This is a genomic window from Campylobacter sp. CFSAN093249 (assembly GCF_011067895.1).
GTDB classification, from domain to species: domain Bacteria; phylum Campylobacterota; class Campylobacteria; order Campylobacterales; family Campylobacteraceae; genus Campylobacter_D; species Campylobacter_D jejuni.
Map to the genome: position 1 here is coordinate 1 of NZ_JAAMWM010000005.1, position 57671 is coordinate 57671.

Here is a 57671-nt window from a genome sequence, read left to right on the forward strand (position 1 = left end):
GGTGAAGGTCATTGGAAATCTCCTTGTTTTAAAGCATCACCAAATTCTATATCTTTAGTAGCTTTTTTTCCTAAAAGTTCTTGATAAAATTTAGGATGTAGTCCAAAAGAAGGACGCACGGATTTTACATTTTCTTCGCTGAACATTTCACCTTTTTTGATATCCTTACTTGCATATAAGCTTCTTGCAAAAACACGGTTTTTAAGCGCCTTTTCATCTAGATCTAACTTACCATCGCCTAAAGCACTTTCAGCTTGTCTTACTGCATCTACCATAGCTTTAAATTCATCAAAATCAAGACTAAATTTACTGTCTTCACTTTCTATGCTTTTATCTAACATAAAATGCTTTTCTATCACTCTAGCTCCAAGTGCTACTGCCATAACAGGGGCTAAAAAACCAAAGCTATGATCACTTAGCCCCACTTCAACATTAAATTTTTCTTTTAAACTTGCTATGCCTTTTAAATTCATATCTTCTATGGCAGTAGGATAAGCCGAAGTGCATTTTAAAAAGATTAAATCAGGATTTTTTTCTTCTTTAAAAATTTCACAGATTTTAAAAAGTTCTTCTTCTGTAGCAATGCCCGTTGAAACGATAGTAGGTTTTTTTTCTTTGGCGATTAAACGCACGAAATTTTCATCATTAGCTTCAAAAGAAGCGATTTTATAGGCTATAGGATCAAAGCGTTTTAGAAATTCTAAATCTTCTTTGGCAAAAGGACTTGAAAAACAAAGTATGCCTTCATTTTGTGCGGTTTCAAAGATTTGAGAATGCCATTCATAAGGGGTTTTTGCACTTTGATAAAGCTCATAAAGTTTTCTTTTATCCCAAAGCCCACCCTTAATAATAAAATCTTCTTTGTTGCTATTTAGAGTCATGCTATCTGGAGTGTAAGTTTGAATTTTTATCGCATCAGCACCTGCTTCTTTGGCAGCTTTTATACTTTGAAGTGCCATCTCAAGACTTCCTGCGTGATTTGCACTAAGTTCTGCTATGATAAAAACCTTTTTATCGGTGTTAAAATTTCCTATTTGCATACTTTTCTTTCTTTGGTAAATTTCCTGACTAAAATGATATATAATTATATTATATATTTCTTCAATTTATATATTTATATTATATAAATATTACAACTTTGTTATGATTTTGCTTGGTTTCATTCAAAAAATGCCATATGGATTTAAATTATAGAATTCATTCATTTTTTAATTTTTATATAATATAAATATATAAAATCATAAAATAAAATTTAATTATAACGATATATATTTAAGACTAATTAAAGGAAATTTATGAAATTTTGTAAAAAATGTGTGATGCCAGATACTAAGCCTGATTTACATTTTGATGAAGAAGGTGTTTGTGATGCTTGTCGTTCTCAAGAAGCTAAAAATCAAAATATTAATTGGCAAGAAAGAGAAAAAGAATTTTTTGAGCTTATAAAAAAATACAAAAAACATCCTGTTTATGATTGTGTTATCGGAGTAAGTGGCGGAAAAGATTCTACTTTTCAAGTGGTTAAAATGCTTGAACTTGGACTTAATCCTTTGTGTGTGTGTTTTGAGCCTAGCGTACCTACGAAAATAGGGCGCAAAAATTTAGACAATTTAAATCATCTTGGCGTGGATTTGATCCATATCAAGCGTGATCCAAAAGTTTATCAAAAACTTGCCCGTGAAGCTTTTATAAGAACAGGGGATAATGAGTGGCAAAACCATTTGGGAATTTTTACTTCTGTTCCACGCATAGCGGTAAATTTTGGAGTGCCTTTGATCATCTGGGGAGAAAGTCCGCAGATAGAGTATGGCGGTCCTGCGAGTAGTAAAAATAAAAATATTTTAGGCAGAGAGTGGCTTGAAGAATTTGGCGGGCTTTTAGGAAATCGTGCTTCTGATATGCTTGGGGTAAATGGTATCACTGAAAAAGATTTGTTTTTATATACTTATCCAAGTGATGAAGAACTTCAAAGAGTAGGGGTTACTGGGCTATTTTTAGGGTATTATTTTAAATGGGATTATAAAAAAATTCTTGAAATTTCTAAAAAATATGGTTTTTTAACTCTAGATCATCCTGTTGAGACTACTTATGAAAATTTTGAAAATTTAGATTGTTATTCTAATCATGTGCATGATTATTTAAAATACTGCAAATACGGCTTTGGTAGAGCAACGGATAATGCTTGTTTGGATATTCGTTTAGGTTATATCAGCCGTGAAGAAGGGGTGCGTTTGGTACAAAAATACGATGGCAAGCCCCCTAAAAAGGCTATTAAAAAATACCTTGAATTCAGTGGTTTTAGCGAGGAAGAATTTCAAAAAATAGTAGATTCTTTTACCAATAAAAAAATTTTTAAACGTGATGAAAATGGTAAATTTATAAGAGATTATGATGGTTCTTTGGTAAGAAAAGACGAGTGTGTTTTAAAATGATAGCGCTCATTGATTACAAGGCGGGAAATTTAAACTCTGTTGCTAAGGCTTTTGAAAAAATAGGAGCTATAAATTTCATAGCTAAAAATCCAAAAGATTTGCAAAAAGCAGATAAATTGCTTTTACCTGGAGTGGGATCTTTTAAAGAAGCCATGAAAAATTTAAAAGAATTTGGTTTTATAGAAGCTTTAAAAGAGCAAGTTTTAGTACAAAAAAAACCTATTTTAGGCATTTGTTTGGGAATGCAGCTTTTTTTAGAAAGGGGCTATGAAGGTGGAGTTTGCGAAGGACTTGGTTTTATAGAAGGTGAAGTAGTCAAATTTGAAGAGGATTTAAATTTAAAAATCCCACACATGGGTTGGAATGAGCTTGAAATTTTAAAACAAGTTCCTTTGTATCAAGGCATAGATAATAAGAGTGATTTTTATTTTGTGCATTCTTTTTATGTGAAATGCAAAGATGAGTTTGTAAGTGCTAAAGCACAATACGGACATAAATTTGTTGCATCTTTACAAAAAGATCATATTTTTGCTACACAATTTCACCCCGAAAAAAGTCAAAATTTAGGCTTAAAACTTTTAGAAAATTTTATAAGGCTTTAAATGTTAAAAACTAGAATTATCCCTTGTGTTTTGTTAAAAAACGGACAACTTGTTAAAAGTATAGAATTTAAAGATTTTCGCACTATAGGGCATTTAACTTCAACAATGAGAATTTATAATGCACGCAATGTTGATGAGCTTATTATCTTAGATATAGATGCTTCAAAAAGTGGAGAAATAGATTTTGAAAGTATAGAAGATCTTGCTAAAGAATGTTTTATGCCTTTAACTATAGGTGGCGGGATAAAAACCCTTGAAGATATACAAAAGATTTTAAATTTAGGTGCGGATAAAATTTCTATCAATTCTAAGGCCTTAGAAGATATGGATTTTATAAGTAAAGCGGCTAATCGTTTTGGTTCTCAATGTATAGTTTGTTCTATAGATGTTAAAAGAAAAGGAGGGCAATTTTGTGTTTATGACAGGGGAAATTTACTTGAAAAAAGTCCTTTAGAACTTGCTTTAGAATATGAAAAAAAAGGAGCTGGAGAGCTTCTTTTAACCTCTGTGGATTTTGAAGGAAAAGCAAAGGGTTATGATTTAGAACTTTTAAAGATCTTTCAAAATAAACTTAAAATTCCTCTTATTATCAATGGAGGACTTAGCAATCCAAGTGATGGAGTTAAGGCTTTAAATTTGGGTGCTGATGCTTTAGCGGGTGCTTATATTTTTCATTTTTCTAAGTATACCCCTAAAGATGTAAAAGAAGAATTAGCTAGGCAAGGCTTTGCAGTCAGATTGCTTTAGGCAAATATGGTAAAAATCTTTATCTTCATCATAAATAGTAAAATGATTTTGTTGATATAATTTTAAAGCTTTGCGATTGTCTTTGAAAACATAAGCTTTAAGAGTATTTACTTTTAAGTTTTCAAAAGCGTATTTTATAATTTCATTCATTAAAATTTGTCCTACGCCTTTTAAATTAGGTTTTGCGTAAAGTCCAAATTCGCAAGATTTAGTTGTGATATTGACAAAATCAATTACGCCGATAATCTGTTCATCTTGAAAAACTAAAAAATATTTTTTGCTAGAATCTTGATGTAATTTTTTTAAAAATCTTAAATGTTCTTCAAAATCAATATATTTTGTTTTCATAAATTGATTGATATCGGGGTGATTGCGCCATTTAAAAATCAGCTCTATTTCTTGAGAATTAAGTTCTGTGAAATTTTTAAGTTTTATCAATACTTATACTCCACTTCATACCCTTTTTTAGCAAGCCAAGTTGCTGTAGATTCTTGATTTTTAACATAACAAATAGCTTTGAAATTTGCCTTTAAAAGCAAGGCTTCATTGACTAAAGAACTTGCACTAATGATGAGTTTATTGCTTTCATTCATCAATTTTGCAATATTTTCATGATCGATAAATAATCTAATATTGTTATGTAATTTTGCAAATTTTTGCAATTTTTTAAGATTAGGATTAGAAGAGCTGGTTACAATGCTGATGATTTTTGTTTTAGGTAATTCGCTAGCAATTTGTAAAGAAAGGTTTTTTATATCAGTTCCACCCATGCAAATGAAAAAATCATATTTTTTTTCTCTATTTTCTTTGGCCTCTTGATAAAATTCTTCCCTGATTAAAGCATAAGAAAAACCACATCTTACTTCGCATTTAAAAGGCACTAAACCTTCATAATCACTTGCTTTTGCATAGGCATTGACATTGAGTAAAATATCACAATGATGAGGCTTTATTTCATCATCAAAGCTTAGAATTTTCACCCCTGTTTCAAGCTTGATCAGTTTTTCATCATCTACGCTGATGCCATAGTGATCAATGATAAGAAGTTCAAATTTTTCTTCTTTGATGAGATTGATAAGTTCGTAAATGCTTTCACTATCAAGCTCATAAACAGGATAAGGAATTTCATCGATCAAAGAGCCTTCTAAAGGCAAACAAGCAAAACTTACATCGCTATATTGTTTAGCTAAGACTAGATCGCGTTTAATGTGTCCAAAGCCTATTTGACTGGAGCTATCGCTTCTAAAAAGCACTTTCATGATTTGCCTTATAAAGTATTTTTGCAAATTCTAAATCTTGCATGGTATCTATATCGTAAACTAAATTTCTTGGCAATACAAATACACTAGAATGAGGTTTAAACATAAAATCTTCTTCAAGCCAAGCTTTACTTGTGCCAAAATAAAAAGCTCCTGCATCGTGATAAGCTTTTGTTAAGTCTTGTGAACGACTTTTATAATGTTTTTCATCAAACATATAAACTTGATTATTCTCATTTAGATAAAAAGCCCTTTGTATAGGATACTCAAACTCAGTGGCGGCAAATAAAAACTTGCTTTCATTTTGTATAAATTTTTCATAAGCTTGTTTTAAAATGTTTTTATTTAAAAGCGGAGCAGTAGCATAAAGACAACAGACATGATCATAAATTTGATTTTGGCTTTGTAAAATTTCTATGGCATTTTGCACTGCAGCAGTGCTTGAAGCATAATCATCGCTTAAATTTTTATCACGCACAAATGGAGCTTTTGCACCGTATTTTAAGGCTACTTCTATGATTTCTTCATCATCGCTTGAAAGCACTACTTCATCAAAAATGCCTGAATTTAAAGCATTTTCTATGCTATAAGCGATTAAAGGTTTACCTAGAAAATCAATGATATTTTTTCTAGGAATTCTTTTTGATCCACCACGAGCAGGGATGATACAAAGATTTTTCATAGTTAAGCCTTGTTTTTTGTGTTTTATTTTACTAAAATTTAAGTATAATTGTCTTTAAAATACAATAAAATAATGCAAACGGGGTGGAATAATGCTCATAAATCAAACCTTTGAAATTGATTCTTGTGATGATGTAGAATTAAATATAAAAAGAACTAGCAAGCTTGAATACCGCATTAGTTATGATGATGAAAAAGAGATTAAAGCTATAGTTTTTATAGTGGGTGGTTTTGGAGCTAATGCAAATATTTCTTTTTTAGATTTTGATAGGGAATATATTGCTAAAAATTTTGATGTTGTAGTGGTACATGTTTTTTATCATTGTTTTTGTGCAAGACAAAGTATTGATCAAAAGTATAATCCAAAGCTTATTCCCAATCAAGATGATTTAGAGCGTGTAAATGGCATTTTAAAAAATATTAATTTAGGACATTTATCGGTTAATAAAGATAATTTTGAACAAATTATTCCTCTTATAGAGCAAAAAGTTAATGAAATGAAACAAGCAGGTTTGGTTGATGAAAGCCAAAAAATAGAACTTTCTTGTGATTTTATCCCACCCAATGGAGATTATCAAAACTATGGCGTTATGGCAGCTATTGATCATATCAATGCTTTAAAAGATTTAGTTAAATGTTTTCCAGAATTTGCAGATTTACCAAAAATTTATGGGGGGGGGTCTTATGGAGGATACCTATCTTTACTCATAGCAAAAATAGCTCCTTGGTATGTGGATGGTGTGATTGATAATTCAGGTGTTTGCTTGCCATTTTTGGCGTGCATTTTAGGAAGAGAAATGAATCAAGGGGAATTTTATTTCGAAGGAAGTGGTTATAGACTTTATTGTTTTGTATATAAATACTGGAATAGAAATATGAATTCTTCTTATTATTTTGGTGATGAAAATTATTTAATCAGAGCAGTTTTAAATTCAAACCATCTTCAAATTCAATCAAATTTAAATAAAAATACCATTTTTGTAAGCTATCATAGTATACAAGATATGGGTGCGCCAGTGCAAAATAAAATAGAACTTTATAAGTGTTATCAGGAATTAGGATATGATGCAACTTTACATTTAATAAAGGATGAAAATGATATAGATGGTAGATTTGTAAAAAGTTTAGAGCATGGACTTAGAATGACTGATAGGGCTTTATTTAGAAAAGAACTTCCTTTAATGCTTGAAAAACTACAAGGAAGAAAATCTTTTATGCAAGAAAATTCTATCTCTTATCCTTGTGGGAATAAAGTATTTGTGTTTAAGGATTTAGAAGATAAATTTGAGTTAGAGATGATAAATTAAAATAAAGATAAAGGATATAAAATGACAGCATATTTACATATAGGAACTACTAATACAGGAAATCAAGAAAAACAAGGCTTCTTGATGCAAAACGAAGAAAAGCTTTTGCAAAAAGCTTATATTTACCCAAAAAGTCTTAGAGTGGCAAATAGGCATTGGGCTTTGGTGGATATGGTTTTAGAATTGGTTCAAAAAGAAGATATTTTAAAAAAAGAGAGTGTTTTAAGTCATATCACAAATGAAAGACTTCTTAGAGCTATAGAAAATTTTAAAAGTGAAAGTGCTTTACATAAAGATAAAAAATTTATTTTTTCAGCTGAGGGTATAGTTTGGGATTTTTCTACCAAAAAACATGTAGAAATTTTAGAAAAGATTATGAGAGAGTTAGGTTTTACTCAAATTTATATTATTGTGTATTTTAGAGATACTTTGGGTTATTTAAACTCACATTGTTCTCAAGATCATAAAAACAATATGGGGTATTATTCTGCTGATTTTGCTCCGCAAGATCATCCTAGAAAATATATTTTTGACTATGAATGGATTTGCAAAACTCATGCTGAGGCATTTGGAGAAGAAAATTTGATAGTAAGACTTCTAAGGGAGGATTATGTAGGAGGGACTTTACTTAAGGATTTTGTTTATCATTTAGGACTTGAATGGGATGAGAGTTTTGTTTTAAAACAAACCAAAAATGAAAGTTTTAATCTTTTAGGAATGGAGCTTATGTCAAGATTAAATCAAAAAGATTTAAAGCAGGATAATCTTAATTCTTTGCTTTTTATGGCAAGAAGAAAATTTGAAGGCAGCAAAGAAAAAAGATTAAAATTTGCAGTGCAAAAAGATATTGCTAAAGCTTATGTGGATTATTTTGCTTCTTCACTTGAATGGGTAAAAAACAAATATTTCCCGCATAAAAATTCTCTTTTTACTCCTGTAAATTGGGAAGAATACGAACAAAACTATACTTTAACTCATACACTAAGCAAAGACTGGGATGATGTGGCGGATTTTATAGCACAAATTATTGTTTCTAAAAATGAAATCATCAGTTCTTTAAAAGAACAGCTTGAACTTGCAAGGAAAGATTAGTCTTTCATTGCAGTTTCAAGCATTTTTTTGATATTTTCAAAGCTTTCAAAATTTTCAGGTGTGATAAATTCTGCTTTTAAGGGTTTTTTATAAAATTTTTCTATTTCGGCAACCAAAGCCATGATATCGATACTATCGATAAAATCTTCACTTACTAGATTTTCCATACTCTCATTGATATCTGTTCTTTCTATATTGATAAAAAATTGTTTGATTTCTTGCATTTTTTCTCCTTCAGTTTTTTGAAATTATAAAATATTTATTTAAACAAGTTCTTTTAAAACCTTTCTATCAATTTTACCATTTTGATTAAGCTTAAATTTGTCGAGTTTAATAAAATTTTTTGGGATCATATAAGAAGGTAATTTATCTTTCAAAAAAGCTTTAAAATTAATTTCTTCTTCACTTTCATAAAAACAAATAATATCTTCTTTAAAAATACAAGCACTATTTTTTATACTCGCATGAGAGTTAATCACGCTTTCTATTTCTCCAAGTTCTATCCTATGCCCCATATATTTTATCTGATTATCCACTCTTCCATAGCATAAAAGTTCGCCAAATTCATTATAAGAAACTATATCTCCTGTTTTGTACAAAAGATCTAAATAATTATCATGTAAAGGATTTTGAGTAAAAGCTTGTTTGGTTTTTTCTTTGTCATTATAATACCCTAAAGACAAAGAAGTTCCACGCACAAAAAGCTCCCCTTTAACACTTATTTGTTTAGGACTTATGAAATTCATATTTTCATCAAAAACTAAAAGTTCTGTGTTTTTACATGCTTTGCCTATAGGTAAAAGTTCTTCATCTTTAAAAGTACGATTGATGATATAAAAAGAACATACATCAGTGATTTCTGTTGGACCATAAAGGTTGGCAAATAAAGCATTGGGTAAGTGTTTACGCCAAATATTTAGCTGTTTATTGGGCATGATTTCACCACAAAAAAGTATCTTTTTTAAGGCGTTTAAACTAAAATTATTCAAAGCTTCAGTATTTGCAAAATAAATCAGCACCGAAGGTACCCAAAATATAGTGCTTACTTTTTCTTTTTCAAGGCATTCTAAAATTTTATTTGGAAAGGCGAAAAGATGATTAGGTAAAAGGTGTAAAGTTGCTCCTGATTTTACACTTGAAAAAATATCTAAAATGCTATTGTCAAAATAAAATGGCGCTTGATTGGCTAAAATTTCATTCTCATCAAATTTAAAAGTCTCACACACCCAAAAAGTATAATCAATCACACTCTTATGAGCTATGCTTACTCCTTTAGGAATGCCTGTGCTCCCACTTGTAAAGAAAACATAGAGTAAATTAGTATCTATATGTTTTTCTTTGGCATGCTTTATTAAACTCTCATCTATATTAAAACTTTCAAAATCTTCTGTATAAAGCGTAGGTAAATCTAAGTTAAAATTTAAGTCCTTTGAAGTGATAAAAAGTTTAGGCTTTAAAACTTCTATGACTTTTTCTACTCTTTCTTTAGGACTTTTTTCATCTAAAAGTGTATAAAAATTTCCACTGAGTGCCACTCCAAAAAATGAAATCAAACAATCAATCCCTTTAGGCAAGATGATTAAAACAGGAGCTTGAGTAGGTTTATTATTTTTTAAAGTTTTTAAAATTTCACTGGCTAGTTTTTTAGAAAAGAGATCAAAGTCTTTGTAAGTGATTTCCTTTCTTTCTTTGGCAAAGGGTTCTACAAAAGCAGTTTTTTCGCTAAATTTGATTAAACTTTTTTCTAAAAAATCATAGATATGAGTTGTCATGATTTACCTTTTTAATTTTTTGTAATATAATATCGATAAATTAATAAAAAAGGCCTTTATATGCTCATAAACCAAAGCTTTGAAATCGATTCTTGTGATGATGTAGAATTAAATATAAAAAGAACTAGCAAACTTGAATACCGTATAAGTTATGATGATGAAAAAGAGATTAAAGCTATAGTTTTTATAATAGGAGGTTATGGAGCCAATGCAAATATATATTTTTAGACTCTTATAGAAATTATATTGCTAAAAATTTTGATGTTGTAGCAGTGCATGTTTTTTATCATTGTTTTTGTCAAAGGCGTTCGGATGTTGAAAAGTATTCAACATTAGCAGATTTTACAAAAGATGATTTAAAATTAATAGAAAAAGTGCTTCGTAAATACAATATTCCATGTGATCAATTAGCCAATAATACTGTAGTTAGTCATTGTGAATATTTGAGCGAGATTATGACAGAATTAAAAATGTTAAATCGATTGCCTTATGATTTTGAAGAAAGACTAAGTGCAACTTTTATCCCACTCAATGGAGATTATCAAAACTATGGCATTAAGGCAGCTATTGATCATATCAATGCTTTAAAAGATCTAGTTAAACGCTTTCCAAAACTTGCAGATTTACCAAAAATTTATGGGGGCGGGTCTTATGGAGGATACTTAGCCTTGCTCATAGCAAAAATAGCTCCTTGGTATGTGGATGGCGTGATTGATAATTCGGGTTCGGCTGTTCCACCGCTTAATTATATTATTGGTAGAGAGTTGGAATTTAAAAGCAAAGATACTAATGGGGATATGTATATACAGGGCGATCATTTTTTTGTGAGTTGTTTTCTAAAAACCCACTGGACGCGTAAAGAAAATTTACCTTATTTTTTTAATAATGAAAATTATTTTATTAGAACATTGTTAAATAAGGATCATTTGATTTTGCAAAGTCAAAAAAATAAAAATATTATTTATGTGAGTTATCATAGTAAAGAAGATCCTTTAACTCCAGCAAATTTTAAAGAACAAACCATGCAAATATTAAAAATTTTAGGTTACGATGTAAGCTTAAATTTGATAGATGAAAATAAAATTGATGGAAAATTTATTAAAAATTTAGATCATGGTTGTGGTATACCTGATAAAGCCTTATTTAGAAAAGAACTTCCTTTAATGCTTGAAAAATTGCAAAAAAGAAAATCTTTAATGCAAGAAAATTCCATCTCTTATCCTTGTGGAAATAAAGTGTTTATATTTAAAGATGTGGGTGACAAATTTGAATTAGTGATAAAAGATTAAAACCTTAAAGGTTTTAATCAAGCTTTGCTAAATTGATTAAATCACTTACTTTTTGACAATTTTTCAAGTCCTCGGCTGTGATTTTTAAAGCAAAAAGATTTTTATAAAGCACCATCACAGATACAAAAGCCAAACTATCCCACTCGTCTATATCATCAAGTAGCATATCCTCGTTTAAGTCTTCATCTCTATGCATAGCTTCTTTAAGCTCTTCTAAAAATTCAGTTTTTGTCATTATTTCTCCTTTGTGTAAATTAAAATGTCTTTTGTGTATAAATCCTTGAAATTTAGCACGGCACTTCCCCAGCTAAGCCCTGCACCAAAAGCACTCAAACTCGCTTTAAATTCTTTTGGAGTATCTAGTTCACAAAGTAGGGCAGGTAGTGAACAAGCGCTTAAATTAGCGTATTTTTCCATGATGAAATTAGGAACTTTATCATCATTAAGTTTTAACTCTTCTTTAATACAATCAACCAAATACGCATTAGATTGATGAAAAAGATGAAAAGCAATGTCTTTTTCTTCTACCTTGGAAAATTCTAAAATTTCTTTAAAGCTTTTAGGTTCGCATTCTAAAGCCATATTAAAAATATTTGCTCCGTCCATGTAAAGATTTTCTAATTGTCTACTCCTCAGTTTGCATGAGCGAATCATCGTTAAAAATATCTGCTTTAGGTATTCTCATCGCACCTTTTGGAATGATGAGTTTATCAAAATGTCTTCCATCGCTTCCAAGTTCAAAAAAGGCTTCATTAAAATCCGTTTTTTCAATCAAAGTTGCACTTACTCCATCGCCAAAAATTGGGGCTAAATTCATATTTTTAGGATGGATGAATTTGCTTAAAGTATCTCCACAAATGAGTAAAATTTTACCTAAGCCACTTTGTATTAAAGAATGAGCGACAAATAAGCCGTATAAATACCCTGCACAAGCTTGCCCTAAATCAAAAGCTATGGTTTTAGAGCTTAAATTTAAAAGCTGGTGTAAATAACAAGCCGTAGAAGGCATGAAAAAATCAGGACTTTGAGTTACTACGATGAGTGCATCAAGGCTATTTTTATCTATATTTAAACCTTGTAAAAGTGTATTGGCTGCGTGTTTGCCAAGATCGCTTACACAAGTGTTTTCATCACAAATATAACGCGTGTTTAAGCCTATGACTTTTTTCATTCTTTTAAGGGTTTTAATATCATTTGAAAAAATGCTTTCTAACTCATCATCAATGCAAATTTTATGTTCAGGTACGCTTACGCAAATGCCTGAAATTTTAGCTTTATCAAATCTAGTTTTCATGGATTATAAGTCCTTTAAAATTTAAATTTTGAAATGAAACAAGGGCTGAGTTTTTTTCAATTTTTTTAGAAATTTGTTCTAAAAAGCTTAAAAATGGCATATTTCTTTCGCCTTTTGATAATAAAGCCTTGCATTATTGTTTTTAAGATCAAAGAAATGTAAAGCTAGTTCAAAGGCTTTAAAAAACATTCTAGTTTCAAGTTTTCTACCTAAAGCCCTACAAGAAATGCAAAGATCATCGATAAATAAATTTCCTTCTTTGCAAGAAAAAACAAAAATAGCGATAATCCCACTATCGCTTAATTTATCACTCATGCTCACACTTACAATGAGTTCTTTTTGCATGTGTTGTGCGACTTTTTCTTGATTTAAGCGTGTGTAATTAGCAATAAATTGATTGGTTTTACCCAAAAGTTCGCTAATGCGAGGGATATTTTGCAGATCATTTTTGCTAAAATTTAAGCTGATTTCAAGATTTTGAAAATATTCTTCATCGCTTAAACTTTTAAGTTCTTCTCTTAAAGCATTGGCTGCTATATCTTTGGCACGAATTTGATCTTCTTTGGTATTTGAAAGTTTTAAAAGATTAGGAAAAAGTTTGATTTTATAAAGTATATTTTCATCGCATAAAAGTGTTTTAACGCCAGTAAATTTGGTATTTTCAAGCTCGGCGATATTATCATCTATAAAAAGCATAGTGTTAGTATTTATATTAAATTTTTTAGCAATTTTTAAGATATTTTCACCTTTTGGCTCCCAATTGATCATTCTAGCATCAAAATCATCCCATTGTAAGATGAAATCTTTCCTTATTTCAAAAAGTTTTTTTGCGTCTTTTTCTTCATTTTTTGAAGCTAGGGCAAGTAAAAACCCTTGTTTTTTAAAAGTTTTAATTTTTTCTTGTAAGGTTTTGTGCAAAGGACTTAAATTAAGATTATCTATACCCTCTTCACCTAAAATTCCTTGATACAAGGTATTATCAAGATCAAGTACAAGAGCTTTAAGAGCGGGTTTTACAAGTGCAGGGATGAGACTAAGTCCTAAAATTTGTGCCAAGAAAATCAAGGCTTTATTATTAAGTTTAGAGCCTGTAAGTTCTTCTTTAGCTAGGTCTAAAATATCTTCTTCATCAAAATACTCTTTTATGAGTTTTTCTATGTTAAAAATTTCACAATTTAAAATTTTTTTATCTGTTTTAAATTCTCCTAAACTAAGAACTAAAATAGGGTTTTGTGAAATTTTTCTTAGTTCTAAAAGTCTTTCTTTTATAAAATTTTGCACATTATTTTTATAGCGGGTTAAATCTAGCCATAAAAGCTCTAAACTAGCTTCTTTAAAGTTATCAAAACTCAAGCTATCATCATAAGAGCTGAAATTAAACTCAGCTCTTAAATTAGCAAAATGTAAAAAAGGAGCAATGATACTTTGCACTCCTTCAAAAGCATGATTTCTATGGACATTAATAAGAAGATCTTGACTTTTGCTAAAGTCTAATTCTTTGGCGAATTTTATAAGCTCATTGCGTTTTAAATGGGGTGAAAAAAGATTCATTTTAGCTCCACAAGTTCGATTAAAAGCCTATTTGGCATCATGATAAAACAAAGTTTAGCAAAATAGCTTGCTTGCATAATAGGAACAATACAAATGCCTCCTTGTTGTTCCAAAAGAATTAAATCTTGGGCGATGTTTTTACTTTCATAGGCTAAATGATACATTTTGGTATTATTTTTTAAATAGCTATCTAGTGGGCCTTTATCGTTTAAATTTTGCAAAAGTTCAAATCTATACTGTGGAAATGCTTCATTACAAGGAATGATAAATTCGCCTCTTACCCCTTGTTTTTCATCTACAAATTCTGATTCTTTATAAAAACCTAGTTTAAAAAACATTCCTTTTCTTTTTCTAAATTTTTACAAGCCACACCTATATGATGAATGGGTAAATTGAGTGTTGTATTAAGCATTTAAAACTACTGCCATAGTGATAGCATTTTTAAATTTCAATGCTTTTTCTAAACTATAATCATTTGCCATAAAACATTCATAAGCTTTAAATTTTAAGCCTGATTTTTCTATCAAATCTTTAACTTCATCAAAGCTAGAATAACGATAAGCCCCATTTTCTATGAAAAATTTTGTTTCTTCTAAAGTATCGTTAAGGATCAATAAATAACAATCGCATTGTTCTTTTATACTGATACCATCTTGAATATAATAAGAAATTAATTTATCAAATTCTTCTTCGTCTTCTTGTGGAAATTCAATTTTTTTAAGATATTTAGAATGGATAGGATTTTTTTGAGCGATGGCTTGAAATAATTTTTCAATATTTTCTTTCATTTTTCTGCCTTTAGGGTTTGAATTTTTTCTAGTAAAGCGCTTTGAGATTTTAAGAGACTTAAATCTTCTTTGCTAAATTTGATTTCAAATTTCTTCTTCTAAACTCATGATGATATCAATATGAGCTAAAGAAGTCCAGTTCTTGCAGTTTTCCATGCTTAAATTTGTATTTTCATCTACTTTGGTTTCAAGTATATTTTCTAAAATTTCATAAAATTGTTTCATTATCGATCTTTCTTATATATGGCTAATTTATCATTGGTTAAGGCTTGACATATTGCTTGAACATATTCTCTAGTATTATAAATTTCTATAAAATTTTTAGCAAAATTTATTTTTTTATAATTTTGCGTTTCTTGAATTATAGGATTAATTTTATTAATATCGCATAAATAAGACTGTTGCAAATCTCTAACGTAGTAGTCAATAGTTATTGTTTTTTCTTTCCTTTTTTCGTTTATTAAAATACCTTTAAAATTTTTAAAATATCTACAAAAAGTTGTATTTTTTTCTTCTGCGTAATGAACTAGAGCGTGCCCTTCATTTAAACCAAAAATTATATATTTTCCATTCTCTTTGGCTAAAACTTCATAAACACAATTTTCCCCAAAACAACTTGTTGTATCTTTTAAAAATAATTCTTCTTTTGCTCCTTTTATAGCAAAAGAAAATATAGGATCGTTTGTGCGTTTTACTCCTGTTTGTTTGCGAAAATATTCATTTAATGCTCCCATTTTTGTTTTGGAATTTATTTTGTCATAAACTTCATTTTTGCAAAAACTATAAGTAAAGGTTGGCATGATCAAAGTGCCTTCCTGACCTATAACTTCAAAAAAACAATTGAGTATAGTCTGTAAAAATTCATTTCTAGAAAGCAAAGGTATGCCAAATTTAAAAAGTTCTGTATGTACACATAAAATATCGCCTCTTTTTATACCTAGTTGATAAAAAGCATCTATTAAATCCTTATCGGAGTATTTTTTGTCATTGTGTTCTAAAAAATATTTCATTTTACTAGTCCATAAAATTTTATTTTTTTCAAAAGTTCTTTAAATTCATAAGCTTGCATATTTAAGATATTGGCTATATCGATGATATCATTCTCTCCATCACAGTAAGCTAGAAAATTACAAGCTAAAGGAATGTCATTGGCAGTGCTAAGGGTATGATATAGTCCTCTTTTGCCAAGATTGGGCTCGCATACTATGGTGTTTTTATATACGGCGTTGATTTCTAGATTTAAAATCATTTCTTGCATGCTTTGAAGTCCACCCATTAAACCTTTTTCAGAGATAAAATTGAGATCATCTTTGCTGGTGTGGTATTGTTCGTATTCTAGGTATCTTGTGCGACATACTCCTACAATGCCAAGATTTACAAGCGGAGCATTGTATTGTCTTTCATCGCTTCCGCGATCCAAAAAACTAAAAGCTTTGAAATTTTCTTTATTTTTAAGCGTATGCAAGGCAACTTTATCGCTTAGAGTGTTTTCTTTAGGTGTATGTATGAGTGAGTAAGCATGATCATCGCCTAAGCAAGAAAGCACAAAGCCTGCTTTAACATATTTTTTTAAATGCTCTAAATGTTTGCTAAGATAGACTATAGACCCTATGGTTTCAGGGATGATGACAAAGCGGTAATTATATTTTCTTTCTTTTAAACTCAAAAGCCATTTTGCTAGGAAAATAGCCACCACAGGGCCACTAAGCTCGTTATTTGCCATGGAAGGATGACAAAGATAGGTTGAAATTAAAATTTCATCTTTTGAATTTTGCGTACTAGGTAGGATAAAATCAGCATAGTCCAAAACCCCATTTTCATCATGTTTTGCATCGATATAAACTTTGTATTTGCCTTTTTTAAGTTTTTTTCTTTCATTATGCGTGAGACAAAATCCCCAACGCCTTTTGTAATAACTCGTTACATAAGGAATAGCATCGGGCATTTCTTCTATGGAGTAAAGATGATCTTGAAGTTCTTCTAGTTCGATTTCTTTATCGATAGCTTCGCTATAGTTTAGAAGGTGTAGATTATGCTTTTTAAAATCACAAATTTTTTCTCCTTCTGGAGTGATGATATAGGCTTCTTTGGCGTTCCATTCATCAGGGACTATCCAGTCAAAAACCTTTGTACCACTTTTTATAGAGTGAAATTTGAGTATCCCCCCCCCCGCCCAGAGTTTTATTTAAAATTTCTAAGCTATCTCTAAAACCTTGCCCTGTGATACTTCTAGGGATAGGAAAAAGTTCACAAGCTAGTTCATACATAGCCTTTCCAGTTTGGCTAAAATCTTGACTTCTAAAGTCTAGCTTATCCACAATATCCCTTTTTAACTTTTTCAAGAATGCTAAATAAAGTATCTTTTACAAATTTTGCATCCTTTAGATTCATTTCTTGATGACAAGGTATGCTAAGCTCGGCTTTGTAAAAATTATCCGCATTTTGGAGTCTGATTTCTCCTAAGAGTTTTTTATAAAAACTAAACTCATAAGTTGGTTTATAATGTACCTGTACGCCAATTCCTGCATGAAGTAAGCTTTCAAAAAGTTCTTCTTTTTGACAATAAAATTCAGGAAAAAGCAAGATAGGGTATAAATGTCTTGAGCTTTTTTTATAATTTTTGATTTTTATCGTGGAAAAATAAGGATTTTTTTCAAATTCTTTATCGTAAAAACTTGCGATTTCTTCTCTTTTTTCAAGATTGTGATCGAGTTTTTTAAGCTGGTTTATCCCTAAAGCACAAGCAACATCGCTTAAGCGGTAATTATAGCCAAGTTCTACCATATCGCTATCCCAAAGCCTTTTTTTAATTATACCATGGCTTTTTAAAAGCTTGATTTTGGTGATAAGCTCTTCATTATCACTCACCACAGCCCCGCCTTCAAAAGTAGTGATGGGTTTAACAGGATGAAAAGAAAAGATAGAAAGATCGGCTTTTTTTCCTACTTTTTCACTTTTATATAAGGCACCTAAAGCATGGCTTGCATCATCGATTAAAGGGATATTGTATTTTTTAGCAAGGCTTGAAATTTCATCTATTTCAACGCTATTTCCCCCAAAATCCACCACGCTAATAGCTCCTATATTTTTACTATCTTTTAAAAGTCTTGCTTCTAGTTTTTTTTCATCAATATTGCCATCGTTTTTAATGTCGATAAACTCTACCTTAGCTCCAGCTATTAAGGCCGCATTAGCCGTAGCAGCGAAGGTTAAAGGAGTGGTTAAAACGATTTTTTCTTGGACACCTAGTGCTGTGTAGGCAAGATGAAGAGCTGAAGTAGCTGAGTTTAATACACAAGCGTGTTTTACGCCCACATATTCGCAAAGGGCTTCTTCAAATTCATCTACCTTTTTACCCCCTGTTAAAATTTCATCTTTTAAAGCTTTTGTAAGCGCATCTATATCGCTTTGATTGATGTTTTGATGAGAATAAGTAAGCATTTTAAAAACCTTCGGTGTGATTGATGATTTCTAAAAGTTCTTTTTCGCTTGTCCATAAAGGATTATTATCCGAACTATAAGAAAAACCATCTTTTACCTTTTGTCCTTTTTCGCCTAGGGCATTGATACTAAAGTCATTATCTTTATCTACAAGTTTAATGCTAGGGCTTATGGCATAGTAGTTTTCAAATTCATAGGTTAAATGACTATCATCGCTTGAAATCATGATTTCATGTAGTTTTTCTCCTGCTCTTATGCCTATGATTTTATGGCTTAAATTAGGAGCTAGAGCATGGGCTAGATCGGTGATTTTCATCGAAGGAATTTTAGGGATAAAGATTTCTCCTCCATGCATTCTTTCAAAATTACTCAGTACAAATTTTACTCCATCTTCAAGGCTGATCCAAAAACGAGTCATTCTCGTATCGGTGATAGGAAGTTCTTTAGCTCCTTCGCTGATGAGTTTTTTAAAGAAAGGCACCACTGAACCTCTTGAACCTACAACATTGCCATATCTTGTAACACCAAAGCGTGTTTGCTTGTTACCTGCTATGTTGTTTGCAGCGACAAAAAGCTTATCGCTTGCAAGTTTGGTTGCACCGTATAAATTTACAGGATTACAAGCCTTATCCGTACTAAGAGCGATACATTTTTTAACCCCATTTTCAAAACAAGCATCTATGACATTTTGCGCGCCGTGGATGTTTGTTTTTATACATTCCATAGGGTTATATTCAGCAATAGGCACATGCTTCATCGCAGCAGCATGTATAACAAAATCCACATCACGCATAGCAGTGCTTAAACGCTCTTTGTCTCTTACATCTCCTATGAAATAACGCATGCAAGGAGCGTTAAAAACGCTTGCCATTTCAAATTGTTTAAGCTCATCACGAGAATAAATGATGATTTTATTAGGTTTATAATTTTCTAGCAAAACCTTAGTATAGGTTTTTCCAAAAGAGCCTGTTCCGCCTGTGATTAAGATATTTTTTCCGTTAAACATTTTGCCTTCCTTTGCTTAAGTTTTTTAAAATTAAAGCAACAAGTGTTCCTATTTTAAAATTCTTGGCAAGGTTATGCCCGTTTGAGCTTGATACTTGCCTTTTTTATCTTTATAAGTGGTGTCACATTTTTCATCACCTTGTAAAAACAACACTTGTGCTATGCCTTCATTAGCATAAATTTTTGCAGGTAAAGGCGTAGTATTTGAAATTTCTATAGTAATATGTCCTTCAAAACCTGGTTCAAAAGGGGTAACATTGACGATGATACCACATCTTGCATAAGTGCTTTTGCCAAGACAAATAGCTAAGACATCATCAGGCATTTTAAAATACTCTATAGTTCTAGCTAGGGCAAAAGAATTTGCAGGAACTATACATACATCACCTTCAAAATCTACTACATTTTCTTCTACGAAATTTTTTGGATCCACTACAGTTGAATTAACATTGGTAAAAATTTTAAACTCACGCCCTACGCGTATATCATAACCATAGCTTGAAAGTCCATAGCTTACCACACCTTTTCCTATATTTGCTTCGCAAAATGGTTCGATCATCTTGTGTTCTAATGCCATTTTTCTTATCCAATTATCCGCTTTTAAGCCCATTTTTAACCTTTTAATATTTGTAATTGTTTGTAAGGATTATAACCTAAAAAATCTATATTTTTTATGATTTTTTTCTTTTTTAAAGTTAAATTTCAAGTTTTTTTATATAATACAAGGTTAAGTTCTTAAATTTTGTAGGAGAATTTTATGACAAAAGAAGAAATTAAAGAGTTAGTAAACCTTTTTGCTGAAGCAAATATTAGTAAAATTAAGATCAAAGAACAAGATGGTTTTGAAATAGAACTTGAAAGAGATATGTGCTGCGATGTTCCAGCTCCTGTTTGTCCTCCAGTTCCAGCTCCACAACCTATCAATGTAAGCGTTGTAAACGAAGCTCAACCTAGTCAAAGTGTAAAATCAAACAAACCAAGTATAAATAGCCCTATGGTAGGAACTTTCTATCAAGCTCCAAGTCCAGGTGCAGCACCTTTTGTAAAAGTAGGTAGTACGGTTAAAAAAGGCGATACTATAGCTATTATCGAAGCGATGAAAATCATGAATGAAATTGAAGCGGAATTTGATTGTAGGATCGCTGAAATTTTAGTTGCTGATGGTCAGCCTGTAGAATTTGGAATGCCTTTATTTGCGGTGGAGAAATTATAAAATGGAAATTAAAAGCATATTAATTGCTAATCGTGGAGAAATAGCACTGCGTGCTTTAAGAACGATTAAAGAAATGGGTAAAAAAGCAATTTGTGTGTACTCTGAAGCAGATAAAGATGCTTTGTATTTAAAATACGCTGATGCAAGCATTTGTATAGGCAAAGCAAGAAGTTCTGAAAGCTATTTAAATATCCCAGCTATTATTACAGCAGCTGAAATTGCTGAAGCAGATGCGATTTTTCCAGGATATGGATTTTTAAGCGAAAATCAAAATTTTGTTGAAATTTGTGCTAAACATAACATTAAATTCATAGGTCCTTCTGTAGAAGCTATGAATTTAATGAGTGATAAATCAAAAGCTAAACAAGTAATGCAAAGAGCAGGCGTACCTGTAATCCCAGGAAGTGATGGAGCTTTAGCCGGAGCTGAAGCAGCTAAAAAACTTGCCAAAGAAATAGGCTATCCTGTGATTTTAAAAGCAGCCGCAGGTGGTGGTGGTCGTGGTATGCGTGTGGTTGAAAATGAAAAAGATCTTGAAAAAGCGTATTGGTCGGCTGAAAGCGAGGCTATGACAGCATTTGGTGATGGAACTATGTATATGGAAAAATACATACAAAATCCACGCCATATAGAAGTGCAGGTTATAGGAGATAGTTTTGGTAATGTGATCCATGTGGGCGAAAGAGATTGTTCTATGCAAAGACGCCATCAAAAACTTATAGAAGAGTCCCCTGCAATTTTACTTGATGAAAAAACACGCACTAGGCTTCATGAAACTGCTGTTAAAGCGGCTAAAGCTATAGGCTATGAAGGTGCGGGAACTTTTGAGTTTTTGGTAGATAAAAATTTGGATTTTTATTTTATAGAAATGAATACGCGTTTGCAAGTTGAACACTGTGTAAGTGAAATGGTAAGTGGGATTGATATCATAGAACAAATGATTAAAGTAGCAGAAGGTTATGCTTTACCATCTCAAGAAAGTATTAAATTAAATGGGCATTCTATAGAATGTAGAATCACAGCCGAAGATTCCAAAACTTTCTTGCCAAGTCCAGGTAAGATTACTAAATACATTCCACCAGCAGGACGCAATGTCAGAATGGAAAGTCATTGTTATCAAGACTATAGCGTGCCTCCTTATTATGATTCTATGATAGGCAAACTTGTAGTTTGGGCAGAAGATCGTAATAAAGCTATTGCAAAAATGAAAGTAGCTTTAGATGAGTTGCTTATAAGTGGGATAAAAACAACCAAAGATTTTCATCTTTCTATGATGGAAAATCCTGATTTTATTAATAATAATTACGATACAAATTATCTTGCAAGACATTAAAATTTCCCTATTAAAGGGAAATTTTAATTGTAATTTTTATCTTAAATATTCTATATTGATTTTAGAGCGGAGTTTATCAAAATAATCCTGTATGAAATTTTGTCTTTGTTCGCTTACATAAGCGTTTAAAACTTCATTTTTAACTTGTTCATATTCAGGAGTTTGTGCCCCATCTTTGCTTTTAACTTCATAGAGTTCATAGCCATTTTTTCCATTTAAAACAGGGGAAAAGCCTCCAACAGGAATTTGTGATAAAAGCCCTAAAAGTCTTGGATCGGCATTACTTGTGTTTAAAGATGCATTTTGTGGTTTAAGGATTGTTTTTTTTGTATTTTTGATATTTTCTAAAGTTTGAGGATTGTTTGATAGATAAATATTTGCATTAATTTGTGTATAAAAAGTGAATTTATCTTTATTTTGTTCGAAAAATTTTTTTGCTCCATCATCACTAAAATCAGTTTTTGCCATACTTGCGATTTTTTCATAAAGCTTTCTTTTTTCTAAATCTTTTTTAAAATTTGCACGAAATTGTTCATAGCTTTGATTTTTGGATTTTAAATTTGCTTTGAAAGCATTTAAAGTCGTTTTGTTTTGAGCAAGCATTTTATTTATAGCATCATCAAGCTCTAGATCATTGACTACAATACCTAGTTGTTTCATTTGTGAAATTTCCATTTTTTCATTGATGAGTACGCCTAAAGCTTTATTTCTATCAATTTTAAGCGCTTTCATAGTTTGATCTATATCATAAGTTGTGATAGGCTCTTTATCTACAACTACAGCTATAGCATTAATGGTATTTGCACTAGCTAAACTTGCAAAAAATGCAAAACTTAATAAAATTTTTTTCATTTCAAACCTTTATTTAAGTATAAATATCGCATTATATCAATAAAAATTTAAGAAAAGGCAAAAAATGCACGAAAAACTTACAACGCGTTTTGCTCCAAGCCCAACAGGGTATTTGCACATAGGTGGACTTAGAACAGCTCTTTATAATTATTTATACGCTAGAAAAAATGGTGGAAATTTTTTACTTCGTATTGAAGATACGGATTTAAAAAGAAATTCCAAAGAAGCTACTAAAGCAATTATTGAAGCTTTTAAATGGTGCGGTTTAGAACATGATGGAGAAGTAACTTACCAATCAGAGCGTTTTGATCTTTATAAAGAATATGTTAAAAAGCTTTTAGATGAAAGTAAAGCGTATTATTGTTATATGAGTAAAGAAGAATTAGAAGAATTGCGCGCCAAGCAAGAAGCTGCCAAAGAGCGCCCAAGATATGATGGAAGATATAGAGAATTTACAGGCACGCCACCTCAGGGTATAGAGCCTGTTGTGCGTATTAAAGCACCTCAAAGCGGTGAGATTGTTTTTGAAGATGGGGTTAAAGGCGAGGTGAGATTTAAAGCAGAGGATATAATGGATGATTTTATCATTGCAAGAAGTGATGGAACTCCAACTTATAATTTTACTGTTGTTATTGATGATGCTTTAATGGGGGTAAGTGATGTGATTCGCGGAGATGATCATCTTTCAAATACTCCTAAACAAATTGTGCTTTATGAGGCATTGGGTTTTAAAATTCCTAAATTTTTTCATGTGGCTATGATACATGGAGAAGATGGTAAAAAGCTTTCAAAAAGACATGGGGCAACTGATGTTATGGAATACAAAGAAATGGGAATTTTACCTCAAGCTTTGCTTAATTTTCTTGTGCGTTTAGGTTGGAGCCATGGTGATGATGAGGTTTTTTCATTAGAAGATTTGAAAAAACTTTTTGACCCTTATCATATTAATAAAAGCGCATCTTGTTATAATGCTAAAAAGCTTGAATGGCTTAACGCTCATTATATTAAAACTTTGCCTTTTGAAGAGATTAACCGTCAGCTTAAGGATCTTGGCTTTGATTTATCTGTTTATGAAAAGGCAGGATTTTTACTTGATTTATTAAGAGAGCGTGCAAAAACCTTGCATGATATTATCAATGGTGCAAAAAGTATAGTTAATGCGCCGCAAAATTATGATGAAAATGCAGTACAAAAATTTATTAACAAAAATAATTTAGAATTGCTCCAAGCATTTGCTAATACACTTAAAGATCAAAAAACAGGTAAAGATTTTGAAGATTTTACAAATGATTTTTTAGAAAAAAAAGAAGCAAAGTTAAAAGATTTGGCTCAGCCTATACGCATAGCTTTAACAGGGAGTGCGGTAAGTCCTAGTATTTTTGAAGTATTAGAATTTTTAGAGGTTGATGAGTGCAAAAAAAGAATAGAAAATTTTTTAAAAGTTAGAGGAAAATAAAATGAATTTAAAAGAAGAAGCTTTAAAATACCATTTAGGTGGGAAAATTGATATTGTACCAAGTAAGCCAATGGCTACAAGCCATGATCTATCTTTGGCGTATAGCCCAGGAGTTGCAGAACCTTGCCTTGAAATCGCTAAAGATAATGAGCTTGCTTATACTTATACAAATAAGGCTAATTTAGTAGCTATAGTTAGTGATGGTTCTGCTGTTTTAGGACTTGGAAACATAGGAGCACAGGCTTCAAAACCTGTTATGGAAGGTAAGGCTTGTTTGTTTAAAAAATTTGCAAATGTCAATGCTTATGATATAGAAATTGATGTTCATAGTATAGAAGAGATTGTAAATTTTTGCAAGTCTTTGGCTCCAACTGTGGGCGGGATCAATTTAGAAGATATTGCTGCGCCAAAATGTTTTGAAATTGAAGCGGCTTTGCAAGATTTAGGAATTCCTGTAATGCATGATGATCAACATGGAACGGCTATTATTTCAACTGCGGGACTTATGAATGCTATGGAAATAAGTGGTAAAAAATTTAAAGACATCAAAGTAGTTGTAAGTGGTGCAGGTGCCGCAGGTATAGCAAGTGCTAAAATGTATAGAAATTTAGGGGTCGAAAATATTATTTTAGTAGATAGCAAAGGAGTGATTTCTAAAGATAGAAATGATTTAACTCCTCAAAAGCTTGAATTTGCTGTTGATTCTAAGGAAAAGACTTTAAAAGAAGTTTTAAAAGGAGCTGATGTTTTCCTAGGACTTAGTGCACCAAAAATTCTTGATGATGAAATGGTTTTAAGCATGGCAAAAGATCCTGTGATTTTTGCTTTGGCAAATCCTATTCCTGAAGTGATGCCTGAAGATGTAGCTAGACTTAGAAAAGATGCGATTGTAGGAACAGGAAGAAGTGATTATCCAAATCAAATCAATAATGTTTTAGGTTTTCCTTTTATTTTCCGTGGGGCTTTAGATGTGCGTGCAAGTAAAATCACTGAAAATATGAAAGTAGCGGCTGCTAAAGCATTAGCAGATCTTGCAAAACTTCCTGTAAGCGATGCGGTTAAAAAAGCTTATAATTTAAGCACTTTAGAATTTGGAAGAGATTATGTTATACCAAAACCTTTTGATGAAAGAGTAAAAGCTGCAGTAAGTACAGCTGTAGCAGCAGCTGCGGTAAAAGATGGTGTGGCTAAGGTGAAAAATTTTGATGAGAAAGCTTATTTTGAAAGCTTAAAATGAAAAATATTCATTGTATCAATCATCCATTGATCGAACATAAATTAGGAATTTTAAGGGCTAAAGAGACAAAGCCCTTTCAATTTCGTATGTTAATCGATGAAATTTCATCTTTTTTGCTTTTTGAAGCGAGTAAAGATTTTTCTTTAAAAGAAATTGAAATTTCAACACCTATACAAAAAACTATAGTAAAAAAACTTGATGAAAAGATTATGATTTGTCCTATTTTAAGAGCTGCATTAGGAATGCTTGAAAGTGTTTTTAAGATGATTCCTGATGCAAGTGTTGGGTTTTTGGGGTTTGTGAGAAATGAAGAAACTTTAAAGGCGGATTTTTATTTTCAAAAACTTCCCAAAGATGCAAAAAAACGCACTGCTATTGTTATAGATCCTATGTTTTCTACAGGTGGGACTGCTATAGATGCTTGTAATTTTTTAAAAAGCCAAGGAGTTAAAAAAATAAAATTTATATCCATACTTGTTGCTCCACAAGGTTTGAAAAAATTTAGCCAAATGCATGATGATGTAGAAGTTTTTGTGGCTTGTATTGATGAAGGTTTAAATGAAAAAGGTTATATTATCCCAGGGCTTGGAGATGCAGGAGATAGAGTGTTTAACACTCTTTAAAAGAGATGATTTTTGGAAAAATTGATTATATTAATCTTTTACCTTTACATATATATCTTAAGAAATATCCCCTACCTAATGGTTATAAAGCAAGTATGGAGTATAAAAAAGGAGTTCCAAGTAAGCTAAATAAAGATTTATTTTATAGAAGAATTGATGCAGCTATCATTTCAAGCATAGAAAGTGCTAGAAAAAAATATAAAAATTTAGATTTGGGTATTTGTGCTAATAAAAGAGTTTTAAGTGTATTAGTAGAAAAAAATACATCAAATGCCAAAGATCCAAGTTCAGCAACTTCAAACGCTCTGGCTAAAGTATTAAAACAAGATGGAAAAGTAATTATAGGTGATAAGGCTTTAAAGCTTTATCTAAAAGATCCTTCTAAATATATCGATTTATGTGCAAAATGGCACGAAAAAACAGGATCGCCTTTTGTTTTTGCTAGATTTTCTTGTGTGCAAAAAAAAGCTTTATATAAACAAATTTTGAAAAAATTTCCAAAAACAAAGATTAAAATTCCTTATTATATACTGCAAAATTATGCCAAAACAAGGGATTTAGATATAAAAGATGTTAGATATTATTTAGATGAAGTTATATATCATAAAATTTCTACCAAAGAAAAAACAGCCTTAAAGCGTTTTGTAAAGGCTTGTAAGGCTTTAAATCTTGCTTAGTGTTCAAATTCTCTAAGTTCTTTAACTGTTCCAAGGAGTATTACAACATCTCCACTATAAACTGTCGTGGTTTCTAAATCAGGTAGTATTTCCCAGTCGCTATTTAATTTTTTATAAGAAATCACTTTCATATTTTGTGCTACATGTTTTAAAGAATTTCCTGCTAATTTTTCATCTATATTGATCTTAATAGCTCGTATAGTATTTGCTGAAAGATCAAAAACTTCATAATCAGCATCTTTAGTTAAAAATTCTTTTACTAGTCTTTTAGCACTTTCTTTTTCAGGATAAATAACCTTTGTTGCACCTAACTTAGAAAGAATTTGACCATGGATATTAGAGGTTGCTTTAGCAATGATATTTTTAACACCTATATCTTTAAGCGCCATAAGAGTAAGGATTGATTTTTCAACATTTTCTCCTATGCTAACAATAACAACTTCAACATCATGAAAGCCTGCTTCTTTTAGGGCTGAAATATTTGTAGAATCTAAAATATAAGCATAGCTTGGAGGATTTTGTATACTTTTTAAAGCTTCCTCATCTTTATCCGCAACGATAACAGTATGACCTCCAGCAATGAGTTCATCTGCTACAACTGATCCAAATTTTCCAAGTCCTATGATTCCATAATTAAGATTTTTCACGATTTTACCTTTATAAATTAACCTTTCCTTCAGGGAATTTTAAATGAATAGCTTTGTCTTGTTTGAATACCGAGAGTAAAAAAGCAAAAACACCTATCCTACCACTTAGCATCATAATGATGATAATCACCTTGCTAGGATCACTAAACAAAGCGCATAAAGATAAAGTTCCACCATTTCCTACTGAAATTCCTACGGTTGCAAAAGCCGAAGAAGTTTCAAAAAGCAAGGCTATAAAATCAAATTTTGACTCTAGCAAGGAAAGCAAAATAACAGCTATTACTATATAAACAGCTGAACCTACAGCTATAATAAAAGCTTTAGATATAGTTTCTCTTGGAATTTCATGTCCAAAAATTCTAACTCTTCCATCGCGGATACTCCAATAAGCATAGAGCAATAAAACCATTACAGTTGTTACTTTCATACCCCCAGCTGTTCCACCTGGTGCACCACCAATAACCATAAACAATGATCCAAAAAATAAGCTTGCATCATGCAAATGTCCCATATCTAAGGTATTAAATCCTGCTGTGCGGTAATTAATAGCGATAAAATATGAGCTTAAAATTTTATCAAAAAATGAAAAATGTCCTATAGTTTGAGGATTTGAGTATTCAAAAGCAAAAATAATAAGCGTTGAAGAGAAAATAAGAAGAATACTTGCAACAACAACCATTTTTGTATGTAGGCTTAAATTTTGCAATTTTTTTCTTTGAAAAAAGTATAATTCAACCAAAACAAAATATCCAAGCCCTCCAATAATAATCAAAGAAGTGATAATAAGATTAATTGCTATATCATGTTTATAAGCTATAAGTCCATGTTCAAATATAGTAAATCCAGAATTATTAAAAGCGCTAATAGAATGAAAAATTCCAAACCATAAAGCTTTCTTAAAATTCATTTCAAGGGTAAAACGCATGGTGAGAAGTATAGCACCTATCAATTCTATAGTAAAAATGAACAGCAAAACCTTTTTAAAAAATTTAAATAAACCATCCATTGATGGATAAAATAAAGACTCTTTTAGTAAATTTCTTGCACTAAAACCAACTTTTTTGCGTATGAGTATATAAACAAATAAACCTATACCCATATATCCCAAGCCTCCAATTTGCACCAAAGCTAAGATAATAATTTGTCCTGCTAAGGTAAAATCAACCGCAGTGTTCTTAACTACTAATCCTGTCATACTAACAGCAGATGTGCTTGTAAAAAAGGCATCTAAAAAATCAATAGGAGTTGTATGTGCCCAGCTTGAATGTAGCAATAAAGCCCCAAACAATGCAATAATAATATAACCAGCTAGTAAAATTTTAAAAGTTCGTCTATCTAGTCCAAATTGTTTCAAAAAATTTCCATTTGATAATGATCTAAAGCGGGTATTCTATCTTATTAAAACTTTAAGGGAAATAAAATTTTATTTTTGTATTTAAACTTAAATTAAAGAAAAAAAGATACAATTACATTTTTACTTTATCAAACTTTACTTTATCAAACATTGTGGTTGGATAGCTCAGTCGGTAGAGCAGCAGACTGAAAATCTGCGTGTCGGCAGTTCGATTCTGCCTCTAACCACCACTTTATCTTTCAAAAAATCACATCACATACTTTTTTTATATAAGATTGAAATATTTAAAGAACTAAAAGTTATTTTTTAAAGAAAGAGTCTATAGCTTATATGTAGAATGGTGGATTTAGCAGGACTCGAACCTGCGACCAACCGGTTATGAGCCGGTTGCTCTAACCAACTGAGCTATAAATCCGCCTAAGTTGAATTAAAAGATAAAATTATATCTTATTAATGCTTAAAAATATTTTATTTAGCCTTTATATCCGTCCAAAAATATCTAAAAGTGATTAAATGCTGTAAAATTCCAAAAAAAATCATAAAAATAGTAAAAGAACTTCCACCATAACTAAAAAAAGGCAAAGGGATCCCAACTACTGGTGCAAAACCTATAGTCATTGAAATATTTACTGCCGCATAAATAAAAATAAATAATGCAACACAATTAATAGCAACTCTAGCAAAATAATCATCTTTAAGTTTATAATTTAAACTAAGTAGATGAAAAATAAGTAAAATATAAAATATAATTAATGTCAATCCCCCAATAAATCCAAATCTTTCTATCATGTAAGCGAAAATAAAATCACTAGTTGAAATAGGTAAAAATTTAAAATGAGTTTGCGTAGCTTCATCTTGAGATTTTCCAGTTAAACCACCATTTCCAATAGCTATCATTGATTGGGTTACTTGATAACTTGGTTTTTCTGAAATAAAATCATGAATTCTTTGCTTTTGGTAGGGTTTTAAAAGATGTGTATAAATAATAGGAGAGCTAACACTTATAGCTATAACAATACTTAACCAAATTTTATAATGAACTCCCATGATAAAAAGCACTCCAAAACCAACAAGTAGTAAAACCATAGCACTTCCTAAATCAGGTTCTTTTGCAATTAGCAAAAAAGGCAAGATGATGTAAAAGCTAAGTTTGATGAATTGTTTAAGTTTGTATCCATTTTTTGGAGGAGGATTTTGATAAATAAGATAGGCAAGCATTAAAATAAAACTAGGTTTAAAAATTTCAGAAGGTTGTATAGTAAAGTGAGTAAAAGGAATTTCAAGCCATCTTTTAGCACCTAATTTTTCAACCCCAAAAATATCTACGCTTAGTAATAAAAAAATATTAATCCAATAAGCAACAGGAATAATCCAAATAAATTTCCTTATGGGAAAGAAGAAAAAAACCATAAAAGCAAACAATCCCACACAGGCATAAACAAACTGTTTTTCTGCTAAAAAAGGATTAGCTTCAAAGATCAAGAAAAATGAAATAAGAATTATGGGTAAAAATAAAATGGGTTGCATATAGTCAAAATGAGTTAAAATTCTTCTATCTAATCTAAACAAAATTTGCCTTCAGTTGGTAATATAAAGCTATAATTATAAACTAAAATTTTAAATTTATCAAAACCTCTAAGGAAAAAATGCAAACTTTTTTAGTAGATGAAAATTCAAGGCTTGATGTATTTTTGGCTAAAAAATTAAACCAAAGTCGCAATCAAGTTGCTTTACTTATAGAAAAAGATTGTGTACAGGTTAATGATAAAATTCAAGATAAAAATTCATTTAAGCTTAAAAATGGTGATATTATTTCTATTGCAAGTTTAAAGCTTTGCAATGAGATAAAACCTCAGTTTGAAGTGGATTTTGATATTGATGTGTTATACGAAGATGAAGACTTGCTTGTTTTAAATAAACCTTCAAATTTAGTCGTTCATGGAGCAAGTAGCGTTAAAAATGCCACTTTAGTGGATTGGTTAATAGAAAAAAAATATACTTTATCAAATTTAGGAGGAGAGATAAGAGCTGGTCTTGTCCATAGATTAGATAAAGATACAAGCGGAGCTATACTAATAGCGAAAAATAATTTCACCCATCAAAAATTAAGTGAACAGCTTGCAGATAAAAGCATGGGAAGAATTTACCTTGCGTTAATTGATTTGCCACTAAAAGAAGATAAAATTATAGTAGAAAAATTTTTAATGCGTTCGCCTTCTAATGCTATTAAAAAAATAGCCATAGATAAGGAAAATAAATTCAGTAAAAACGCAAAATCAGCTTTTATAAATGTAGTAAAAACTGAAAATTTAACTTTGATGGCTGCTAAGCTTTTTACAGGAAGAACTCATCAAATTAGAGCGCATTTGGCTAGTTTAAATCGCTATATTTTAGGTGATAGTTTGTATGGTTATAAGGGTAAGTATGATTGTAGGATAATGTTACATGCTTATTTTTTGTATTTTATCCATCCAAAAACCAAAGAACAAATTTTTGTTAAAGCACCTTTGATGGAAGATTTTAAAAATATTATGTTTGAACAAATTAATTTAGGAGAGAATGATGAAAAGATTTCGCTTGAGTTTTTACTTGAGTTTTTTAACTCTTTTGCTTAGCGCTTGTAGTGTTTCGCAAATGAATTCGCTAGCTTCAAGTAAAGAGCCTGCTGTAAATGAAAGCTTGCCAAAGGTTGAAAGTTTAAAAAGTCTTAGTGATATGAGTAATATTGCTTTTGAATGGGAGCCTTTATATAATGAAAATATTAAAGGATTTTATTTGTATCGTTCTAGTGATGAAAATCCTGATTTTAAACTTGTAGGCACTATTAAAGATAAGTTTCAAACCCATTATGTAGATACTAAATTAGAGCCTGGTACTAAGTATCGTTATATGATGAAAAGCTTTAATGAGCAAGGACAAATTTCAGAAGATGGCAAGGTTATAGAAGTGAGCACAGCTCCAAGACTTGAAGCTGTTCCTTTTGTTCAAGCTGTGACTAATTTGCCTAATCGTATTAAACTTATTTGGCGTCCGCATCCTGATTTTAGGGTTGATTCTTATATTATTGAAAGAACCAAAGGTGATGATAAAGAATTTAAAAAAATTGCAGAAGTAAAAAATCGTTTAAACGCTGAATACATCGATAGTGATTTAAAACCTAATGAAAATTCAAGTTATAGAATTATTGCTGTGAGTTTTAATGGGATAAAGAGTGAGCCAAGTCAAGTTGTAAGTTCTACAAGCAAGGCTTTACCTCCTCAAGTTGAGCATTTAAGTGCTAGTACAGATGGTTCTAATAAAATCATTTTAACTTGGGATGCTCCTGCATATAAAGATTTTTCTTATTATAAAGTTTATTCTACGAGCTCAAGTTTCCTTCCTTTTAATGTTTTGGCAAAGACTGATAAAAATTCTTATGAGGATATAGTAGAAGGAGCAGGTAAAAGCAAGTATTATAAAGTAACAATGGTCGATAAAGATGGTCTTGAAAGTCCTATGCCAAAAGATGGTGTAGAAGGTAAAACTTTAGGCAACCCTTTGGCTCCTAGTATTATTTTGACCCAAAGCACAAGTGAAGGGATAAATTTAGAATGGAGTGATAATGATACTAGAGCTGTTGAGTATGAAATAAGACGCTATGGTGGGGAGCAAAATGCAGTTTTTAAAGGCATTAAAGAAAAGCGATTAAAAGATGTAAAAGCTTTACCAGGGGTGGAATATAGTTATGAAGTTATTGCTATTGATTCAGCTGGACTTCGTTCAGAACCTTCAAGCAAAGTTAAGGCGGCTCAGTAGTGCCAAATTTTAAAAGTAAAAAGATCAAAGAAATAAATCTGCCTTATAGTAAGGATGATGTTGAATTTCTTTGGCTTGCTAAGAATGATAATGTTAGTCTTATTTATACAAAGGTTCAAGAAGAGAGTTTTTTTCTGCAGATTAAAAAAGCACAAAATGATTTTGTGATTAAAGGCGACAAACATACAAAACCTTCTAAAATAGGTTATTTGCAAAAGGCTTTAAAAATCTTTAAAGAAGGTTTTTGTGAGGATATTATCAATGAAGCTTTTGGACTTAAAAACAATGCTTTAATTGAAAAAACACCATTTATCGTTGATAATTTTGATGAGCTTTTGTCTAAGCTTCAAGGTAAAATTTATATAGAAATAGGCTTTGGATCAGGAAGACATTTGCTTTATCAAGCAAAAGAAAATCCAAATGTTTTAATTTTAGGGGTGGAAATTTACAACCCAGCTTTAACTCAAGTGGCTAAACTTGCTAAAGCACAAAATGTAAATAATATTTTGCTAATCCAAAGTGATGCGAGATTGTTATTGAGTGTATTAAAATCAAAATCAGTTGAAAAGATTTTTCTACATTTTCCTGTTCCTTGGGACAAAAAGCCTCATAGGCGAGTTATTGGGAAAGATTTTTGCAAAGAATGTGCTAGGGTTTTAACCCAAAATGGTCGTTTTGAACTTAGAACAGATAGTTTTGAGTATTTTAATTTTACTCTAGAACAATTTTTGACTTTTCCTGTTCCAAAATTTAGTCTTAGAAAAAATGAAAATTTAGAAATTTCAAGCAAATATGAAGATAGATGGAAAAAGCAAGAAAAAAATATATATGATCTTTGGGTGTGGAATTTTAATCAAGAGTGTAGAAACTATGAGTTAAATGAATTTAATCTCTCATCGGTTGAATTTTCTAAAGAAGATTTGAAAAAAATAGAGCAGAACTTTAAAAATATTACTATAAAAAAAGATGATTTTTTCTTGCATTTTGAAAGCATCTACAAACAAGATGAGAATTTGCTTTTAAAGGTTGCTTTTGGAGCTTTTAATAAGCCTGAACATTGTTATTTACATCTTGATAAAACGATCGATTTTGCTTTTAAAGAACCATTTAAAATTCAAGAAAATATTAAAGCGATAAATGAATTAAAAGAAATTTTAAAAGTTCAGTTTAAAATATAATTTTTCTTGAAAATTAAGCAAAAATAAAGCATAATTTAAAAATTTAAAAAGGGAAATTAAGGAAAAAGGATGCCTAATTTAATCCAAGCAAATAAACTTACTTTAGGTTATGATGAATTAGTTATTAAAGAAGCAAGTTTTGCTTTTAAGGATGATGATTTTGTTTTTATTACGGGTAAAAGTGGGAGTGGTAAGAGTACGCTTTTAAAGTCTTTTTATGGAGATTTAGAACCTATTTCTGGTAAACTTGAAGTATGTGGATCTTTGATGAATAAAATTGGAAATTTAGAACTTTTAAAATTGCGTCAAAGAATAGGGATTATTTTTCAAGATTATAAACTTGTACAAGAATATAGTGTTGAAAAAAATGTTATGTTGCCTTTAATGATTAAAGGTTATAGCAAAAAAGTATGCCATGATCAAGCTACTAAGCTTTTAAAGCATGTAAATTTAACTTTTAAAGCAGATAAATTGCCTAATCAACTTAGCGGTGGTGAGCAACAACGCGTCGCTATGGCTAGGGCTTTAGCTCATAATCCAAAGCTTTTGCTTTGCGATGAGCCAACGGGAAATTTGGACGAGTATTCTTCTGATATTATATGGACTCTTTTAAAGTCTGCTAGAGAGCTTTTAGGAACTTGTGTTATAGTGGTAACACATAGAATTCCTAGTAATTTAAGAGTGGATTATCGTCGTTTTAATATAGAAAATGGAAAAATGAATGAAATTTTTTAAAACACATTTATCTTTAATTTTACCTTTACTTTTTATGATGTTTGCTTTTGAATTTATTTTGATTACAAATGCAACTTTAAAGCATTATGAAGAACTTGTTAATAAAGATTATAATATTATAGTTGTCAGCAAAACTGAACTTGATCAGAATGTAGTAAAAACAAAAGTACCATTTTTTGCTGGACTTGAATCTTTAGATCCTAAGGATTTAATTGATCGTTTGAAAAATGATGTTTCTGAAAAGAATTTGAAAGTTTTAAAAGATTCTCTGCCAAAATTTTATACTTTAAAATTAAATTCTTTACCCGATCAAAATGAACTAAATTCGATTAAAAATCAACTTTTAAATATTGTAGGTGTTAGTAAGGTTGAAACTTTTTCCAAAACCCATGATAAGATATACTCTTTGCTTATTTTGATGAAATTTGTTTTTTGGTTATTTTTGTTTATCATTATTTTACTTGCCTTTGTTTTGTTTTTAAAACAGATGAGAATTTGGCTTTATGAACATACCGATCGTATTGAAATTATGTGTTTATTTGGAGCTCCGTTTTGGTTTAGATCTTTTATGCTTTATAAGGTGGTTGTGGTTGATTGTTTTATTGCTTTTGTTATTTTACTTGCCTTTTTTACCCAAATTTTTGATCTTTCTATTATCCAAGAAAGTTTAAAGGCTGTAGATATTATTTTTCCACCTATTAATTTTATTTTACATTTGACTTTAATTTTTTTAGCTACTTTGTTTATTTGCTTGTTGTGTGTAAATACGGTTATGTTTAAGGTTAAAAGATGAGAAAAAATATTCTTATCTTTTTTTGTTTTTTTTTGTTTGTTGATATAAGTTTAGCAGACGCTATAAATGAAAAAACAAAAAGTTTAGAAGAAAATAAACGCATACAAGAACAGTTAAATAAAAAACTTGAAGATTTGGCTAGCGATATTTTAAATGGTGAAAAAAGTTTGAAAGATCTAAGTTTGCAAATTGAAAGCTTAAATTCACAAACTTCTAAGCTTGAAGCAAGTGCTAAGGCTCAAAATCAAGAGTTAAACACCCTTACAAGCCAAAATGAAGATTTGCTTAAAAGTAAATCAAATATGGAAGGTAAGCTTATATCTTTAATGGCTAAAGATTTTGCTTATGATTTACCTATCCCTCAAGGCTATATTGAAAGTGAAGAAAGTTTTATGGCTTTTGAAATTTTAGGAAATTTAAACAAAGTTTTAAATGAAGAAATTTTTAAAATTTCTAAAGATTATGAGGGAGTAAGCAGGCTTATTGATGATAAACAAGCTCAGATTAAGAAAATCAATGAAAGTCTTAAGGATTACAACGCTCAATTAGCCAAGCTTCAAAGTTTAAAACAAAAACAAATTAGCGAAATTAATAAACAAAAAACAGATCGAGCTATATATGCAAAAAAACTCGATGATTTGCAAGCTCAGCAAGAAGAGCTTAGAAAAACATTAAATCAATTAAAAATTATTAATGATAAAAAAGATGCAAATTCAAACAAAAATGATACTAAAATAGTAAAAAATAATCAAAAAATAAGACAATTAGGTTCAAGCTATCAAGGAAGTTCAGTCAAGCGTTACACAGGAAAAAAAACCATAGCTCCATTGGATTCTTTTACTGTGAAGCAAAAATTTGGAAATTATGTTGATCCTGTTTACAATCTTAAAATTTTTAACGAGAATGTAGTTTTAAGAAGCAATAAAAGCGATGCAGTTGTTAAAAATGTGCTAGATGGAAAAATAGTTTTTGCTAAAGATACTAGTATGCTAGCTCGAGTTGTTATTGTTGAACATGATAATGGCATACATACAATATATGCACATTTAGATAAGATTGCTCCTAATATTAAAGTTGGTAAGAATATTAAAAAAGGTGCCGTAGTGGGTAGAATAAAAAATGATCTTACTTTTGAAGTAACTCAAAAAAATTTTCATATCAATCCTTTGGAACTCATTAGCTTAAATTAGCTAAATTTAATGGAATTTAAAATATAATTTCAAGTTAAATAAGGAGAAATAATGCAAGAGAGAAAAAGAGTTTTAGTAAAATTTTCAGGAGAGGCTTTAGCAGGTGAAAATGGCTTTGGTATAGAAAATTCTATTTTAAAATTCATAGCTTCAGAGATTAAAGAACTTATAAAAAATCAAATAGAAGTAGGCATAGTTATAGGCGGTGGTAATATTATTCGCGGAGTAAGTGCTGCTAAGGGCGGATTGATTAAAAGGACAAGTGGAGATCATATGGGGATGCTTGCTACGGTTATCAATGCTATTGCTATACAAGAAGCTTTGGAAAGCTCTGGACTTGAAGTTAGGGTTCAAAGCGCCATTCAGATGGAAGCATTTTGTGAAACTTATATTATGAGAAGAGCGCAAAGACACTTAGAAAAGGGTCGTGTTGTGGTTTTTGCTGCAGGTACTGGAAACCCTTATTTTACTACGGATACAACAGCTATTTTAAGAGCTGTGGAAATTGATGCAGATATGGTAATAAAAGCTACAAAAGTTAATGGAGTTTATGATAAAGATCCAAAACAATTTGATGATGCAGTATTTTTAAATACTTTAAGTTATGATGAGGCTATGCAAGATAATATTAAAGTGATGGATGATACAGCTATAGCTTTAGCTAAAGATAACAAACTTCCTATTGTGGTTTGTAATATGTTTGAAGAGGGTAATTTACTTAAAATCATACAAGGTGATACTAGCCTTTGTTCAACCGTTAAAAATAATTAAGGAGAAAATTATGGATAAAAGAATAGAAGAAGTAGCGGCAAAAGCTTTGGAAAAAATGGGTAATGATAGATATCGCCTTTCTTTAGTGGTAGCAAAAAGAGCGGAACAATTGGCAAATGGAGCAACCCCTTTGGTAGACTTTGATAAAAATAAAAATAAACTTGCAGATATAGCTTTATATGAAATTGCAGAAAATAAAATCACTTTAGAGGGTTTAGTTGAAACCAATCGATGAAGAATTATTGCTTGAACAATTAATCGATAATGTAAAAAATTGTAAAGATTTAGAAGCTGCTAAGGCTTTGCTTTTCGAAATTTGTGGCCATGATGCCATTCTTGAAAAAGCGGTAGATTACTGTATATTTTGCCATGAAGGGCAGTTTAGAAAAAGTGGAGAGCCTTATGCGGTACATCCTATTTTAGTAGCAACACTGGTTGGATTTTTAAGTGAAAATAAAAGCAATATTTTAGCTGCTTTATTGCATGATGTGATCGAAGATACAAACTGCACCGAAGAAGAACTTAGAGAGCAGTTTGGTTCTGAGGTTTTAAAACTTGTTTTAGGACTTACTAAAATTATAGAAATTAGAGAAGATAATCTCATTTCATCAAAATCTAAAAAAAGTTTAACTAAATCAGCCTTGACTTTCAGAAATATGCTTTTAGCAAGTATTGAAGATGTTGGGGTTTTGATTGTGAAGCTATGCGATAGGCTGCATAATATGCTTACTCTTGATATTCTAAGAGAAGATAAGCAAAAAAGAATCAGCGAAGAAACTTTAGTTGTATATGCCCCAATAGCCCATAGACTTGGTATTTCAAGCATAAAAAATTATTTGGAAGATCTTAGTTTTAAATATCTTATGCCAGATGAGTATAAGCTTATTGACAATTATATCAACTCCAATAATCAAGAAATGCAATTAGGTTTAAATGAATTTATTTCCAAAATCGAACTTTTATTTTTGAGCAATGGCTTTAGACAAGGTAGTTTTGAAATTCAAAAACGCATTAAACATAGCTATTCTATTTATCTTAAAATGCAAAGAAAAGGCATTGGTATTGAAGAAGTTCTTGATTTGCTTGGGGTAAGAATTTTGGTTGAAAAAGTAAGTGATTGTTATTTAGCTTTGGGAATTTTACATACACATTTTAATCCCTTGGTTTCGCGTTTTAAGGATTATATAGCCTTGCCTAAACAAAATGGTTATCAAACCATACATACCACACTTTTTGATGCTAAAAGTATTATAGAAGCACAAATTCGAACTTTTGATATGCATAAAATTGCGGAATTTGGTATAGCAGCGCATTGGAAATATAAAGAAGATGGCAGTGTGGTTGCGCCTCGTCTTGATTGGCTTACAGATATTTCAATGCAAAGTATAAACAATCTTGAAAATGCAGAAGATTATAATGCTATTGAACTTTATGAATATGCTAAAGATAGTCTTTATGTTGAAGATGTCGCAGTTTATTCTCCTAAGGGAGAAATTTTCACTTTGCCTCGTGGTGCAACGGTTCTTGATTTTGCTTATGAAGTGCATACCAAAGTAGGGCTTCATGCAAAAAGTGCTTATGTAAATCGTATTAAAGTGCCTTTGTTAACCGAGCTTAAAAATGGCGATATTGTGCGAGTGGTTACTAGCAATGATAAATTTTATCGCTGTTCTTGGATAGATAGTGTTAAAACAGGAAAAGCAAAAGCAAGTATAAGGGAATTTTGTAAGCAAAAAATCAGAGAGATTAATTTAGCAAGCTCTATTAATATGTTAAGTTTTATTTTTGGAGTTGATAAAAACAGAATTGAAACTTGGATAGAAAAAGAAAATTTAGCCAGACGTATTAGACAAGTAGCAACAGATAGTGCCTATTTGAAAGATATAGTTAATGGTCTTAAAAAATACGCCAAGAAGTCATATTGGTTTGATAAATATGAGATTAAAGAACAAAAAATAGGAAATTTTACTCTATATTGTAACCATAAAATCGCTAATGTGGATTTTGATTTTTGCTGCCATCCAAAAAGAGGTGATGCTGTTTTAGCTTTTGTTAAAGGTGGTAACGCTATTGTCCATCATAAGCTTTGCGATAGAGCTGATAAAATGATAGATAATAATCAAGATATGGTATTTATAAAATGGGATTCTAACATCCCTAAATCTTATAAATTGATTTTTTCTTTGGAAAATAAAAAAGGTGTTTTAGCGGAATTTTTGGCATTTTTAGCTAAAATGCAGATAAATTTATTAACAATTAATTTATCAAGTGATTTAAATTCGGCGGTAGATTATTTTGAGATTACAATGGAAATTCCTGATAATATCAATCCAGATAGTGTCAAGGATAGGTTAAAATCTCGTTGTAAAATTTTAGATTTTACATCTTTAAATGATGCTTATAAAGAAGGTTAAAAAGGTTTATTATGGATATAAAAAAAATATTAGCAGAAGTTAAGCGTGGTTGTGCAGAGCTTATTGATGAAGAAAGAATAGAAAAATTAATTAAAAATTATTATGAAAAGGGTGAAAATTTCTTTATAAAGGCGGGGTTTGATCCTACAGCGCCTGATTTACATTTAGGTCATAGCGTGGTTTTAACAAAAATGGCTTTTTTGCAAAAACATGGAGCTATTGTGCAGTTTTTGATTGGAGATTTTACAGGACAAATTGGCGATCCAAGTGGAAAAAGTGCAACGCGTAAAAAGCTGGATAAAGAGCAAGTTTTAATCAATGCTAAAACTTATGAAACGCAGGTTTTTAAGGTTTTGGATAAAGAAAAAACACAGATTAAGTTTAATTCTACTTGGCTTAATGAACTTGGAGCTGCGGGTATAGTAGAGCTTACTTCAACTTTTAGTGTAGCTAGAATGCTTGAGCGTGACGATTTTACCAAGAGATTTAAAGAGCAAAGTCCTATTTCGATTTGTGAGTTTTTGTATCCTTTACTTCAAGGATATGATAGTGTGGCTTTAAAAAGCGATATTGAAATGGGTGGAACGGATCAAAAATTTAATCTTTTGATGGGAAGACAGCTTCAAAGAGTTTATAACATAGGAAAAGAACAAGCTGTGATTATGATGCCTTTACTCGAAGGTTTAGACGGTGTAAACAAAATGAGTAAGAGTTTAAATAATTACATTGGTGTTACAGAAAAAGCTAATGATATGTATGCTAAAATTTTAAGTATTAGTGATGAATTGATGTTTAGATATTATGAACTTTTAAGTCAAAAAAGTCTAGAAGAAATTGCGCAAATAAAAAAAGATATAGAACAAAGCAATTTACATCCTAAAAAAGCTAAAGAAAATTTAGCTTTAGAGATTACAGAGCGTTTTCACTCCAAAGAAGAGGCTAATAATGCTAAGTCTGAATTTGATAGAATTCATTCTCAAAATGCTTTGCCAAGTGATATGGCTGAGTTTGAAATACAAGGAAAAATTTGGCTTGCTAAGGCTTTGGTTGAATGTGGTTTGGAAAGTTCTACTTCTGCGGCAAGAAGAAGCATCAGTGCTAATGCAGTAAGTGTAAATTCTCAAAAAGTTAGCGACGAGCAAATGTATTTAGAACAAGGAGAATACATCTTACAAATAGGTAAAAGAAAATTTGCAAAATTAAAGGTAAAAGAATGAATTTACAACCCTTACAAATAGGAAAACATACTATAAAATATCCCATTTTTCAAGGGGGAATGGGACTAGGCATAAGCTGGGATAGATTAGCTTCTGCAGTTTCTTTAAATGGTGGACTTGGGATTATTTCTTCTGTGGGAACAGGATATTATGAAGAAAGAAAGTATGCAAGTAAAGAATTAAACGCTAAGCCTTATGGAAGTGAAAATTTTTACTCACGCAAGGGTTTGCAAGCTTTGATTAATAATGCAAGAAAAGTTTGTGGCGATGCACCTTTGGGGTGTAATATCTTATGTGCAAGTAATGATTATGCAAGAATAGCACGCGATGCTTGTGAGGTTGGTTTTAATGTGATTGTTTCAGGTGCTGGACTTCCTACAAATTTACCTGAATTTACTGCAGATTTTCCTGATGTGGCTTTAGTGCCTATCATTTCATCTGCAAAGGCTTTAAAAATTATTTGCAAAAGATGGCAAAGCCGTTACAATCGCTTGCCTGATGCAGTGGTTTTAGAAGGGCCAAAAAGTGGAGGTCATCAAGGTTTTACTTATGAGCAGTGCTTAGATCCAAATTATCAGCTAGAAAAATTAATCGCTCCTGTGGTAGAAGAGGCTAAAAATTGGGGGTCTTTTCCCGTGATTGCTGCAGGTGGAATTTGGGATAAAAAAGATATAGAAAATGCTATTTCTTTAGGGGCTAGTGGTGTTCAAATGGGAACGCGTTTCATAGGAACTTTTGAATGTGATGCGAGTGAAGAGTTTAAAAGCGTTTTGCTAGCTTCTAAAGAAGAAGATATAGAGCTTATTAAATCTCCTGTGGGCTATCCTGCTCGTGGAGTTAGAACCAATCTTTTAAATTTGGTAGATAAAAGAATGGGTCCAAAGATTAATTGTATAAGCAATTGTGTAGCGCCTTGTGGACGTGGAAAAGAGGCGACTAAAGTAGGGTATTGTATAGCAGATAGGCTTTTTGATGCGTGGTCAGGCAAAAAAGAAACAGGACTTTTCTTTACAGGTGCAAATGGATATCGTTTAGATAAGCTTATCAGTGTTAAAGAACTTATGGAAAAATTGGTTAATGGTGAATAATGGCTAAAATTTTTGTATTTTTAGTATTTGCTTTCACAACTCTTTTTGGAGCTTATGAAAATGAACTTGCAAATTTTGATAAAAATTTTATCGGTTCTAAAAGTGAAGTGCAAGTAAAATTTCACCATCAGCTCAAAAGCCTTTATATACAAAGTGTTATTCATGAAGATGAAAAAACTAAAATTGAAATTTTAAAAAGATTGATCATCAGTTCAAATACTTTAAATTTAGATGACAAGTCATATGCTAATGAGTTAAAAGAAAGTGGTATAAGTGAAGCAAGTATTAATGCTTTAAGAAAGGCTGTTATTAAAGATATTAAGGTTCAAAATATTTCTCAAGACACTGAAAAATCAACTTTTGAACCTATAAAAACAGTTCAAAAAAATGAAAAAAAATCATCTAACGAACAAATAAAAAATACAGAAAAAACAAATTCTAAAACTTCGCAAGCACCAAAGAGCAGTATCGTTTCTAAAGCAAAAAGCGATGATAAAATTTATGTTTTAAAGTCAAGTAAAACAAACCAAGGTGTAGAGTTTGAACTAAATGCAGATTTGGATAAGGATCAATTAAAAAGTTTTGCTTTAGACGAAAAAGGAAACTATCGTTTTATTAGTGATTTTGATGGGGTTTTAGAAGGGGGTAAAAAAGAGTTTAAATTTGATGACTATCGTTTAGTGATTTCACAATTTAATCCCAAAACCATACGCATAGTGGTTTATGCTAAAGAAAAAATTCCTATTGATATATCTTTTAAAGAAGAAAAAATAATTTTTTCAAAAGAAACTACTAGCCAAAAAAAGACTGAGCAAGTTAGTAAAATTTCAGAGAAAAAGCAAGATCAAAAAACAGAAATTAAAACCAAAGTTTTAGAAACAAAAAAACAAGATAAAAAAACCAATAATGAAAAAGAAAATCAAGAACCTTTATATGTTTTAGATGTGGATAAAATTTCTAATGCTGTGGTGTTAAATTTAAGCGATGATTTAGATGAAAAAGAAATAGCAGTATTTGATACCAAAGATCAAAAATTCCGATATGTTGTAAGTTTTAAAGGTGTGTTAGAAGGTAATAGAAAAAGCTTTACCTTTGGACAAAATACAATTGTCGTTACGCAATATAATCCAAAAATTGTTCGTGTGGTTTTGAGTGCTCCTAAAGAATTTAAACTTTTAAAAAAGTTGGATAATAAAAATCTCACTTTAGGTTTTCATGCGCAAACTTCAAGTCAAAATGTAGATAAAAAAGCAACTCAAAGTTTTAATAAAACCTTAAGTACGAGATACAAATCAGGAAAACTTATAGTTATCGATGCGGGGCATGGTGGAAAAGATAGCGGTGCTTTAAGTGATAAAAAAGGAAGTTTAAAAGAAAAAGATATAGTTTTAAGTACGGCTTTAAAACTTGGAAATGAACTTAAAAAACGCGGTTATAAAGTGCTTTATACTAGAAGTTCGGATAAATTTATCAATCTTCGTGATAGAACCAAATATGCCAATGATAAAAGAGCGGATTTGTTTATTTCTATACATGCTAACGCAGCACCAAATGCCACAAAAGCCAAAAGTAGCGAAGGCGTGGAAACTTTCTTTTTAAGTCCTGCAAGAAGTGAAAGAAGTAAAAAGGCAGCAGAAAAAGAAAATCAAGGGGATTTTGAAGAGATTAATTATTTCTCAAAACAAAGTATTTTAAATTTCTTAAATCGTGAAAAAATCGTTGCTTCAAATAAACTAGCCATTGATGTACAAAAAAATATACTCATTCAAACACGCAAAAAGTATAAAATTGTAGATGGCGGTGTAAGAGAAGCACCTTTTTGGGTTTTAGTAGGTGCGCAAATGCCTGCAATTTTGATTGAAATTGGCTATATTACACATCCAAATGAAGGCAAAAGAATCGCCAATAAAGCTTTTCAAGATTTATTGGTTAAGGGTATTGCTGATGGAGTTGAAAGTTATTTTTATAACAACCGATGAAAAAAGCTAAGCTAATTTTTAAGGATAATACTCCTTTTTCTTTGGATTTTGATGATTTTTATTTTAATTCCAAAGATGGCTTAAATGAAAGCAAATTTGTTTACACTTATTCTTTTGAATGGAAAAATCAAGAAAATTTCATTATCGCAGAGAGTGGTTTTGGTATAGGTTTAAATTTTTTTCTTACTTTGAAACGCTTTTTAGAAACTACTCCTTCTAAGCGTCCTAAAAAACTTTTTTATATCAGTATAGAAGCTTTTTATATCGAAAAAGAACAATTAAGAGAAATTTATCAAAAACTAGGATTTTATGAAGAGTTTAAAGAGCTTTTAGAACAATTTTTAAAATTTTATCCTAAGGCTAAAGAAGGAATTTATCGTTTTTATTTTGAAGATTGTTTTTTAGATCTTGTTTTTGAAGATATAGCTGTTTTAAAAGAATTGAATTTTAAAGCTGATGTTTGGTATTTAGATGGATTTTCTCCAAATAAAAACTCGCAAATGTTTGATGAAAATTTAATCTTTGAAGTGGCAAGGCTTTCTAAAAAAAATACACAAATTTGCACCTTTTCTTCGGCAAGTTTTTTGCAAAAAAATTTAAAAAAATATGGCTTTAGAGTAGAAAAAACCAAAGGTTTTAGAAAAAGAGAAATGATTAAAGCTTATTTGGAAAATGAGCTTGAGTTTAAAGACAAAGAAGCGTATTTTTCAAGAACATTTTCATCTTTAAAAAATAAAAAAGTAGCTATTATTGGTGCAGGTATATCAAGTGCTGTTTTAGCTTATGAGCTTAGTTTAAGAGGTTTTGAAATAGATATTTTTGAAAAACATTTAGAATTAGGCAAGGGTGCAAGTGGAAATGAAAGTGGAATTTTAAGCTCTTTAATCTTAAAGCCTAAGGTAAATTTAGGGGAGTTTTCAGAGCTTTCTTTTATAGAAGCAAGTCGTTTTTATAGACAAATTTTAGATTTAGAATTTAAGGGTGTGGTGGAGTTTGCACATAATGATTTAATGCAAGAAAGATTTGACACGCAAAGAGAAAATGTTTTGTTTAAAATTTCAAAAAATCAAGCTTTTTTAGAAGAGGGTGGAGTGATTTTTCCAAAAAAATTGGTTAAAAATCTTTTTGAAAAAAGCAAAGCTTGTATATATTTTAATCATGAATTTCAAGCTTATAAATTTGAAAATGGGTGTTTTAGTTTAAAATTTAAAAATGATGTTGTTAAAAGTGATTATGCGGTTTTGATTTATGCTATGGGTGCAGATGCAAAAGACTTTGTTTTTTATGATGAGATGAAATTAAGCAAAGTAAGAGGTCAAGTTACACATCTAAAACCTTTTTTAGATACCCCATTTGCTTTATCTTCTAAGGCTTATATTTGCCCTGTAAAAGATGATTTGCAAGTAATTGGTGCAAGTTATGATAGGCTTAGTGCAAGTTTAGAATCAAAAGAAGAAGATGATAAACAAAATATAGAAAATATAGCCGATTTTATGGATAAAAATACAAAATTAGAAATCATAGGTTCTAAAGTAGGTTTTAGATCTTATTCGAGTGATCGCTTTATGATAGTTGGAAATGCTTATGATGAAGCGTTTTATAAAGAAGAATATAAAGCTTTATTATGGACAAAAAATAAGGAGCAAAAACCAGCTAAAATGTCTTGTAATTTGTATTTTAATTTTGCTCATGGGTCAAGGGGTTTTAGTACAAGTGTTTTAGCGGCAAGGTATTTGTGTGCATTGATAAATAATGAACCCTTGTGTTTAGAAAAAAAATACATCCACGCTATTCATCCTGCAAGATTTTTGATTCGCAAACTTAAAAAAGGCTTATGATTAAGCTTTAATTAAGAGTGATGCTAATATTTGCTTATGATAGTAAGTTTTTAACTTTATTTTAACTTCCTTTATTTTATTATTATAGAGAATAAATTTCATGTTGTAAAGGAAATATAATGATTGATTATCATCAAATAGAGTCGCGTTTATCGACTCTTGAAAAGCTTCCTTCTTTGAAAGACAATGATAGTATTACAAAAGCATTAGAAAAGTCAGGTTTTTCTAGAAGGGATTTTATGAAATGGGCAGGTGCTATGACGGCATTTTTGGCTTTGCCAGCGAGTTTTACTCCTATGGTGGCAAAAGCTGCTGAGCTTGCTGATAGGCTTCCTGTTGTGTGGCTTCATATGGCTGAGTGTACAGGCTGTAGTGAGAGTTTGTTAAGAAGTGATACTCCAACGATTGATAGTTTGATTTTTGATTATATTTCTTTAGAATATCACGAAACAGTGATGGCTGCAGCAGGTTGGCAAGCTGAAGAAAATTTAGAAAGTGCCATTCAAAAGCATAAAAATAAATACATTTTAATGGTTGAAGGTGGTATCCCTATGGGTGATACGGAGCATTTTTTAACCATAGGTGCACATGGAAAAACAGGCTATGAGCTTTCAAAAATGGCAAGTGAAAATGCTTTGGCGATTTTTGCTATAGGAACCTGTTCTAGCTTTGGAGGAATTCAAGCTGCAAGACCAAATCCTAGCAACGCGCAGCCTTTAAGCAAAGTAACAAGTAAAACTGTGATCAATGTTCCAGGCTGTCCTCCAAGTGAAAAAAATATAGTGGGTAATGTGCTTCATTATTTATTATTTGGTGAGTTACCAGCACTTGATGTGTATAATAGACCAAAATGGGCTTATGGTTTAAGAATTCATGATCTTTGTGAAAGACGCGGACATTTTGATGCAGGTGAATTTGTACATGCTTTTGGAGATGAAGGAGCAAAACAAGGTTTTTGTCTTTATAAAGTAGGTTGTAAAGGACCTTATACTTTTAATAACTGCTCAAGAGAGAGATTTAACCAGCACACTTCTTGGCCTATTCAAGCAGGGCATGGTTGTATAGGTTGTTCTGAGCCTAATTTTTGGGATACTATGGGACCTTTTGAAGAGCCTATGGCTAGTCGTAAATTTGATACTGTTTTTGGTTTGGGTGCGGATAGTGTTTCAGATAAAATCGGTATAGGTGTGCTTACACTCACAGGCGTTGCTATAGCAGCACACGCAGTTATATCTTCCATGCAAAAAGATAAGGAATAAAAATGAGTCAAAAAATAATCGTAGATCCTATTACAAGAATTGAAGGGCATTTAAGAGTTGAAGTTGTTGTTGATGATAACAATGTGGTAAAAGAAGCTTATGCGGGCTCTACTTTGTGGCGTGGTATTGAAACCATAGTAAAAGGGCGTGATCCAAGAGATGCGGGTTTTATGACGCAAAGAATTTGCGGAGTTTGTACTTTTTCACATTATAAAGCAGGTATAGTTGCTGTTGAAAATGCTTTAGGTATTACTCCGCCTTTAAATGCGCTTTTAACAAGAACTTTAATGAATGCGGCTTTATTTTTACACGATCATATTGTGCATTTTTATCAACTTCATGGGCTTGATTGGGCTGATGTGGTAAGTGCTTTAAGTGCTGATGTTAAAAAAGCAAGCGATGAAGCTTTTAAATACACTTCAAATCCTTATGCAACAGGTGCAGATAAACTTCTTGAAGTGCAACAAAGACTTAAAACTTTTGTAGATAAAGGAAATTTAGGACCTTTTGCTAATGCGTACTATGGTCATCCAACTTATCGTTTAACTCCTGAGCAAAATTTAATCGTTCTTTCTCACTATCTAGAATGTTTAAGAATTCAAAGAATCATTGCTCAATGTATGGCGATTTTTGGAGCTAAAAACCCACATCCACAAAGCTTAACCGTTGGTGGTGTAACTTGCGTTATGGATTTACTTGATCCTGCAAGAATGGGTGAATATATGGTTAAATTCCAAGAAGTGCAAGACTTTGTTAATCGTGCGTATTATCCTGATCTTGTGATGGCAGGAAAAGCTTATGCACATGAAGCAAGTGTTTTAAATGATATAGGGGTAAATAATCTTTACACCTTTAAAGAATTTCAAATCGGAAGAGATGAATGGCTTTTTGAAAGTGGTATTATCAAAAATGGAGATTTAAGCAAGGTTTATGAAGTAGAAGAAGATAAGATTACTGAAGAGGCAACTCATTCTTGGTATGCAGACAATGAACCTTTACATCCTTATGACGGCAAAACAAATCCAAATTATACAGGACTTGTAGATGGGGAAAGCGTAGATCATCATGGAAATAATGTTCATTCTAAAGTGTTTGATACTAAGGGTAAATATAGTTGGATTAAAGCTCCACGCTATGAAGGAAACCCTATGCAAGTAGGACCTTTAGCAAATATCGTTGTAAATTATGCTAAAGGTAATCAAAATGTTGTTCCTGTAGTAGATGAGTTCTTAAAAGAAACAGGACTTCCTTTAAATGCTGTATTTAGCACACTTGGAAGAACAGCTGCGCGTTGTATTGAAGCAAAAATCGTTGCAAATAATGCTTTAAAAGCGTTTAATAATTTAGTTGAAAATTTAAAAGTAGATCAGAGTACTTGTGCTCCTTATGTGATTGATAATTCTAAAGAATACAAAGGACGCTATATGGGGCATGTGCCACGCGGAACATTAAGCCATTGGTGTAGAATTAAAAATGGCGTCATTGAAAACTGGCAAGCTGTGGTGCCTTCTACTTGGAATGCAAGTCCAAAAGACGCAAATGGCGTAGGTGGAAGTTATGAGCAATGTTTGATAGGACTTAAAATCGCTGATGTAAAACAACCACTTGAAATCATTAGAAAAATTCACTCTTATGATCCCTGTATTGCTTGTGCGGTGCATGTAATGGATACTAAGGGCAATAATCTAAGTGAATATAAAGTGAATGTCAATTTATAAGGAGGCTTTCATGCAAAACAAAGAAGAAAAATTGCAAAGAAAAGCTGAATATGAATTTAGCATAGGTTTGCGTTTAACGCACTGGGTAAGAGCTATTGCTATAGTGATTCTTATTGGCACAGGGTATTATCTTTCCTATGTGTTCCAAAGTCCTATTAGTAACGGCGAACCCGTAAATTTTATGCAAGCAAAATACCGCTTAGTACATCAAGCAGTGGGTTTTGTTTTAATCGCTTGTATTATTTTTAAAGTATATTTGTTTTTCTGCGATAAGGTAAGCGCAAAAGAACGCAGAAGTGTATGGGATATTTTTAATATCAAATTATGGATAGAACAAGTAAAATTTTACATTTTCTTAGGAAAACATCCGCATTTAAAAGGGGTTTATAATCCTTTGCAATTTGTAACTTATTTTTTCTTTTATCTTGTGATATTAGGTATCATTCTTACAGGGCTTATTCTTTATACTCATACTTACCATGAGGGCTTAGGTGGGCTTTTATATCATATTTTAAGACCGCTTGAAGCTGCAATGGGCGGTTTGGCCGATGTAAGAACTTATCATAGAATTTTGATGTGGGTAATTATGATTTTTGTGCCAGTACATATTTACATGGCGATTTTTAACGCAGTAAAAGGTAAAGATGGTGCTATGGATGCTATTATTAGCGGATATAAATTTGTAAAAGAAGAAAAGCATTGAAATTCTTAGTCCTTGGAATAGGTAATATCATGTTTGCGGATGAAGGCTTAGGCGTTCATCTGTGCAAACAACTTGAAAAAAACTACAAATTCACTCATTCTGAATTTACTTTAGATTTTGTTGATGGTGGAACTTTGGCTTTGCAGCTTAGCTATATCATCGCTCGATACGATAGACTTATCGTTTTAGACTGTATAGAAGCGCAAGGTGCGAGTATAGGAGATGTATTTTTCTTTCCTTATGATGCTATGCCTAATAAAATTAGCTGGAGTGGAAGTGCCCATGAAATAGAAATGCTTCAAACCTTACAATACATGGAACTTGCAGGAGATTTGCCTAAAACACACATCTTAGCTTGTGTGCCAAAGCGTATTGAAGCGATGAGTTTTAAGCTTTCAGATGAGCTTATACAAGGAGCTAAAATCATGGAAAAAACTTTACTTGATTTTTTAAGCAAGGAAGGTTTTGCTTATGAAAAGATTGCGGATTTTTCTTTGCAAGAATTAGCCGATATTTCTTATAAAAATTACTAAATTTTTGTTCTAAAATTCATAGCTTTATTTAAAGAGATTAAATCCACATTTTCTAAATTTACACCACTTGGAATTCCTTGAGCGATTTTACTAAAAGTTAGGTTTAAGCCTTTAAATTTATCCTCTATAAAAAAGATAGTTGCATCAGAATTAATGCTATGTGTCAATGCAAAAATGAGCTCAGAGATATTTAGCTTAAGTATGATTTGCTTTAGTTTTTCAAGTTTTTCTTCATTTAACTCATCTAAAACAAAATATAGCCCATTGTAACTTTGACTCTCTTCGAGTGTTAGTATATCTTTTGGGCTTTCAACTATACATAAAATGTTTTTATTTCTTTCTTCATCGCTACAAATTTCGCAAAGCTCATTTTCGCTTAAAGCACCGCATTGCTCACAAGGTTTTATAAAGCGGATAGCATTTTCTATATTGTGTGCGAGTTTCATACCATCGATTTGATTATTTATGCAAAGGTGATAAGCAAGCCTTATGGCGGTTTTTTTTCCTATGGTAGGTAAATTTGCAAAACTTTCAACAAGTTCATTGAATTTTTCCAGGCCTTTTACCATTATTTTTCTTTATCTCCAAAGAAAATTTTAAAGCAATGCTTTCCATCATCATAAAAATAAATCAAATCAAAATTATGCAGTTTACATACCTCTGAAACTATATAAAGTCCTAGTCCCATACCTTTGACTTGATTGTGTTTTTCTCTTGTAAAAGCTTCAAGATAATGCTCTATAGGTTCTGCTAAAGGTTTGCCTGGATTTTTAATGGTAAAACATTCTTTACAACAAAAAAGCTCACAAGTGCCATTGTTTGAGTATTTTAAGGCATTATCGATAAGATTTTTTAAAATTACAGAGAAAATTTCCATATCAACATTGATTAAAGCGTCATATCTTATATCGACTTTTACAACTTTATTAAAATCATCTATCATAAGGTGTTCTTTAGCTTCTTCAAGTATAGTGCTAAAACGACTAGGTTTAAAGTGTAAGTTGTAGTTTTTTGAAAATAAATTTTCGATTTTGGCAAATTCATTGATCAAAGAATCCATGCGTAAAAATATAGCGATAAGTCTTTCTTTTTGTCTGTCTTCTTTGATCATTTCAGAAATGATTCTCCCTTTTCCTATAGGGGTTTTTAACTCATGCATGATTGTTCTTAGGAAAAGTTGTCTTGATTGGATTAATTCTTGGTTTTTCTTGAAAGCTTTTTGAAATTCAAAGGCGATCTTGCCTACTTCATCTTCTTGATAGTCTAGAAAATCAGGTTGTTCCCCATTTGCAACTTCGGCAACTTGTCTTCTTAATTTTTTTAAAGGTTCTAAGGATTTTAATACAGAAAAATACATAAAAACAACCAACAAAGAAAAAGAGAAAAATCCTATCAATAAAAGATTATAAACCCTATCACTAGTATTTTCTTCATACAAGCCATCAAAATCTTTACATTGAACATCAAAATAAAGATTGCTATGATATTTTAAAGAAGAAAGAGTACAAAGCTCTCCGCCTGCTTTAAAAAGTGATTGTCCATTATTTCTTATAGCTTTTACAAGATTGGGATTTTGTATAGCGTTAAAACCGCTGTTTCCAAGATAAGCTCCTATTTCAACACCTGAAGTGTTTTCATAGGAGATGAGTAAATTTTTTATAAGATTTTCTTGTTTTAAACTTTCTTCTTCATTATAGGTATTCCCTTCTATTTTTAAAAGAACGATAAAAAGCACACAAACCAAGAAAAAAGTAACAACAAATAAAATAATCAGTTTGGTATGAATAGAATAATTTTTTGTCATCCTATCAGTTTATATCCTATACCTCTAACAGAAAAAATATGTTTTGGAGATTTTGAACTATCTCCTATTTTTACCCTTAAGCGACCGATGATAACATCAAGGCTTTTAGAATCTTTATCTTTTAGATTTTTACAGCGACTTACAAGCTGTTCTCTTGAAACACTATATCCGTGTTGTTGGATAAGGTATTCTAAAATTTCAAATTCAGCAGGAGTAAGTGTTAAAACCTTATCTTCATAGGTGATCTCATGTCTTCTTTCATCAATTTTGAAAGCAGAGTTAATATTTTCATTATTAGTGTGTTCAACTCTTTTTGTGCGACGAATAAGACTCATAATCCTTGCATACATTTCTTTTGGATCGTAAGGCTTTGGTAGATAATCATCAGCACCGATTTGAAGCCCCACAACTTTATCGCTTAAGTCACCTCTAGCCGATGAGATGATAATAGGAATATTGCTTTTTTGTCGGATTTCTCTACAAACTTCAAGACCATCAATTCCAGGTAAAGTTAAATCTAAAATCAGACAATCATAGCCTTGAATACCCACATTTAAAGCACTTTTAGGATTTTCAAAATTTGTGATTTTAATATTAAATTGCGCTAAATATTCAGATAATAATTGTGCAAAGTCAGGATCATCTTCTATCATCAACACATTAATCATTCTAGTGTCCTTGTAAATTTTTATGTAGTCTTTAAAATCTTTACATAATTTTATTTAAAATTTGATAAATTATTGATTTTATTTTTGCTAAAATTATATTTTTGAATTTTTAAAATTAAAATTCTAGTAAAATTTTAAATTTTTTAAAGGAATAATGTGGAAATAAGTTATTATGAAATTCTTGAAATCACGCAAAATGCTGATAAAGAAACCATAAAAAAAGCCTATAGAAAAATGGCTTTAAAATATCATCCTGATAGAAACCAAGGTGATAAAGAAGCAGAAGATAAATTCAAGCTTGTTAATGAAGCCTATGAAGTTTTAAGCAATGATGAAAAGCGAGCTATTTATGATAGATACGGAAAAGATGCTTTAAAAGGCGGTGGATTTGGTTCTAGTAGCTCAGGTTTTGGTGGTTTTGAGGATTTAGGAGATATATTTTCTAGTTTTTTTGGAGAAGGCTTTGGCTCATCGCGTCGTAGAAAAAGTTCAAATGATGAGAAAATCCCTTCAGATTTTATCGTTAATTTAAAATTAAGTTTTAAAGAAGCGGTTTTTGGTTGTAAGAAAAATATAGACTTTACTTATAAATGCTCTTGTAAAACTTGTAATGGAACAGGGGCTAAAGATGGAAAGCTTCAAACTTGTCCAAAGTGTCAAGGTAGAGGACAGGTTGGGGTTTCTCAAGGTTTTATCACTTTTGCACAAACTTGCCCTGATTGTCAAGGAATTGGAGAAAAGGCTAGTGAAAAATGTAGCGATTGTAAAGGTTTGGGTTATAATGAAAGCAAAGATAGTGTCGAGCTTAATATCCCAGAAGGTGTGGATACAGGTATGAAACTTCGTGTCAATGCTAAAGGCAATATCTTAAAAAATGGCACTAGAGGGGATATGTATGTTAAGATCATCGCCGCTGAAGATGATACTTTTATCAGAGATGATGATGATATATATATAGAATTTCCAGTGTTTTTTACTCAAGCTATCTTAGGAGAGAGTATAAAAGTACCCACCATACGCGGTGAAGCGACTTTAAATTTACCAAAGGGTGCTAAAGATGGACAAAGATTTGTTCTTGAAAAAGAAGGGGTAAAAGATGTTCATAGTTCTCGCATAGGAAATCAAATCGTTCAAATTTCTATCAAATTTCCAACTTCTTTAAACGATGAACAAAAAGAACTTTTAGAAAAACTAAGTGAAAGTTTTGGTATCAAAGATGGTATGCATCAAGAGCAAAAAGGACTTTTTGAAAAAATCGCTAATTGGTTTAAGTCTTAATTTTCCTAAAGCTTTTTAGCTTGGGAAAATCTTTTTATATAAATTTAAGTTTTAAAAATCAGGCATAAAAAAAGGCGGAGCAAAACCCCGCCTTGAAGTTAGACTTAAAAGCTTCTTAGAATTTGTAAAGAGCTTGAAGTCTTACAGCATCATGATGAGTGCTTTCAGGATCTGTATCAACATTTACATAAGAGTAGAATGCTGAGAAGTTAAGTTTTGGAGAGTATTTGTAATCTACTCTTGCAACAGCTTCAAGTTTTTTACCACCTTGACCAATTATATTTGTTTTTGTTCCACCGTATACAAAGTCAGCACCAACGCGAACTGTTTCATTAAAAGTATATCCAGCAGTTACATAACCAAAGATATTTCTACCAATATCGCCATTTAAATTAGAACCATTAGTATAGAAAATTTCTTCACCTGCAAGCAAAGAGCCAAGATTACCTTGATCTTCAATTGTGGTTAAAGTAACTTTATCTTTTTTACCATAGTATAAACCACCAAGACTTGCATCCCAACCATTTACCTCAACAGTGCCTCTTAAAGCAAAGAAATTACCATTTGCTGCATCTAATCTATCTTTAAGTTTATTATCTACAGAATTTCCTAGGTAAGCACCTTCGATAGTCCAGTTAATTCCATCAAAGATAGTTGTGCTATAAGCTGCATCTAAAGCATATAAGAATGCATTATCACTCATATAAGCTAACCATAATTGTGGGTTGAATTGTCCACCAGCGATATCATAAGAGCCGATAGCTGCAGCACCATAAATATTTTTGCTCCAATCTAAAGCACCACTTACATCACTATCACCTTTAGGATTTCCACGATTAAATTGAACTCCTGTAATTTTTTGATTATTATCTTGAGTAATTGTTACAGTAGTATCTGAAGCTTCATTGAAACTATCCATTGCAAAAGCAGCTAGAGTTAAACCATCGATACTGTTGTTTACTACTTTAACACCTGTTCCAACTAAACCATCGATACCATTGTCAGTCCAGATAGTGTTTAGTTGTTGTTTACCAGCGATTACGCTTGTAGCAACATCTTCATTTGTATAAGTTAAATATAATTGACGAACTGTTAAAGTATCGCTTGTGTTACTGATGCTATCTGTGCCATAACCACCATCTTGTGAGTTGTAGTCAAATTGAACGAAAGCTTTAAAGTTGTCTGATATAGCACCGCTGAAGTTAACTTGTGCTCTGTATTTATGATCTTGTTTTCCAGAAATACCAGAACCAAAATTTGCATTGCTCCATGGATTGCTACTTTCATATCTGTATCTTAATACTCCAGATACATCGATATCTTTGATCGCTTCTTCAAGTGGAGTAGCGTTAGCTGCTGAAAAAGCACCTGCAGCAAGAGCTGCAACTAAACTAAGTTTAACTAGTTTCATGAGAATTCTCCTTGTCAAAAATTAATAAAACATCGTAATTGTAGCACATAAATTTGGAGTTTTTTCTTAAGAAGCACTTAAAATAGTAAAAATTTTAAATCCGAAGGATAAAAACATCTAAAGAAAAGCCTAGCTAAAGGGATTTAAGCTAGGCGTGTAATTTTAAGGAGTTTTTCTTATGAATGTTTTTCGGTTCGTTTAGAAGTATAAGCCTAAAAAGTAAACAAGAAGTAATATATAGTTGTTTTAAATTATTTTGATAAAAAAACAAGTAAATTTTTACAAGCTAGGGATAAAATTTTATAAGTTTCATCAAAATTCCCACTATACCAAGGATCAGGGACTTCATCGTAGTTTAGACTAGGGCTAAAATCAGTGATTTTTAAAACTTTGTTTTGGGTGTTGGTGAAGTTTTTTAAAACATTTTTGAAGTTAGAATTGTCCATGGTGATTAAAAAATCGCTTTCATCGCAAAGCTTTTGAGTGAGTTTTTTGCTTGTGAAGTTTTTGTGTTCTATGTTAAGTTGAGCAAGTTTGTTTTTGGTGCCATAGTGCATACCTTCTCCATCGTGTTCTCCTGAAGTTCCAGCACTGCTTATAAAAAATTCTTTTTCTAAATTTGCTTTTTTGACAAGATCTTTCATGATAAATTCTGCCATAGGCGAACGGCATATATTGCCTAAGCATATAAAGAGTATTTTTTTCATTTTTATCCTTGAGTTTTAATTAAAAATTATAAAAAATATCATACAATAAATCCATGGAAAATTTCAATAGAACTTTGCTTGTGTGTTGGTTTGGTGTTTTTACCACAAGTATGGGGCTTAGTCAAATCGCTCCGATTTTGCCTTTTTATATCAAAGAACTAGGACATGTTGATACGAGTGAAATAGCGTTTTACTCAGGGCTTGCTTTTGGGATCACTCCACTTTTTATGGCTGTTTTTTCACCTTTGTGGGCTTTTTTGGGTGCAAAGTATGGTTATAAAAATATGCTTCTTCGTGCAAGTTTTGGGATGTCGGTTTTAACCTTATGGCTTAGCTTTGCTCATAGTGCTTTAGAAGTAGTTTTTGTGCGGGGTTTAACAGGGATAATTTCGGGTTTTACTTCTGCTGCTGTTGTGTTTATCGCTGTGATAGCACCTAAAGAAAAAGTGGCTTATGCTTTAGGAACTCTTTCTACGGCTTCTATAAGTGGAAGTTTGCTTGGGCCTTTGTTTGGTGGCTTTGTGGCTGAATTTTTTAGTATTAGTACGGTTTTTGATATGGTGGCTTTTTTGATCGCTTGTTCTTTTGTGACGATTTATTTTTTCATCCATGAGAGAAAAATTCAAAAAGAGGCGAAGAAAAATACTCAAAAAGTGAAAGAAAACAAAACCCTTATTATCGTTCTTTTTATCACTACTTTTGTGATACAATTTGGTACTTTTGGAGTGATGCCGATTTTAAGTATCTATGTTGAGCAAATTCATCAAGGTGGAAATTTGGCTCTTTGGGCGGGTATAGTAGTGGCTGCAAGTGGGATTAGCAATCTTTTTTTCGCACCAAAACTTGGAAAAATCGCCGATAAGATAGGGCCTAGTAAGATTATTTTTGGAGCTTTGATATTTTGTGGAATTTGCTTTTATTTGCAGGCTGTAGTAAGTAATGTTTATACGCTTATTTTCGTGCGTTTACTTATAGGTGTAGGACTTGGAGGGCTTTTGCCTTGTGTGAATGCCTTGCTTAAAAAAAGTGTGAGTGCTAAAAATTTAAGTGTGATTTTTGGTTTTAATCAAACTTGTCAATTTTTGGGAAATTTTTGTGGAGCTTTTGGCGGAGGGATTATGGCTTCACATTTTAGCGTGGAATTTGTTTTTACTTTTGTGTGTTTGATTTTTATCATTAATGCTTTTATTTTCTTAGCGTTTGAGAAAAAATATATCTTTTCAAATCAAGGTTTATAAATTTAGAAAGGTTTAAAATGGAAATGATTTTATTTGTTTTAGTGATGATTTTACTTGTACTTTTGTTTGTAGTGCTTTTTAGGCAGTATAAAAGCCCTAAAATAGAAGAAAAAAGCACGCAAAGTTTTAGTGATATCATGCAGCTTAAATCCATAGGAGAATTAAGTGTTTTTCAAGTTTTTAGTAAAGAGATTGTCACTAAAAAAGATAGCGCTTTTAATGGAATTTGGAAAAATCTTTTAGGATGGTCTTTGAGTGAAAGACAGATTGCTTTGATTTTTGAATTTGAGATCACTTTCTTGTATGATTTAAGGGATAAAAACTTTGATATTTTGCCTTTAGGGGACGATGCTTATAAGATCATCATGCCAGAGTGTAGATACAAACACAGCATCATAGATATGAAATTTTATGATGAAAAAAATGCTAAATTTTTACCTTTTTTACTGCCTGATTCTATCAATAGTACGGGGATTAGTTTTAGCGAAAGTGATAAAAACAAACTCATAAAAGAAGCCAAAGATGAGGTTAAAGACTTGTCTTTAAATCTTATCCAAAATTTAGAAAGCAAAATTCATAAAAGTGCTAAGGATACTTTAGAAGCTATTGCTAAAGGTTTTGGAGCTAAGAGAGTGGAATTTGAATTCAAGGATAACACGCAAAAGCTAGATATTAACTAGTTTTTTTCTTGTTTTACTTGGG

Annotated in this window: 52 protein-coding genes, 2 tRNA genes and 6 pseudogenes; 33 read left to right on the forward strand and 27 right to left on the reverse strand. The window is 31.2% G+C overall.

The window, feature by feature from the left end; all coding sequences use genetic code 11:
• Positions 1–8: 8 nt before the first annotated feature.
• Positions 9–1040, reverse strand: a complete 1032-nt coding sequence (gene pseI / locus FBF10_RS03825; RefSeq protein WP_002888921.1) for a pseudaminic acid synthase — start codon at positions 1038–1040, stop codon at positions 9–11.
• A gap of 255 nt (positions 1041–1295) precedes the next feature.
• On the opposite strand from pseI, the gene pseA reads away from it, so the two are divergent.
• From pseA to hisF, 3 genes are read left to right on the forward strand one after another with little or no spacing between them, the layout of a single operon-like run.
• Entirely contained in the window at positions 1296–2432 is a 1137-nt protein-coding gene (gene pseA, locus FBF10_RS03830) for a pseudaminic acid biosynthesis protein PseA (RefSeq protein ID WP_002784894.1), read from the forward strand.
• A complete protein-coding gene (hisH, locus tag FBF10_RS03835) occupies positions 2429–3034 on the forward strand; it encodes an imidazole glycerol phosphate synthase subunit HisH (RefSeq protein WP_002864311.1) in 606 nt (201 codons plus the stop codon). Before pseA ends, hisH begins: the two co-directional genes overlap by 4 nt.
• Positions 3035–3781, forward strand: a complete 747-nt coding sequence (hisF, locus tag FBF10_RS03840; RefSeq protein WP_002864312.1) for an imidazole glycerol phosphate synthase subunit HisF — start codon at positions 3035–3037, stop codon at positions 3779–3781.
• On the opposite strand, the gene pseH is transcribed toward hisF, so the two are convergent.
• Genes pseH through pseF form a run of 3 tightly spaced genes read right to left on the reverse strand, consistent with a single transcriptional unit; the run spans position 3746 to position 5722 of the window.
• A complete protein-coding gene (pseH, locus tag FBF10_RS03845; RefSeq protein WP_002781802.1) occupies positions 3746–4219 on the reverse strand; it encodes a UDP-4-amino-4,6-dideoxy-N-acetyl-beta-L-altrosamine N-acetyltransferase in 474 nt (157 codons plus the stop codon). The genes hisF and pseH overlap by 36 nt on opposite strands.
• Entirely contained in the window at positions 4216–5040 is an 825-nt protein-coding gene (gene pseG / locus FBF10_RS03850; RefSeq protein WP_002777694.1) for a UDP-2,4-diacetamido-2,4,6-trideoxy-beta-L-altropyranose hydrolase, read from the reverse strand. Before pseG ends, pseH begins: the two co-directional genes overlap by 4 nt.
• Entirely contained in the window at positions 5024–5722 is a 699-nt protein-coding gene (gene pseF, locus FBF10_RS03855; protein WP_002888925.1) for a pseudaminic acid cytidylyltransferase, read from the reverse strand. The genes pseG and pseF overlap by 17 nt, the downstream gene beginning before the upstream one ends.
• 91 nt (positions 5723–5813) lie before the next feature.
• Between pseF and FBF10_RS03860 the strand changes: the two genes are divergently transcribed.
• Together FBF10_RS03860 and FBF10_RS03865 are read left to right on the forward strand one after the other, a co-directional pair.
• Positions 5814–7028 (forward strand): DUF2920 family protein, encoded by a 1215-nt coding sequence (locus FBF10_RS03860; RefSeq protein WP_165433894.1) that lies wholly within the window; start codon positions 5814–5816, stop codon positions 7026–7028.
• A gap of 21 nt (positions 7029–7049) precedes the next feature.
• Positions 7050–8120 carry a hypothetical protein gene (locus tag FBF10_RS03865; RefSeq protein WP_002888951.1) on the forward strand — a complete coding sequence of 357 codons (1071 nt, stop codon included), beginning with the start codon at positions 7050–7052 and terminating at the stop codon, positions 8118–8120.
• On the opposite strand, the gene FBF10_RS03870 is transcribed toward FBF10_RS03865, so the two are convergent.
• The gene (locus FBF10_RS03870; RefSeq protein ID WP_002777686.1) at positions 8117–8344 is read right to left on the reverse strand and encodes an acyl carrier protein; all 228 of its coding nucleotides are present in this window, start codon (positions 8342–8344) and stop codon (positions 8117–8119) included. The two genes, FBF10_RS03865 and FBF10_RS03870, sit on opposite strands and share 4 nt — an antisense overlap.
• Before the next feature lie 39 nt (positions 8345–8383).
• Positions 8384–9892: an AMP-binding protein gene (locus FBF10_RS03875; protein ID WP_052789816.1), complete on the reverse strand. Its 1509-nt coding sequence runs from the start codon at positions 9890–9892 to the stop codon at positions 8384–8386.
• Positions 9893–9952: 60 nt separating this feature from the next.
• Here FBF10_RS03875 and FBF10_RS03880 point away from each other — a divergent pair.
• Positions 9953–11181, forward strand: a pseudogene (locus tag FBF10_RS03880) (DUF2920 family protein).
• A 13-nt stretch (positions 11182–11194) separates the two neighbouring features.
• Here FBF10_RS03880 and FBF10_RS03885 read toward each other — a convergent pair.
• The 11 genes and pseudogenes from FBF10_RS03885 to dcd form a co-directional block, all read right to left on the reverse strand.
• A complete protein-coding gene (locus tag FBF10_RS03885; protein WP_002777644.1) occupies positions 11195–11416 on the reverse strand; it encodes an acyl carrier protein in 222 nt (73 codons plus the stop codon).
• Positions 11416–12475 (reverse strand): annotated as a pseudogene (locus FBF10_RS03890) (beta-ketoacyl-ACP synthase III). The gene FBF10_RS03885 and the pseudogene FBF10_RS03890 overlap by 1 nt, the downstream one beginning before the upstream one ends.
• Positions 12465–14026, reverse strand: a pseudogene (locus tag FBF10_RS03895) (HAD family hydrolase). Before FBF10_RS03895 ends, FBF10_RS03890 begins: the two co-directional pseudogenes overlap by 11 nt.
• A pseudogene (locus FBF10_RS03900) lies at positions 14023–14438 on the reverse strand (VOC family protein). Before FBF10_RS03900 ends, FBF10_RS03895 begins: the two co-directional pseudogenes overlap by 4 nt.
• A complete protein-coding gene (locus FBF10_RS03905; protein WP_004308281.1) occupies positions 14431–14814 on the reverse strand; it encodes a hypothetical protein in 384 nt (127 codons plus the stop codon). Before FBF10_RS03905 ends, FBF10_RS03900 begins: the two are co-directional and overlap by 8 nt.
• Positions 14811–15042: pseudogene (locus FBF10_RS03910) on the reverse strand (acyl carrier protein). The gene FBF10_RS03905 and the pseudogene FBF10_RS03910 overlap by 4 nt, the downstream one beginning before the upstream one ends.
• On the reverse strand, positions 15039–15824 hold the full coding sequence (locus FBF10_RS03915) for an AAC(3) family N-acetyltransferase (protein ID WP_002867329.1): 786 nt from the start codon (positions 15822–15824) through the stop codon (positions 15039–15041). The pseudogene FBF10_RS03910 and the gene FBF10_RS03915 overlap by 4 nt, the downstream one beginning before the upstream one ends.
• Positions 15821–17132 (reverse strand): annotated as a pseudogene (locus FBF10_RS03920) (DUF4910 domain-containing protein). The gene FBF10_RS03915 and the pseudogene FBF10_RS03920 overlap by 4 nt, the downstream one beginning before the upstream one ends.
• A complete protein-coding gene (gene pseC, locus FBF10_RS03925; protein ID WP_165433895.1) occupies positions 17125–18255 on the reverse strand; it encodes a UDP-4-amino-4,6-dideoxy-N-acetyl-beta-L-altrosamine transaminase in 1131 nt (376 codons plus the stop codon). Before pseC ends, FBF10_RS03920 begins: the two are co-directional and overlap by 8 nt.
• Position 18256: 1 nt before the next feature.
• A complete protein-coding gene (pseB, locus tag FBF10_RS03930; RefSeq protein ID WP_002887908.1) occupies positions 18257–19261 on the reverse strand; it encodes a UDP-N-acetylglucosamine 4,6-dehydratase (inverting) in 1005 nt (334 codons plus the stop codon).
• Between the two features lie 48 nt (positions 19262–19309).
• Positions 19310–19870, reverse strand: a complete 561-nt coding sequence (gene dcd / locus FBF10_RS03935) for a dCTP deaminase (RefSeq protein ID WP_002869981.1) — start codon at positions 19868–19870, stop codon at positions 19310–19312.
• A 147-nt stretch (positions 19871–20017) separates the two neighbouring features.
• On the opposite strand from dcd, the gene accB reads away from it, so the two are divergent.
• Both accB and FBF10_RS03945 read left to right on the forward strand, forming a co-directional pair.
• Positions 20018–20473 carry an acetyl-CoA carboxylase biotin carboxyl carrier protein gene (accB, locus tag FBF10_RS03940; protein WP_002853623.1) on the forward strand — a complete coding sequence of 152 codons (456 nt, stop codon included), beginning with the start codon at positions 20018–20020 and terminating at the stop codon, positions 20471–20473.
• 1 nt (position 20474) lies between these two features.
• Positions 20475–21806: an acetyl-CoA carboxylase biotin carboxylase subunit gene (locus FBF10_RS03945; protein ID WP_002860484.1), complete on the forward strand. Its 1332-nt coding sequence runs from the start codon at positions 20475–20477 to the stop codon at positions 21804–21806.
• Between the two features lie 36 nt (positions 21807–21842).
• On the opposite strand, the gene salC is transcribed toward FBF10_RS03945, so the two are convergent.
• Complete coding sequence (gene salC / locus FBF10_RS03950) at positions 21843–22658, reverse strand: peptidylprolyl isomerase SalC (protein ID WP_002853648.1); 816 nt, start codon at positions 22656–22658, stop codon at positions 21843–21845.
• Positions 22659–22722: 64 nt separating this feature from the next.
• On the opposite strand from salC, the gene gltX reads away from it, so the two are divergent.
• The 4 genes from gltX to FBF10_RS03970 are packed head-to-tail and all read left to right on the forward strand — an operon-like array spanning position 22723 to position 26651.
• Entirely contained in the window at positions 22723–24114 is a 1392-nt protein-coding gene (gene gltX / locus FBF10_RS03955; RefSeq protein ID WP_002859331.1) for a glutamate--tRNA ligase, read from the forward strand.
• A gap of 1 nt (position 24115) precedes the next feature.
• Positions 24116–25351, forward strand: coding sequence for a malic enzyme-like NAD(P)-binding protein (locus FBF10_RS03960; RefSeq protein WP_002859330.1), 1236 nt, complete (start codon positions 24116–24118; stop codon positions 25349–25351).
• Positions 25348–25974 (forward strand): uracil phosphoribosyltransferase, encoded by a 627-nt coding sequence (gene upp / locus FBF10_RS03965; protein WP_002887902.1) that lies wholly within the window; start codon positions 25348–25350, stop codon positions 25972–25974. The genes FBF10_RS03960 and upp overlap by 4 nt, the downstream gene beginning before the upstream one ends.
• A gap of 5 nt (positions 25975–25979) precedes the next feature.
• Entirely contained in the window at positions 25980–26651 is a 672-nt protein-coding gene (locus FBF10_RS03970) for a menaquinone biosynthetic enzyme MqnA/MqnD family protein (protein ID WP_002859328.1), read from the forward strand.
• On the opposite strand, the gene FBF10_RS03975 is transcribed toward FBF10_RS03970, so the two are convergent.
• Entirely contained in the window at positions 26648–27298 is a 651-nt protein-coding gene (locus FBF10_RS03975) for a TrkA family potassium uptake protein (RefSeq protein WP_002853664.1), read from the reverse strand. The genes FBF10_RS03970 and FBF10_RS03975 overlap by 4 nt on opposite strands.
• Before the next feature lie 10 nt (positions 27299–27308).
• Positions 27309–28652, reverse strand: a complete 1344-nt coding sequence (locus tag FBF10_RS03980; protein WP_020247070.1) for a TrkH family potassium uptake protein — start codon at positions 28650–28652, stop codon at positions 27309–27311.
• A 154-nt stretch (positions 28653–28806) separates the two neighbouring features.
• Here FBF10_RS03980 and FBF10_RS03985 point away from each other — a divergent pair.
• Positions 28807–28882, forward strand: a tRNA-Phe gene (locus FBF10_RS03985).
• A 108-nt stretch (positions 28883–28990) separates the two neighbouring features.
• Here FBF10_RS03985 and FBF10_RS03990 read toward each other — a convergent pair.
• Positions 28991–29067: transfer RNA gene (locus FBF10_RS03990), tRNA-Ile, on the reverse strand.
• A 53-nt stretch (positions 29068–29120) separates the two neighbouring features.
• Positions 29121–30221, reverse strand: coding sequence for an FtsW/RodA/SpoVE family cell cycle protein (locus FBF10_RS03995; RefSeq protein WP_002887899.1), 1101 nt, complete (start codon positions 30219–30221; stop codon positions 29121–29123).
• A gap of 77 nt (positions 30222–30298) precedes the next feature.
• Between FBF10_RS03995 and FBF10_RS04000 the strand changes: the two genes are divergently transcribed.
• The 17 genes from FBF10_RS04000 (at position 30299) to FBF10_RS04080 (ending at position 49863) form a co-directional block, all read left to right on the forward strand.
• Complete coding sequence (locus tag FBF10_RS04000) at positions 30299–31267, forward strand: RluA family pseudouridine synthase (protein ID WP_002858282.1); 969 nt, start codon at positions 30299–30301, stop codon at positions 31265–31267.
• Positions 31212–32447, forward strand: a complete 1236-nt coding sequence (locus FBF10_RS04005; protein WP_075912963.1) for a fibronectin type III domain-containing protein — start codon at positions 31212–31214, stop codon at positions 32445–32447. Before FBF10_RS04000 ends, FBF10_RS04005 begins: the two co-directional genes overlap by 56 nt.
• Complete coding sequence (gene trmB, locus FBF10_RS04010) at positions 32447–33625, forward strand: tRNA (guanosine(46)-N7)-methyltransferase TrmB (RefSeq protein WP_002887891.1); 1179 nt, start codon at positions 32447–32449, stop codon at positions 33623–33625. The genes FBF10_RS04005 and trmB overlap by 1 nt, the downstream gene beginning before the upstream one ends.
• A 69-nt stretch (positions 33626–33694) precedes the next feature.
• Entirely contained in the window at positions 33695–34360 is a 666-nt protein-coding gene (locus FBF10_RS04015; protein ID WP_002853534.1) for an ABC transporter ATP-binding protein, read from the forward strand.
• Positions 34347–35153 (forward strand): FtsX-like permease family protein, encoded by an 807-nt coding sequence (locus tag FBF10_RS04020; RefSeq protein ID WP_002853622.1) that lies wholly within the window; start codon positions 34347–34349, stop codon positions 35151–35153. The genes FBF10_RS04015 and FBF10_RS04020 overlap by 14 nt, the downstream gene beginning before the upstream one ends.
• Positions 35150–36343 carry a M23 family metallopeptidase gene (locus FBF10_RS04025; RefSeq protein WP_002887888.1) on the forward strand — a complete coding sequence of 398 codons (1194 nt, stop codon included), beginning with the start codon at positions 35150–35152 and terminating at the stop codon, positions 36341–36343. Before FBF10_RS04020 ends, FBF10_RS04025 begins: the two co-directional genes overlap by 4 nt.
• A gap of 51 nt (positions 36344–36394) precedes the next feature.
• Positions 36395–37114, forward strand: coding sequence for a UMP kinase (pyrH, locus tag FBF10_RS04030; protein WP_002858454.1), 720 nt, complete (start codon positions 36395–36397; stop codon positions 37112–37114).
• A 10-nt stretch (positions 37115–37124) separates the two neighbouring features.
• The gene (locus tag FBF10_RS04035; RefSeq protein WP_002853464.1) at positions 37125–37349 is read left to right on the forward strand and encodes a DNA-directed RNA polymerase subunit omega; all 225 of its coding nucleotides are present in this window, start codon (positions 37125–37127) and stop codon (positions 37347–37349) included.
• Positions 37333–39528, forward strand: a complete 2196-nt coding sequence (locus FBF10_RS04040) for a bifunctional (p)ppGpp synthetase/guanosine-3',5'-bis(diphosphate) 3'-pyrophosphohydrolase (RefSeq protein WP_002866265.1) — start codon at positions 37333–37335, stop codon at positions 39526–39528. The genes FBF10_RS04035 and FBF10_RS04040 overlap by 17 nt, the downstream gene beginning before the upstream one ends.
• An 11-nt stretch (positions 39529–39539) precedes the next feature.
• A complete protein-coding gene (tyrS, locus tag FBF10_RS04045) occupies positions 39540–40745 on the forward strand; it encodes a tyrosine--tRNA ligase (RefSeq protein WP_002859323.1) in 1206 nt (401 codons plus the stop codon).
• A complete protein-coding gene (locus tag FBF10_RS04050; RefSeq protein ID WP_002857924.1) occupies positions 40742–41833 on the forward strand; it encodes a nitronate monooxygenase family protein in 1092 nt (363 codons plus the stop codon). The genes tyrS and FBF10_RS04050 overlap by 4 nt, the downstream gene beginning before the upstream one ends.
• Positions 41833–43812, forward strand: a complete 1980-nt coding sequence (locus tag FBF10_RS04055) for an N-acetylmuramoyl-L-alanine amidase (RefSeq protein WP_002887884.1) — start codon at positions 41833–41835, stop codon at positions 43810–43812. Before FBF10_RS04050 ends, FBF10_RS04055 begins: the two co-directional genes overlap by 1 nt.
• Positions 43809–45650, forward strand: a complete 1842-nt coding sequence (gene mnmC, locus FBF10_RS04060; protein ID WP_002887882.1) for a bifunctional tRNA (5-methylaminomethyl-2-thiouridine)(34)-methyltransferase MnmD/FAD-dependent 5-carboxymethylaminomethyl-2-thiouridine(34) oxidoreductase MnmC — start codon at positions 43809–43811, stop codon at positions 45648–45650. The genes FBF10_RS04055 and mnmC overlap by 4 nt, the downstream gene beginning before the upstream one ends.
• Before the next feature lie 119 nt (positions 45651–45769).
• Positions 45770–46909, forward strand: coding sequence for a hydrogenase small subunit (locus tag FBF10_RS04065; RefSeq protein ID WP_002860472.1), 1140 nt, complete (start codon positions 45770–45772; stop codon positions 46907–46909).
• Between the two features lie 2 nt (positions 46910–46911).
• The gene (locus FBF10_RS04070) at positions 46912–48627 is read left to right on the forward strand and encodes a nickel-dependent hydrogenase large subunit (protein ID WP_002860471.1); all 1716 of its coding nucleotides are present in this window, start codon (positions 46912–46914) and stop codon (positions 48625–48627) included.
• 10 nt (positions 48628–48637) lie between these two features.
• Positions 48638–49330: a Ni/Fe-hydrogenase, b-type cytochrome subunit gene (gene cybH / locus FBF10_RS04075; protein ID WP_002853700.1), complete on the forward strand. Its 693-nt coding sequence runs from the start codon at positions 48638–48640 to the stop codon at positions 49328–49330.
• A complete protein-coding gene (locus tag FBF10_RS04080; RefSeq protein ID WP_002859319.1) occupies positions 49327–49863 on the forward strand; it encodes a HyaD/HybD family hydrogenase maturation endopeptidase in 537 nt (178 codons plus the stop codon). The genes cybH and FBF10_RS04080 overlap by 4 nt, the downstream gene beginning before the upstream one ends.
• Here FBF10_RS04080 and recR read toward each other — a convergent pair.
• From recR to FBF10_RS04095, 3 genes are read right to left on the reverse strand one after another with little or no spacing between them, the layout of a single operon-like run.
• On the reverse strand, positions 49860–50432 hold the full coding sequence (gene recR / locus FBF10_RS04085) for a recombination mediator RecR (protein WP_002853446.1): 573 nt from the start codon (positions 50430–50432) through the stop codon (positions 49860–49862). The two genes, FBF10_RS04080 and recR, sit on opposite strands and share 4 nt — an antisense overlap.
• On the reverse strand, positions 50432–51667 hold the full coding sequence (locus FBF10_RS04090; protein WP_002857920.1) for an ArsS family sensor histidine kinase: 1236 nt from the start codon (positions 51665–51667) through the stop codon (positions 50432–50434). The genes recR and FBF10_RS04090 overlap by 1 nt, the downstream gene beginning before the upstream one ends.
• Positions 51664–52335 carry a response regulator transcription factor gene (locus FBF10_RS04095; protein ID WP_002853168.1) on the reverse strand — a complete coding sequence of 224 codons (672 nt, stop codon included), beginning with the start codon at positions 52333–52335 and terminating at the stop codon, positions 51664–51666. Before FBF10_RS04095 ends, FBF10_RS04090 begins: the two co-directional genes overlap by 4 nt.
• A gap of 156 nt (positions 52336–52491) precedes the next feature.
• Here FBF10_RS04095 and dnaJ point away from each other — a divergent pair, with 156 nt between their 5' ends.
• Positions 52492–53613: a molecular chaperone DnaJ gene (dnaJ, locus tag FBF10_RS04100; protein WP_002867350.1), complete on the forward strand. Its 1122-nt coding sequence runs from the start codon at positions 52492–52494 to the stop codon at positions 53611–53613.
• Between the two features lie 115 nt (positions 53614–53728).
• Here dnaJ and porA read toward each other — a convergent pair whose 3' ends face one another.
• Positions 53729–55024 carry a group 2 major outer membrane porin protein PorA gene (gene porA, locus FBF10_RS04105; protein WP_002892780.1) on the reverse strand — a complete coding sequence of 432 codons (1296 nt, stop codon included), beginning with the start codon at positions 55022–55024 and terminating at the stop codon, positions 53729–53731.
• Positions 55025–55275: 251 nt separating this feature from the next.
• Positions 55276–55731, reverse strand: coding sequence for a low molecular weight protein-tyrosine-phosphatase (locus FBF10_RS04110; protein ID WP_002853170.1), 456 nt, complete (start codon positions 55729–55731; stop codon positions 55276–55278).
• Between the two features lie 53 nt (positions 55732–55784).
• Between FBF10_RS04110 and FBF10_RS04115 the strand changes: the two genes are divergently transcribed.
• Positions 55785–56969, forward strand: a complete 1185-nt coding sequence (locus FBF10_RS04115) for an MFS transporter (protein ID WP_002878587.1) — start codon at positions 55785–55787, stop codon at positions 56967–56969.
• A 17-nt stretch (positions 56970–56986) separates the two neighbouring features.
• The gene (locus FBF10_RS04120) at positions 56987–57649 is read left to right on the forward strand and encodes a DUF4230 domain-containing protein (RefSeq protein WP_002859315.1); all 663 of its coding nucleotides are present in this window, start codon (positions 56987–56989) and stop codon (positions 57647–57649) included.
• The last annotated feature ends 22 nt before the right edge of the window (positions 57650–57671 follow it).

Coding starts and splice junctions, on each gene's coding strand:
- dcd (WP_002869981.1), bottom strand. CDS start 19,870: ATGGGCTTAAAAGCGGATAATTGGATAAGAAAAATGGCATTAGAACAC.
- porA (WP_002892780.1), bottom strand. CDS start 55,024: ATGAAACTAGTTAAACTTAGTTTAGTTGCAGCTCTTGCTGCAGGTGCT.
- FBF10_RS03945 (WP_002860484.1), top strand. CDS start 20,475: ATGGAAATTAAAAGCATATTAATTGCTAATCGTGGAGAAATAGCACTG.
- recR (WP_002853446.1), bottom strand. CDS start 50,432: ATGGTAAAAGGCCTGGAAAAATTCAATGAACTTGTTGAAAGTTTTGCA.
- FBF10_RS04095 (WP_002853168.1), bottom strand. CDS start 52,335: ATGATTAATGTGTTGATGATAGAAGATGATCCTGACTTTGCACAATTA.
- FBF10_RS03960 (WP_002859330.1), top strand. CDS start 24,116: ATGAATTTAAAAGAAGAAGCTTTAAAATACCATTTAGGTGGGAAAATT.
- FBF10_RS04050 (WP_002857924.1), top strand. CDS start 40,742: ATGAATTTACAACCCTTACAAATAGGAAAACATACTATAAAATATCCC.
- mnmC (WP_002887882.1), top strand. CDS start 43,809: ATGAAAAAAGCTAAGCTAATTTTTAAGGATAATACTCCTTTTTCTTTG.
- FBF10_RS04025 (WP_002887888.1), top strand. CDS start 35,150: ATGAGAAAAAATATTCTTATCTTTTTTTGTTTTTTTTTGTTTGTTGAT.
- FBF10_RS03875 (WP_052789816.1), bottom strand. CDS start 9,892: ATGACAACTCATATCTATGATTTTTTAGAAAAAAGTTTAATCAAATTT.
- FBF10_RS03970 (WP_002859328.1), top strand. CDS start 25,980: ATGATTTTTGGAAAAATTGATTATATTAATCTTTTACCTTTACATATA.
- FBF10_RS03860 (WP_165433894.1), top strand. CDS start 5,814: ATGCTCATAAATCAAACCTTTGAAATTGATTCTTGTGATGATGTAGAA.
- upp (WP_002887902.1), top strand. CDS start 25,348: ATGAAAAATATTCATTGTATCAATCATCCATTGATCGAACATAAATTA.
- FBF10_RS04020 (WP_002853622.1), top strand. CDS start 34,347: ATGAAATTTTTTAAAACACATTTATCTTTAATTTTACCTTTACTTTTT.
- pyrH (WP_002858454.1), top strand. CDS start 36,395: ATGCAAGAGAGAAAAAGAGTTTTAGTAAAATTTTCAGGAGAGGCTTTA.
- salC (WP_002853648.1), bottom strand. CDS start 22,658: ATGAAAAAAATTTTATTAAGTTTTGCATTTTTTGCAAGTTTAGCTAGT.
- FBF10_RS04120 (WP_002859315.1), top strand. CDS start 56,987: ATGGAAATGATTTTATTTGTTTTAGTGATGATTTTACTTGTACTTTTG.
- pseF (WP_002888925.1), bottom strand. CDS start 5,722: ATGAAAAATCTTTGTATCATCCCTGCTCGTGGTGGATCAAAAAGAATT.
- FBF10_RS03905 (WP_004308281.1), bottom strand. CDS start 14,814: ATGAAAGAAAATATTGAAAAATTATTTCAAGCCATCGCTCAAAAAAAT.
- hisF (WP_002864312.1), top strand. CDS start 3,035: ATGTTAAAAACTAGAATTATCCCTTGTGTTTTGTTAAAAAACGGACAA.
- FBF10_RS04110 (WP_002853170.1), bottom strand. CDS start 55,731: ATGAAAAAAATACTCTTTATATGCTTAGGCAATATATGCCGTTCGCCT.
- gltX (WP_002859331.1), top strand. CDS start 22,723: ATGCACGAAAAACTTACAACGCGTTTTGCTCCAAGCCCAACAGGGTAT.
- hisH (WP_002864311.1), top strand. CDS start 2,429: ATGATAGCGCTCATTGATTACAAGGCGGGAAATTTAAACTCTGTTGCT.
- accB (WP_002853623.1), top strand. CDS start 20,018: ATGACAAAAGAAGAAATTAAAGAGTTAGTAAACCTTTTTGCTGAAGCA.
- cybH (WP_002853700.1), top strand. CDS start 48,638: ATGCAAAACAAAGAAGAAAAATTGCAAAGAAAAGCTGAATATGAATTT.
- FBF10_RS04065 (WP_002860472.1), top strand. CDS start 45,770: ATGATTGATTATCATCAAATAGAGTCGCGTTTATCGACTCTTGAAAAG.
- pseI (WP_002888921.1), bottom strand. CDS start 1,040: ATGCAAATAGGAAATTTTAACACCGATAAAAAGGTTTTTATCATAGCA.
- FBF10_RS03885 (WP_002777644.1), bottom strand. CDS start 11,416: ATGACAAAAACTGAATTTTTAGAAGAGCTTAAAGAAGCTATGCATAGA.
- pseA (WP_002784894.1), top strand. CDS start 1,296: ATGAAATTTTGTAAAAAATGTGTGATGCCAGATACTAAGCCTGATTTA.
- FBF10_RS03865 (WP_002888951.1), top strand. CDS start 7,050: ATGACAGCATATTTACATATAGGAACTACTAATACAGGAAATCAAGAA.
- pseG (WP_002777694.1), bottom strand. CDS start 5,040: ATGAAAGTGCTTTTTAGAAGCGATAGCTCCAGTCAAATAGGCTTTGGA.
- tyrS (WP_002859323.1), top strand. CDS start 39,540: ATGGATATAAAAAAAATATTAGCAGAAGTTAAGCGTGGTTGTGCAGAG.
- FBF10_RS04015 (WP_002853534.1), top strand. CDS start 33,695: ATGCCTAATTTAATCCAAGCAAATAAACTTACTTTAGGTTATGATGAA.
- pseB (WP_002887908.1), bottom strand. CDS start 19,261: ATGTTTAACGGAAAAAATATCTTAATCACAGGCGGAACAGGCTCTTTT.
- FBF10_RS03915 (WP_002867329.1), bottom strand. CDS start 15,824: ATGAAATATTTTTTAGAACACAATGACAAAAAATACTCCGATAAGGAT.
- FBF10_RS04070 (WP_002860471.1), top strand. CDS start 46,912: ATGAGTCAAAAAATAATCGTAGATCCTATTACAAGAATTGAAGGGCAT.
- FBF10_RS04035 (WP_002853464.1), top strand. CDS start 37,125: ATGGATAAAAGAATAGAAGAAGTAGCGGCAAAAGCTTTGGAAAAAATG.
- pseC (WP_165433895.1), bottom strand. CDS start 18,255: ATGCTTACTTATTCTCATCAAAACATCAATCAAAGCGATATAGATGCG.
- FBF10_RS03870 (WP_002777686.1), bottom strand. CDS start 8,344: ATGCAAGAAATCAAACAATTTTTTATCAATATAGAAAGAACAGATATC.
- FBF10_RS04055 (WP_002887884.1), top strand. CDS start 41,833: ATGGCTAAAATTTTTGTATTTTTAGTATTTGCTTTCACAACTCTTTTT.
- FBF10_RS04005 (WP_075912963.1), top strand. CDS start 31,212: ATGATGAAAAGATTTCGCTTGAGTTTTTACTTGAGTTTTTTAACTCTT.
- FBF10_RS04090 (WP_002857920.1), bottom strand. CDS start 51,667: ATGACAAAAAATTATTCTATTCATACCAAACTGATTATTTTATTTGTT.
- FBF10_RS04000 (WP_002858282.1), top strand. CDS start 30,299: ATGCAAACTTTTTTAGTAGATGAAAATTCAAGGCTTGATGTATTTTTG.
- FBF10_RS04115 (WP_002878587.1), top strand. CDS start 55,785: ATGGAAAATTTCAATAGAACTTTGCTTGTGTGTTGGTTTGGTGTTTTT.